This window comes from Methanosphaera sp. BMS, from assembly GCF_003268005.1.
Lineage (GTDB): Archaea > Methanobacteriota > Methanobacteria > Methanobacteriales > Methanobacteriaceae > Methanosphaera.
The window spans coordinates 1,499,453-1,557,123 of sequence record NZ_CP014213.1; the positions used below are offsets into that span (position 1 = coordinate 1,499,453).

Annotated in this window: 50 protein-coding genes, 4 tRNA genes and 1 rRNA gene (2 of these 55 running past the window's edge); 29 read left to right on the forward strand and 26 right to left on the reverse strand. The window is 35.0% G+C overall.

The annotated features are described in order from the left end of the window. On the forward strand, window positions 1–710 hold the 3' portion of the coding sequence (locus AW729_RS05200) for a hydantoinase/oxoprolinase family protein (protein WP_112124111.1). It extends 349 nt beyond the left edge of the window; only the last 710 of its 1,059 coding nucleotides appear in the window; the start codon falls outside the window, past its left edge; the stop codon is at window positions 708–710. Between the two features lie 83 nt (window positions 711–793). Here AW729_RS05200 and AW729_RS05205 read toward each other — a convergent pair whose 3' ends face one another. Then, window positions 794–1,357 carry a CDP-2,3-bis-(O-geranylgeranyl)-sn-glycerol synthase gene (locus AW729_RS05205; protein WP_394339565.1) on the reverse strand — a complete coding sequence of 188 codons (564 nt, stop codon included), beginning with the start codon at window positions 1,355–1,357 and terminating at the stop codon, window positions 794–796. 302 nt (window positions 1,358–1,659) lie between these two features. Between AW729_RS05205 and tes the strand changes: the two genes are divergently transcribed. Continuing rightward, complete coding sequence (gene tes, locus AW729_RS05210; protein ID WP_112125241.1) at window positions 1,660–3,195, forward strand: tetraether lipid synthase Tes; 1,536 nt, start codon at window positions 1,660–1,662, stop codon at window positions 3,193–3,195. Window positions 3,196–3,645: 450 nt separating this feature from the next. After that, entirely contained in the window at window positions 3,646–3,852 is a 207-nt protein-coding gene (locus AW729_RS05215; protein WP_112124113.1) for a histone family protein, read from the forward strand. Between the two features lie 51 nt (window positions 3,853–3,903). Here the strand turns inward: AW729_RS05215 and AW729_RS05220 are convergent, their stop codons facing one another. From AW729_RS05220 to AW729_RS05230, 3 genes are all read right to left on the reverse strand, one after another. Further along, window positions 3,904–4,116 carry a hypothetical protein gene (locus AW729_RS05220; RefSeq protein WP_162685806.1) on the reverse strand — a complete coding sequence of 71 codons (213 nt, stop codon included), beginning with the start codon at window positions 4,114–4,116 and terminating at the stop codon, window positions 3,904–3,906. Between the two features lie 10 nt (window positions 4,117–4,126). Next, the gene (locus tag AW729_RS05225) at window positions 4,127–4,666 is read right to left on the reverse strand and encodes a hypothetical protein (protein WP_162685807.1); all 540 of its coding nucleotides are present in this window, start codon (window positions 4,664–4,666) and stop codon (window positions 4,127–4,129) included. Window positions 4,667–4,968: 302 nt separating this feature from the next. Then, a complete protein-coding gene (locus tag AW729_RS05230; protein WP_112124116.1) occupies window positions 4,969–5,406 on the reverse strand; it encodes a GerW family sporulation protein in 438 nt (145 codons plus the stop codon). Window positions 5,407–5,556: 150 nt separating this feature from the next. Here AW729_RS05230 and AW729_RS05235 point away from each other — a divergent pair. After that, window positions 5,557–5,628: transfer RNA gene (locus AW729_RS05235), tRNA-Val, on the forward strand. Window positions 5,629–5,646: 18 nt separating this feature from the next. Further along, a tRNA-Phe gene (locus AW729_RS05240) sits at window positions 5,647–5,719 on the forward strand. Between the two features lie 242 nt (window positions 5,720–5,961). Here the strand turns inward: AW729_RS05240 and AW729_RS05245 are convergent. The 6 genes from AW729_RS05245 to AW729_RS05270 form a co-directional block, all read right to left on the reverse strand. Then, complete coding sequence (locus AW729_RS05245) at window positions 5,962–6,708, reverse strand: hypothetical protein (protein ID WP_112124117.1); 747 nt, start codon at window positions 6,706–6,708, stop codon at window positions 5,962–5,964. 43 nt (window positions 6,709–6,751) lie between these two features. Beyond that, window positions 6,752–8,035, reverse strand: a complete 1,284-nt coding sequence (locus tag AW729_RS05250; RefSeq protein WP_112124118.1) for a tRNA (N(6)-L-threonylcarbamoyladenosine(37)-C(2))-methylthiotransferase — start codon at window positions 8,033–8,035, stop codon at window positions 6,752–6,754. Window positions 8,036–8,043: 8 nt separating this feature from the next. Next, entirely contained in the window at window positions 8,044–8,676 is a 633-nt protein-coding gene (locus AW729_RS05255) for an HVO_0476 family zinc finger protein (RefSeq protein ID WP_112124119.1), read from the reverse strand. A gap of 1 nt (window position 8,677) precedes the next feature. Then, a complete protein-coding gene (gene hacB, locus AW729_RS05260) occupies window positions 8,678–9,166 on the reverse strand; it encodes a homoaconitase small subunit (protein ID WP_112124120.1) in 489 nt (162 codons plus the stop codon). A gap of 16 nt (window positions 9,167–9,182) precedes the next feature. Next, window positions 9,183–10,166, reverse strand: a complete 984-nt coding sequence (locus tag AW729_RS05265) for a beta-ribofuranosylaminobenzene 5'-phosphate synthase (RefSeq protein WP_112124121.1) — start codon at window positions 10,164–10,166, stop codon at window positions 9,183–9,185. Between the two features lie 208 nt (window positions 10,167–10,374). After that, window positions 10,375–12,000: a tRNA uridine(34) 5-carboxymethylaminomethyl modification radical SAM/GNAT enzyme Elp3 gene (locus AW729_RS05270; RefSeq protein WP_112124122.1), complete on the reverse strand. Its 1,626-nt coding sequence runs from the start codon at window positions 11,998–12,000 to the stop codon at window positions 10,375–10,377. A 126-nt stretch (window positions 12,001–12,126) separates the two neighbouring features. On the opposite strand from AW729_RS05270, the gene AW729_RS05275 reads away from it, so the two are divergent. Then, window positions 12,127–12,423 carry a PRC-barrel domain-containing protein gene (locus tag AW729_RS05275; protein WP_112124123.1) on the forward strand — a complete coding sequence of 99 codons (297 nt, stop codon included), beginning with the start codon at window positions 12,127–12,129 and terminating at the stop codon, window positions 12,421–12,423. Window position 12,424: 1 nt separating this feature from the next. Here AW729_RS05275 and AW729_RS05280 read toward each other — a convergent pair whose 3' ends face one another. From AW729_RS05280 to AW729_RS05290, 3 genes are all read right to left on the reverse strand, one after another. Continuing rightward, window positions 12,425–13,597 carry a pyridoxal phosphate-dependent aminotransferase gene (locus AW729_RS05280; protein WP_112124124.1) on the reverse strand — a complete coding sequence of 391 codons (1,173 nt, stop codon included), beginning with the start codon at window positions 13,595–13,597 and terminating at the stop codon, window positions 12,425–12,427. A gap of 54 nt (window positions 13,598–13,651) precedes the next feature. After that, entirely contained in the window at window positions 13,652–14,350 is a 699-nt protein-coding gene (gene radB / locus AW729_RS05285; RefSeq protein WP_112124125.1) for a DNA repair and recombination protein RadB, read from the reverse strand. A gap of 266 nt (window positions 14,351–14,616) precedes the next feature. Continuing rightward, window positions 14,617–17,169: an STT3 domain-containing protein gene (locus AW729_RS05290; RefSeq protein WP_162685808.1), complete on the reverse strand. Its 2,553-nt coding sequence runs from the start codon at window positions 17,167–17,169 to the stop codon at window positions 14,617–14,619. 424 nt (window positions 17,170–17,593) lie between these two features. Here AW729_RS05290 and AW729_RS05295 point away from each other — a divergent pair, with 424 nt between their 5' ends. Then, window positions 17,594–19,912 carry a DEAD/DEAH box helicase gene (locus AW729_RS05295; RefSeq protein ID WP_112124127.1) on the forward strand — a complete coding sequence of 773 codons (2,319 nt, stop codon included), beginning with the start codon at window positions 17,594–17,596 and terminating at the stop codon, window positions 19,910–19,912. Here AW729_RS05295 and topA read toward each other — a convergent pair. Beyond that, window positions 19,909–22,068 (reverse strand): DNA topoisomerase I, encoded by a 2,160-nt coding sequence (gene topA / locus AW729_RS05300; RefSeq protein WP_112124128.1) that lies wholly within the window; start codon window positions 22,066–22,068, stop codon window positions 19,909–19,911. The genes AW729_RS05295 and topA overlap by 4 nt on opposite strands. Before the next feature lie 239 nt (window positions 22,069–22,307). Here topA and AW729_RS05305 point away from each other — a divergent pair, with 239 nt between their 5' ends. Further along, window positions 22,308–22,838, forward strand: a complete 531-nt coding sequence (locus tag AW729_RS05305; protein ID WP_112124129.1) for a YfcE family phosphodiesterase — start codon at window positions 22,308–22,310, stop codon at window positions 22,836–22,838. Window positions 22,839–22,870: 32 nt separating this feature from the next. Continuing rightward, the gene (locus AW729_RS05310) at window positions 22,871–23,491 is read left to right on the forward strand and encodes an RlmE family RNA methyltransferase (protein WP_112124130.1); all 621 of its coding nucleotides are present in this window, start codon (window positions 22,871–22,873) and stop codon (window positions 23,489–23,491) included. Between the two features lie 138 nt (window positions 23,492–23,629). On the opposite strand, the gene AW729_RS05315 is transcribed toward AW729_RS05310, so the two are convergent. Then, complete coding sequence (locus AW729_RS05315) at window positions 23,630–24,058, reverse strand: hypothetical protein (protein WP_112124131.1); 429 nt, start codon at window positions 24,056–24,058, stop codon at window positions 23,630–23,632. 242 nt (window positions 24,059–24,300) lie between these two features. Here AW729_RS05315 and AW729_RS05320 point away from each other — a divergent pair, with 242 nt between their 5' ends. From AW729_RS05320 to AW729_RS05345, 6 genes are all read left to right on the forward strand, one after another. Continuing rightward, window positions 24,301–26,304: a minichromosome maintenance protein MCM gene (locus AW729_RS05320; protein WP_112124132.1), complete on the forward strand. Its 2,004-nt coding sequence runs from the start codon at window positions 24,301–24,303 to the stop codon at window positions 26,302–26,304. Between the two features lie 140 nt (window positions 26,305–26,444). Beyond that, a complete protein-coding gene (locus AW729_RS05325; protein ID WP_112124133.1) occupies window positions 26,445–26,879 on the forward strand; it encodes a translation initiation factor IF-2 subunit beta in 435 nt (144 codons plus the stop codon). A gap of 121 nt (window positions 26,880–27,000) precedes the next feature. Continuing rightward, on the forward strand, window positions 27,001–28,050 hold the full coding sequence (locus AW729_RS05330) for a 60S ribosomal export protein NMD3 (protein WP_112124134.1): 1,050 nt from the start codon (window positions 27,001–27,003) through the stop codon (window positions 28,048–28,050). Between the two features lie 71 nt (window positions 28,051–28,121). Beyond that, on the forward strand, window positions 28,122–29,078 hold the full coding sequence (locus tag AW729_RS05335) for a tyrosine--tRNA ligase (protein ID WP_112124135.1): 957 nt from the start codon (window positions 28,122–28,124) through the stop codon (window positions 29,076–29,078). Window positions 29,079–29,084: 6 nt separating this feature from the next. Beyond that, window positions 29,085–29,417, forward strand: a complete 333-nt coding sequence (locus tag AW729_RS05340) for a hypothetical protein (RefSeq protein ID WP_112124136.1) — start codon at window positions 29,085–29,087, stop codon at window positions 29,415–29,417. Window positions 29,418–29,494: 77 nt separating this feature from the next. Then, window positions 29,495–30,718 carry an FprA family A-type flavoprotein gene (locus tag AW729_RS05345; RefSeq protein WP_112124137.1) on the forward strand — a complete coding sequence of 408 codons (1,224 nt, stop codon included), beginning with the start codon at window positions 29,495–29,497 and terminating at the stop codon, window positions 30,716–30,718. A 130-nt stretch (window positions 30,719–30,848) separates the two neighbouring features. On the opposite strand, the gene tmk is transcribed toward AW729_RS05345, so the two are convergent. After that, window positions 30,849–31,436, reverse strand: a complete 588-nt coding sequence (tmk, locus tag AW729_RS05350) for a dTMP kinase (protein ID WP_112124138.1) — start codon at window positions 31,434–31,436, stop codon at window positions 30,849–30,851. Window positions 31,437–31,520: 84 nt separating this feature from the next. Here tmk and AW729_RS05355 point away from each other — a divergent pair, with 84 nt between their 5' ends. From AW729_RS05355 to AW729_RS05375, 5 genes are all read left to right on the forward strand, one after another. Further along, the gene (locus tag AW729_RS05355; RefSeq protein WP_112124139.1) at window positions 31,521–34,016 is read left to right on the forward strand and encodes a U32 family peptidase; all 2,496 of its coding nucleotides are present in this window, start codon (window positions 31,521–31,523) and stop codon (window positions 34,014–34,016) included. Window positions 34,017–34,205: 189 nt separating this feature from the next. Further along, window positions 34,206–35,015, forward strand: coding sequence for a class I SAM-dependent methyltransferase (locus AW729_RS05360; protein ID WP_112124140.1), 810 nt, complete (start codon window positions 34,206–34,208; stop codon window positions 35,013–35,015). 117 nt (window positions 35,016–35,132) lie between these two features. Continuing rightward, window positions 35,133–35,711, forward strand: coding sequence for a hypothetical protein (locus AW729_RS05365; RefSeq protein ID WP_112124141.1), 579 nt, complete (start codon window positions 35,133–35,135; stop codon window positions 35,709–35,711). A gap of 2 nt (window positions 35,712–35,713) precedes the next feature. Then, window positions 35,714–36,412 carry a 4Fe-4S double cluster binding domain-containing protein gene (locus tag AW729_RS05370; RefSeq protein WP_112124142.1) on the forward strand — a complete coding sequence of 233 codons (699 nt, stop codon included), beginning with the start codon at window positions 35,714–35,716 and terminating at the stop codon, window positions 36,410–36,412. A gap of 133 nt (window positions 36,413–36,545) precedes the next feature. Next, window positions 36,546–37,130: a DUF998 domain-containing protein gene (locus tag AW729_RS05375; RefSeq protein WP_112124143.1), complete on the forward strand. Its 585-nt coding sequence runs from the start codon at window positions 36,546–36,548 to the stop codon at window positions 37,128–37,130. Between the two features lie 72 nt (window positions 37,131–37,202). Here the strand turns inward: AW729_RS05375 and AW729_RS05380 are convergent, their stop codons facing one another. Next, window positions 37,203–37,856 carry a zinc ribbon domain-containing protein gene (locus tag AW729_RS05380; RefSeq protein ID WP_112124144.1) on the reverse strand — a complete coding sequence of 218 codons (654 nt, stop codon included), beginning with the start codon at window positions 37,854–37,856 and terminating at the stop codon, window positions 37,203–37,205. Window positions 37,857–38,069: 213 nt separating this feature from the next. On the opposite strand from AW729_RS05380, the gene AW729_RS05385 reads away from it, so the two are divergent. From AW729_RS05385 to AW729_RS05395, 3 genes are all read left to right on the forward strand, one after another. Continuing rightward, window positions 38,070–39,494: an MBL fold hydrolase gene (locus tag AW729_RS05385; protein ID WP_112124145.1), complete on the forward strand. Its 1,425-nt coding sequence runs from the start codon at window positions 38,070–38,072 to the stop codon at window positions 39,492–39,494. 397 nt (window positions 39,495–39,891) lie between these two features. Further along, entirely contained in the window at window positions 39,892–40,173 is a 282-nt protein-coding gene (locus AW729_RS05390) for a hypothetical protein (RefSeq protein WP_112124146.1), read from the forward strand. A gap of 9 nt (window positions 40,174–40,182) precedes the next feature. Beyond that, window positions 40,183–40,461 (forward strand): hypothetical protein, encoded by a 279-nt coding sequence (locus tag AW729_RS05395; RefSeq protein ID WP_112124147.1) that lies wholly within the window; start codon window positions 40,183–40,185, stop codon window positions 40,459–40,461. Between the two features lie 93 nt (window positions 40,462–40,554). Here AW729_RS05395 and AW729_RS05400 read toward each other — a convergent pair whose 3' ends face one another. After that, window positions 40,555–41,361: a sulfite exporter TauE/SafE family protein gene (locus AW729_RS05400; protein ID WP_112124148.1), complete on the reverse strand. Its 807-nt coding sequence runs from the start codon at window positions 41,359–41,361 to the stop codon at window positions 40,555–40,557. A 118-nt stretch (window positions 41,362–41,479) separates the two neighbouring features. Here AW729_RS05400 and AW729_RS05405 point away from each other — a divergent pair, with 118 nt between their 5' ends. Further along, complete coding sequence (locus AW729_RS05405) at window positions 41,480–43,417, forward strand: AAA family ATPase (protein ID WP_112124149.1); 1,938 nt, start codon at window positions 41,480–41,482, stop codon at window positions 43,415–43,417. A 404-nt stretch (window positions 43,418–43,821) separates the two neighbouring features. Here AW729_RS05405 and rrf read toward each other — a convergent pair. After that, window positions 43,822–43,943 (reverse strand): 5S ribosomal RNA (gene rrf / locus AW729_RS05410). 188 nt (window positions 43,944–44,131) lie between these two features. Between rrf and AW729_RS05415 the strand changes: the two genes are divergently transcribed. The 3 genes from AW729_RS05415 to AW729_RS05425 all read left to right on the forward strand — a co-directional run bounded on the left by AW729_RS05415 (window position 44,132) and on the right by AW729_RS05425 (window position 44,920). Then, window positions 44,132–44,557, forward strand: a complete 426-nt coding sequence (locus AW729_RS05415) for a hypothetical protein (RefSeq protein WP_112124150.1) — start codon at window positions 44,132–44,134, stop codon at window positions 44,555–44,557. Window positions 44,558–44,740: 183 nt separating this feature from the next. Continuing rightward, window positions 44,741–44,824 (forward strand) — tRNA-Leu (locus tag AW729_RS05420). Between the two features lie 24 nt (window positions 44,825–44,848). Then, window positions 44,849–44,920: transfer RNA gene (locus AW729_RS05425), tRNA-Thr, on the forward strand. A 341-nt stretch (window positions 44,921–45,261) separates the two neighbouring features. On the opposite strand, the gene AW729_RS05430 is transcribed toward AW729_RS05425, so the two are convergent. Next, on the reverse strand, window positions 45,262–50,385 hold the full coding sequence (locus tag AW729_RS05430; protein ID WP_112124151.1) for an Ig-like domain repeat protein: 5,124 nt from the start codon (window positions 50,383–50,385) through the stop codon (window positions 45,262–45,264). A gap of 630 nt (window positions 50,386–51,015) precedes the next feature. On the opposite strand from AW729_RS05430, the gene AW729_RS05435 reads away from it, so the two are divergent. Beyond that, the gene (locus AW729_RS05435; protein WP_112124152.1) at window positions 51,016–51,771 is read left to right on the forward strand and encodes a hypothetical protein; all 756 of its coding nucleotides are present in this window, start codon (window positions 51,016–51,018) and stop codon (window positions 51,769–51,771) included. 88 nt (window positions 51,772–51,859) lie between these two features. Here AW729_RS05435 and AW729_RS05440 read toward each other — a convergent pair whose 3' ends face one another. Together AW729_RS05440 and AW729_RS05445 are read right to left on the reverse strand one after the other, a co-directional pair. Beyond that, window positions 51,860–52,231: a YigZ family protein gene (locus AW729_RS05440; protein ID WP_112124153.1), complete on the reverse strand. Its 372-nt coding sequence runs from the start codon at window positions 52,229–52,231 to the stop codon at window positions 51,860–51,862. A gap of 9 nt (window positions 52,232–52,240) precedes the next feature. Continuing rightward, window positions 52,241–52,678, reverse strand: a complete 438-nt coding sequence (locus AW729_RS05445; protein ID WP_112124154.1) for an ERF family protein — start codon at window positions 52,676–52,678, stop codon at window positions 52,241–52,243. 253 nt (window positions 52,679–52,931) lie between these two features. Between AW729_RS05445 and AW729_RS05450 the strand changes: the two genes are divergently transcribed. Then, a complete protein-coding gene (locus AW729_RS05450) occupies window positions 52,932–53,831 on the forward strand; it encodes a PhoU domain-containing protein (RefSeq protein ID WP_112124155.1) in 900 nt (299 codons plus the stop codon). Window positions 53,832–53,876: 45 nt separating this feature from the next. On the opposite strand, the gene AW729_RS05455 is transcribed toward AW729_RS05450, so the two are convergent. The 4 genes from AW729_RS05455 to porA form a co-directional block, all read right to left on the reverse strand. Continuing rightward, window positions 53,877–54,719, reverse strand: coding sequence for a fumarate hydratase (locus AW729_RS05455; protein WP_112124156.1), 843 nt, complete (start codon window positions 54,717–54,719; stop codon window positions 53,877–53,879). A 112-nt stretch (window positions 54,720–54,831) separates the two neighbouring features. Continuing rightward, window positions 54,832–56,115 (reverse strand): hypothetical protein, encoded by a 1,284-nt coding sequence (locus AW729_RS05460; RefSeq protein ID WP_112124157.1) that lies wholly within the window; start codon window positions 56,113–56,115, stop codon window positions 54,832–54,834. 357 nt (window positions 56,116–56,472) lie between these two features. Continuing rightward, window positions 56,473–57,348 carry a pyruvate synthase subunit PorB gene (porB, locus tag AW729_RS05465; RefSeq protein ID WP_112125242.1) on the reverse strand — a complete coding sequence of 292 codons (876 nt, stop codon included), beginning with the start codon at window positions 57,346–57,348 and terminating at the stop codon, window positions 56,473–56,475. 9 nt (window positions 57,349–57,357) lie between these two features. Continuing rightward, window positions 57,358–57,671, reverse strand: partial view of a pyruvate synthase subunit PorA gene (gene porA / locus AW729_RS05470; RefSeq protein ID WP_112124158.1) — the 3' end only. It continues 826 nt past the right edge of the window; 314 of the gene's 1,140 nt are visible here — the last part of the coding sequence; its start codon lies off the right edge, out of view — the gene reads right to left on this strand; the stop codon is at window positions 57,358–57,360.

Sequence of the window (57,671 nt, forward strand, 5' to 3'; positions counted from 1 at the left end):
CAATGGAAATGGCCGCCGCCAATTGGATAGCGACTTCACATCTGATATCGAAAATAAAGGACAACTGCATATTCATGGATATGGGAACAACCACAACGGACATCATACCAATAAAAAATCAGAAGGAATCAGCCACAGGTCATAGTGACTTGGAAAGACTTTGCAGTGGAGAGTTGGTTTACACGGGGATGCTCAGAACAAATGTGGCGGCAATAACCCATGAAATCCCGGTTAATGACAAGGTTGCCACAGTCAGCAGCGAACTGTTTGCAACTACTGCAGATGTACATATGATACTTGGCAACATTACACGGGATGAATACACCTGTTCTACAAGCGACAATAATGATAAAAGTTTAACCTCGTGCAAGAGACGATTGGCAAGGGTGGTTTGTGCCGATTTGGATATGCTCAACGATGATGAAATCATGGATATTGCCCGGTACGTGGAAGATAGACAGATAAGTCATGTGGAAGATGGTCTTAAGAAAGTATGCCAAGCAAATGATTTGAATGACGTTGTAATTACAAACTATGCCCATGCCGATATCTGCCGGAAGGCTGCAAGCAATCTGAAATTAAACATAACCTCATTAAATGATTATTTGAAGGAAGATTCGTTGAATGTCTGCCCAACACTGGGATGTGTGCAGATGTATGTTGATGAACATCTAGGCGATATCACGCTGCTTAGATTACAAAACAAGTAAAGTCAACATAAAATATGGTTATCCAGATTCCAAACTAAACCATATTCATTAATCGAAAAAAAATGAGTTTAAAAGAAATAATATTAGTACCATACATCCTTAAGGTGTATGGCATATGCAAACATATTTGCGGCAAGATGGAAGAATACACTCAATATCAGTATACATACAACCATTTGCCAGCTGATATCAACCACTAATGAAGCAAATATCAATGCCACTACTACAAAGTCCAGCTGATCAAGTAGGGGTACGGCTTTTCCTCTTTCAAAATTCAATCTTCTTTTTATAAAGCTGCCTATAGCATCCCCTATCAATGCCCCAAATCCAAGTAAAAAACCTATGATTAGTCCCTGCAATATGGGATTTGAGGTAAACGTCAAATTTCTTGAAAGTAAAGCAAAGTATGATGAACAGAAGCCAATCGTTGACAGATATCCCAATAATCCACCTATCAGCATACCAAATAGACCTGCACCTATAGTACCACGCCAGGTTACTCCATCACCAATTAATCGACGATTATCCCATGCATTTGTACCAAAATCCATTGGTGTTCCACCACCAAATACCAATGCCGAACCATTGGCCAAATATGCAGGTATCATAAAGTATATCGAATAACATACCAGTGTAATTATATCCATCATCTTTAACCCCTATTGTTTATATTATCATATATGAATCTCCTAATATTAATTATTTTGCAAATGTAAAGAAAAACTGTGCAATCGATATAATGAAAAATAAAGTGTATCTGTAGATTTTCCATCGGGAATACTCCAGTGTCATCATAATTTTGATAAAAATCATAACAAAGGGAAATATTATAAAAGTATATAATTAGCATGTGACAAATATAAATTATATATATAAATAAAGAATTAAAAAAGTGATAAGTTATAATTATTATTCAAATCTGAAACATGAATATATATCTGAACAAGGGGTGATTGATATAGAAACTATATCTGAAACTAAAAGTTTATGTCCGGAATGTTTAAAAATATTGGATGCTGAAGTATACATTGAAGATAATCAGGTATACATTGAAAAAACATGCCCTGAACATGGAACTTTTAAACATACATACTGGCATAATGCCGACGATTTTAAAAAAGCAATTGAACATGGAGCAGATCCACACAAACTGACAAACCTAAACCAAGCTGAAAATGGTGCATGTCCGTCAAACTGTGGTTTATGTGAATATCATGACAGTCAGACAGTACTTGGTTTAATTGATGTGACCAACAGGTGCAACCTCAGTTGTCCAATCTGTTTTGCTAATGCTGCCGCTTCAGGTACATTATATGAGCCATCACAAGATGAAATTAGACAGATGCTTAGAAACCTTCGTCAAAATAGACCGGTTCCTACACCGGCTGTCCAATACTCAGGTGGAGAACCTACAGTCAGAAAAGACATTGTAGAGCTTATTAAAATAGCCAAGGAAGAAGGATTTACACATACACAAATTGCTACAAATGGTATTGCCTTGGCTAATAATGAAAATTTGGCTAAAGAACTTAAAGATGCTGGTTTAAATACAGTATATTTACAATTTGATGGAATTACATCAGAACCGTACATAAAAACAAGAGCAGCAGATATTCTCGGTAAGAAGATTGAAGCTATTGAAAACTGTAGAAAAGCAGGACTTGGAATAGTACTGGTACCTACACTTGTTACTGGTATTAATGATGATCAAATTGGTGGAATCATTCAATTTGCACTGGATAACATCGATATCATTAGGGGAATTAACTTCCAGCCGGTATCATTTGCTGGTCGTACACCATCTGATAAAGTGGAAGAACAGCGTATTACAATTGATGATTTGATGAGGGAAGTTGAAGTTCAGACAAATGGAATGATTCCTAAAGATGCATTTTATTCAGCTTCTACTGTAGCACCTGTATCAGACTTGATAGCAGCCATGAGTGATAATGATGCGGAAGTTACATTGACCTGTCATGAACACTGTGGTGTTGGAACATATGTGTTTAAGGAAGAGGATGGTACGGTTATTCCTATTACTAAATTTATTGATGTGGATAACTTTATTAATTTAATAGAAAAAAGTATTCCCGATGTATCCAAAAATACCAGGCTATCCAAAACCAAAACCGTTGCCAGAGCAATCAAGGAACTGCCCAAAACAGTCAATACAGAGGAATCTCCATCATACATCAACATTACGAAGTTACTTAAGAACATTTTCATAAAACAGGATTACTCATCACTTGGAGATTTCCACATTAACGCATTGCTGATTTCATGCATGCACTTTATGGATCCGTTCAACTTCGATCAGGACCGGGTAAGCAAATGTGTTATTCACTATGCAATACCAGACGGTAGAATTATACCATTCTGTTCAATGAATAACATCTACAGAGAATCAGTAGAAGAAGAATTCCACATACCACTTAACTCACCTAGAGCAAAAGAGATCATATCAAATATGAATAAGAAAGAATAATTACTTCTTTTCTTATATAATCCCCATTTTTTCCTTATTTTTAACAAACTAGTTATTAAAATATACTTTTTTATGATATACTCATTTATACAAAATAAAAAAGTATAATCTAATCAAATGAATTTTAAAAAAATAAAATATTAAGTCAATGTATTAAAAATTAATACTTAAATGAATTATAAAGACTAAAATACTTAATATTCTTAATTTTAATAATAATCAAAGCTATGAGCTTAGTATTAAATAAAACAAAATATTGACACTTATAAATTAATATAAAGTAATATTAAGAAGTTTTAATACTAAGGTTTATAAATATTAAAATATAAAATATAAAATAATAAATTTCAAGTAGCTAAATAAGAAAAAGTACTGAAATTAAAACAAAATGTAAAATAATACATTAAAAAAGTTCAAAAGATAAAACTATAAGTCATATGAGGTGAAAACATGGGAGAATTACCATTAACCCCTTTAGGTAGAATAATCAAAAAAGGTGGAGCCGAAAGAGTTAGTGAAGATGCTAAAGAAGAACTATCTGATTTTTTAGAAGAAGAAGCTGAAACTATTGCAAAATTAGCTTTAGATAATGCAAAAGAAAATGGAAGAAAAACTCTTAAAGCTGAAGACATAGCTGTAGCTTACAAAAAACTTTAAACTCCACTTTCTTTTTTAAAACATGACGTTTAACTTTTTTTAATAAGGAATTTAATATAGCGAATTGTTCTTTAATGATTCGAAATCATCCTCCGACAATAATACATTTTCATAGTAAATCGCATTATTTTCATAAATAACAAATGCCACGACAGTATACTCACAAAACAGGTAAGTATCCTCAACATAAAATCCAGACATACTTGCAATTGGAACAAAATGCCTATTATTCAGTGTTATTTCATCCAATTCGACATATTTCAAAAAATCCACTTTAATTCAACTCTTTATATAATCCGATTATTAATTTAAGAAGTTTTCTATTTGTAATTATCATCAGAAGTATTTGAAGTAAAACCAATAATGATAATTGAAAATTCAACCGGGAGTTCAAATCCAACCTAAATTCATTCATAACTGGTTTTATCAATATCCTTAATCCCGTCGCATAAAATGGTGCCGTAATTGCCCATAGAAATGTCGATACTTTTATTGTAATATTGTTATCAATTAACCCGAATGCCAGATTAATACAATTCTCATCAAGGAATATGATTTTTTTAAAGGTCAAAATGATCCTTATAATGTCCCCCTTTACTTCCATCACTTCAGGATAATATTTCCTGATTAACTGCAGGGTATCTGTTGAGTCATCATCCGCTTTTTCTTCATTACAAGCAGTATCAACTGATTTATTGTTAGTGCTATCATCAGCATCTGATGAATTATCAGTATTGTCAAGTGTTTTGCCCGGATTATCGTTTTTGTTGTCATCAATCCCCTCTTGAAGATTGTCATCCTCCTGATAAATCACCTTGAGATTTTTTGAAAAAAACCTTGTGTCAAAGGATATTTTTATATAACCCTCATCGATGCTTTTAATGATTTTGATAAAATAATATTTTAATTCAATATGTCCTTTTTTTAACCCTTGAATAAAATCAAAATATACATCTATATGTATAGGTTCCAAAAATATGATTAAAAAAAGAGCTATTAAAATAATCAACAAAAGCATTAATAATTTAATTAACAAGACATGTACTCCTACAAATTATCAACTATGTATTTAATTATTTTTATGAATAAAAAAGAACAATAAAATAGATGACACATCTATTTTTTAATTTTAGTTTTAATATCATCTACCGTAGAGCTTTTTGTCTTGGAAGTTTTAGCACCAGGAGATTTACTACTCTGAGACATTCCATTACCTATAATGTCAAACAATACATTACCCACACCTTCCAATATATCCCCCAATGGATTATTGGAGTTAAGTGACACCAGCTGTACACCTGCAGGCCCTTCAATATCATTGCTGACTACCAAAAATGCCACGGGATCTATTGAACCTCCACCACCGGCACCGCCAATATAAGTATTTGAGTCACCCTGATTGTCTGCAGTTCCTACACCGAAACCTAATGCCACCTTGGATATAGGTATTATCACTTTATCTTTAGTCGTTATTGCAGTGCCGACAATGCTGTTAGCACCCATCACATTTTGAATTTGACTTAATGTTGTTTCAATCGTATCTTCAAGACTCATAAAATATTACTCCAATTATTTTTTTTTACATCTACTTACTCTTATCATTTTCATAATATTAAAATTTTATGAAACCATAACCCCAAACCACAAAGTATATATACTAAATCAGATATATAGTAATATAGTCTTTTATACAGATATATTTCTGGGCCGATGGTCTAGAGGTATGATACCTCCTTGACGTGGAGGGGATCGCGAGTTCGAATCTCGTTCGGCCCATAAAATTCATTTTAATATGCCGCAGTAGTTCAGATGGGAGAACGCAGGCCTGAAGAGCCTGATGTCGCTGGTTCAAGTCCGGCCTGCGGCACTGTATTTTAACTATTTTTAATTAACTTAATCAACAATTAGTCAATACTAGATATATTTTTAATTTTTAATAAAAATAAGCTATATCACCCGTAACATAGAAAATAAAACCTACATAAATCCATACTTATTTAAATAACCATAATCTCGTTTTAAAAAAGAAAAATATTGTTTCTAAATGTCAAAAAATAAAATTGATTGAAAAAAATAATGATTTAATAAAAAAGAGAAATGAAATGGTTTTTAGTTCATCCTATTGAGTATCTTATGTACCAACAGTTCACCTATAAATCCACCAAGACCAGATAAGAAACCACAAAACAATATTGCAATTAGCATCATGGGGATATCCTTAACGACAAGGACTGTGGAAAGACCCACAATTATTCCCACCAATGAAGACAGCTTAAACGAATCCTTGTAGGATACCCTTGGAAGTACAAATGATATCAAAAATCCGGCCAAGAGTAACGACAATACCAATATCAATGAAATGGTAGCATAATTCTGTGAAACTGCCAGCATTGGATTTTTCTGAACATTAGCCAATCCCAATGTATACTCGATTCCTATTGCAAAGAAGAATAAAAAATCAAATAAACCAACAATAACACTCAATATCTTCAAAAACAAACTTGCCAGATTATGTTGATTATGAACCATTACAACCATTTCAGGATTATCGGAAAGGTTTTCAATTGACTTGTTATAGTTATTCACGCTGTTGGCGTCATACTGCAATAAGAAGCGTGTTGAACCACAGAATAAACACATACCAGTTTGTCTTGGATTTAATGAATGACATTTAGCACATATTTTATGATATGCAATCTTTGGAATCTCAATGTTATTCATAATGCAATTCAATTCGGTATTATCACGGGCATACTCCAACACATGCCCACAATTATGGCATTTATCAAAGTTTAATGGCTGTGATTCATCTGGTATAACAACATTTTTACAATTTCTACAAACTATATAACTCATAATACCCTCGTTGTTAATATAATATCAATATAATATAATGTAATTAATACATATTAATACTTTTTGCTAATAAATATGTACGTTTACCCTCTATAATTTCAACTTTCATAAATTCCCCGATAACCGCCTCATCTATTATGATATTTTTATAGCTATCAGTATAACCAACATAACCACCGGATACTCCGGTAGAAGTTATTAGAACATTCTGTATGCTGCCTTCATATTTCTTATTATTCTCCAGCATGACTTTTGTCTTCAAATCATTCAATTTATGGGAACGCTCCTTCATCACTTCATGAGGTATTTCCTCCAGCGTGTTGGACTTGGCAGTTGGCCTGTGCATATACTTGGAGATGTGTATGATATCGGGTTTTATCTCTTCAATCAGATCCAACGTTTGATTAAAGTCATCATCTGTTTCTGTAGGATATCCCACGATGATATCGGTAGCCAGCGATAATGACGGTATTTCTTTTCTGAATAACCTCAGCATTTCCTTAAATTCATCCAATGTATGTAGCCTATTCATTTCCTTCAGTACCTTTGGACTACCGGTCTGCACCGGCAGATGAATAAATTTATATATTTTTTCATGCTGTTTGAATACGTCTATCACATCATCCAATTGCCTTTTAAGACTTTTGGGATGCATCATTCCAACACGTATCCTGAAATCGCCGTCAATCGTAGCCAACCTTTCCAATAACGTTGCAAATGATTCACCAGTATCTTCACCATAGCATGCCGTATCCTGTGCAGTTACCTGTAATTCCCTGCAGCCATTTTTTACTGCAACTTTTGCCTCTTCAACTATCTTATCAATCGGATAACTGTTTAAAGAGCCCCTTGCTGATTTGGTACAGCAGAACGTACATCCACCACTACATCCCTCGCATATCTGAAGGATATGAATCAATGAATCGTTGGATTTTATATTGGATCCTGCCTTAAGCATAGTTGTTTTACCATATTCCCTTACGACCTCACCATTCAATGTCCGTTCTACTATTTCATCAACCAAATCAATTTTATGTGGTCCAATCCAGGAGGCATTATCTGAAAACTTACTTAATCTAATCGGATCTACTTCAACCATACATCCTGCTATTATTAACTTTTTATCAGGATATTTCTCTTCTATCTTCCTGATTTTTGTAATCATCTTCTGTTCTGTCGGTAACTTTACATAGCATGTATTTAAGATGATTACATCAGCTTCATCCATTGATTCAACCATGACATGTTTTTCCTTAAGGATATTGATCATGATATCAGAATCGGCCTGATTGAATGTACATCCGTGTGTTTCTAAATAAATTTTCATATTATCCCTTAATAATTATGTTCCTTAATGGTTGTCTTAATGACGTACTCAGTCAAGTCATATTGAACTGTTGATTTGTCTTTTCTTGACAGTAGCTTACCATATACCCTTTTAATTACCTTTGCATAGGCATAACCTTTTTTCATACTGCGCTCCAATGTTTTGAATCCATATATCTTGAATTTGATGCCGTCAATTTCACATACATCACCTATGGTAAATATGAATTCCCTTTCTATTTCAATCTTGTGGGACAGGACTTCACCATGATTATCTATTGAAATACCAAGTCTTGCAAGCGTATCTAATGATTTAGCCCATATCGTTTGGATATTTATTACAGGACATTCATATACCCTTATACTGTCATTGTTTTCAATTGAAGTAACTTCAACCTCCTTATCATCAATAAAGAGTATTGTTCCCACTTCAAGGTATTCATCGGAGTACAACTTAACGCTACTTTTCCATGAATTTTCAAATTCACTTATGACTACCCTTACTTCTACTTCCTGAGCTTCCTGATGTGTTTGTCTATAAACGTGACTGCATTCTTTGCATTGAACCGTCAATTCCTTAACCTTTTTACCTTTTGATTTTAGTACTTCATATTCCTCATTACCACAATTTGGACAAGACATATTATTGCCCCCTCTCGTTTAAATATTTATTTACCAATCCACCGCTTTCCAATATATCAAGCATTGTTTGATCGAATGGCTTGATTGTGTATTTCTTATCCTGTGTCAGGTTATTTATCATACCTTCATTTACGTCAACTTCCAGAATGTCTCCTTCATCGGCTTCTATATCTGCGGTTATGACAGGAAGTCCTATGTTGATGGCATTTCTATAGAATATCCTTGCAAATGATTTGGCTATTACCACAGATACTCCTGCTGTTTTTATGGCTACTGGTGCTTGTTCACGACTTGAACCACACCCGAAGTTCCATCCTGCAACTATTATATCACCCTTATTTACCCTAGAAGAAAAATCGGGGTCTTCTGCTTCCATAACGTGTGCCGCCAGATCTTCGGGATTAAATGTCCTTAAATATCTGCCTGCAATAATTACGTCAGTATCTATGCAATCCCTGAATTTCCAAGTTTTTCCCTTAAATTTTTCCATATTTATCACCTTCTTGTTATTTGATTATTGAACCATGATTTTTTCCCTTGGTCACTATAAGATTACCTTCTTCTCCTAAAAATTCCTTCAAATCATTTTTTATTTTTGAAACCTTACTGTCGGTTATTCCAAAACATGTAGGTCCAAATGAACTCATTCCCACAGCAGGTATGCCCATATTTTTCATATATTCTATCGTTTGATTAATCTTATCCTTTTGTAAATCTCGTTCTATCTTCTTAAATCCCAACTGCTGTATCTTATTTATTGCATCTCCGAAAGAAATTATGTCCTCCTCCAGTACGGATGGCATCAGTTTCATTAGAGTCAAATAACATATTTTCTCAACATCTTCAATCTTTACGGGAGTGTATTTTTCAAATATGTTTACTTCATGCTGGCCGGATACTGATTCATTCTCGCCGGGTATTGCAAGAATTATATTCCAGTCCTTTGGAAAATCATATCTGACAAGCACCGGTGGTGGTGAAACCTTTGATGCGGAGGATGGTAGAAATGTGATTTTTTCATCCATCTTATGGCCGCCATCGATTATGAATCCTCCACTTTCAAAGGATCTTACTCCAATTCCACTGGTACCTCCTCTTTGAACTATCTTTGCTAATTGATATGAGTTCATTTCTTTTTCATTCAATTGTGCCACCAGTTTAGCTGTTGACAACAGCAGTTGTGTTCCAAGCCCCAGTCCATGATGTATTGGATATGCTTTTTTGAGTGTGAATGTATATGTTTTATCAGTTTGAAGGTAATTGTTCATGGCGGTACATGCTTCATTGATTTTTTGGGCATATTCATCAAAGTTAGTGATTTTTCCTACATTCTCATCGAAGATTATCTCAGTCTTATCATGATTTTCGACACATTCCAGTTTTATTGACGGCTGGTTTAATGTAATTCCTATACCCCCATCAATTCGACCTTCATTACCGTTTAAGTCAATTAATGATAAGTGTAATCTTGCAGAAGTTTCTATTTCCAAAATAATACAACCTAAAAAGAATATTGCTAATTTATAAACTATGTTTATATATTTATATAATCATTAATATTATTTACTATTGTTAAAAAGCATCGTAAGAAGAAAAGTTAACAGTTTAAATCAGCAACATAATCATGATAATACCTGCTTAGATGAAAAAATAGAATATGTGAAAAGAAGGGCAATCATTAAATAGTTCATTACAACATCATATGAATTTGGACATGTAAGCACCGTCTTTATGGTAATTGAATTTTCTATAGTAATCCCTTACACCTATACCACTTATTATTGACATTTTATCTTTTCCAAACTCATGTTTGGCTATTTTTTCGGCTTCTTCCAACAGCTGCGAACCGAAACCCTTATGCTGCCATAAATCAGCCTGTTTATGTCCTAACTTTTGCATTTGACCATAAACATGCAGTTCCCTTATCAATGAGGTTGTTTCCGTGATTTCAGGTCTAAAAACATTGTTTGATGGTATTCTTAGTCTTGTAAATCCTATGAGTATATCATTAGCCGTATCCTCTATGGATAGGAATATCTCCCTACCTCCACATACCATATAATCTGTACGAAGCAATTCAAGGTTATTGTAATCTGCCTCTATACCCTGGGATTTCTTATGACCCACTTCCCTACATCGTATGCATTGACATTGTATATCTTCATCCTTGAGTCGGTTATAGACCAATTCGCCAAGGTTAGATTTTTTTACTCCCGCCGTGATTAATGTTGCGGGAATATCCCGTTGTATTCTCATGGTTCTAACCCATTTCGGCAGATGCTTTTTCACATCCACAATTAAATCAACGGCCTGTTCAGATGTGTATGGCTCATACTCCCCTTTTTTCCACATTTCATAGAATTCGGAGCCTTCGGTTATTAGACATGGATATATCTTAAGCATGTCAGGACAGAATGATTCTTCACTAAACAATCTTTTAAACATGAACTTATCTGACTCATCTGATGAACTTAAACCCGGCATCATGTGCATGGCCACCTTAATGGCAGAATCCCTTAACATGCCGTTGGCCTCTATCACGTCCGTTATCGTATGGCCACGATCCACACGTTTGTATATGTGATTGTATAACGTTTGAACACCCAATTCCACCCTTGTAACTCCATATTCCAGCATCCTATTGATATCCTCGACTTTGGAGTAATCTGGCCTTGTTTCAAACGTTAACCCCACACACCTTACCTTACTGTGTTCATTTTCCTTTTGGATATCATGCAAGTATTGGAAATCATTTGGTGGAACAATCTCTATTTCCCTTTGATTGGATGCAATAGTTTTGGAACGGGCTGAAAAATCATTCATCGCACGAAGTGCCTGTGATACAAACCATTCCTGATAGTCAAGACATCTTGATGCAAATGTACCTCCCATGATTATTAGTTCCACCTTATCGATTGCATGTCCAATATTTTTTAGTTGATAGAGTCTGTTGAATGTCTGGATGTAGGGATGATAATTAAACATCCGTGCCCTTAATGCCGCAGGTTCTTCACCAGTATAGCTTGGAGGGGCTATTGAGCTTTCAGGACAATATTTGCAACGTCCATGTGGACATTTGTGCGGATGACACATGACTGCCACTATTGCCACCCCAGATATGGTTCTTGTCGGTTTTTTCATAAGAAGAGGCCTTAGAAATTCCAGTTCATCCTCCTTCGCATATTCTAAAATCTTAGAGTTACTCATAAATCCATTTGATGAATACTCCCTGCAAATTCTATTCTTTAATTTTTCCATCTGTTTTTTAGTCTGTATATTCTCTTCAATTGCAGTATCAATTATTAAACGACATGCCTCTTGCATCTTAATAACTCCAAAATTCAATTCTAAGTATTAGGTTTGTATTTAAAATATAATATAATTAATGAAAAAAATATTTATCCTATTACTGGGATAATAATTTATATATAAATTCAAAAAGGTAATAAGATGAAATGTACAGAAATTATAGGTAAAAAAGTATTGGATGTTAATGCTTACGAAATCGGTAAAATTAATGACATAGAACTAGACTTTGAAAATTCCAAGATTACAGGTGTGTATCTTTCAAGCAATGAATTGACACTCAAGAAACATCTTTATGAAATATGTCCTGAAGATATCAAAGTAGTTGGCGATTACGTATTGCTTAATGTTGCTCAAAAAGAAGTAATAAAAGAAGAAGAACCTAAAAAGATTCTTGATGTAGAAATTGTTAATCCAGAAGAATTAGAAGATGAAGATTAAGTTAATCTTTCATTTTTATATTATTTTCTTCCTGTAATGTTAATATAGTATTTTTAAACTCTTTTTTAAATTCAAGTATCTGTTCTGTCGGTATTGAAAAGCTTACTCTTATGTATTTGTTTGCAAAGAGTTTACTTGTATAGTTACCTTCACGGACAAATATGTTTTTCTCCTTGAGTAGGTAATCACATATTGCCGTTGGTGATAACCCCGTCTTGGAGACGTCTATAACCATCATGTTTGCATCTGCCGGATATACTGGCAGGAATGTTCCAGGAGTTTCATCAACTGCTTCTTTTATAATTTCCTGGTTTTTATAACATATGTCTTTCACTTCATTTATCCAGTCATCTTTGCTTTTTAATCCTGCTATTCCAGCTTCCTGTGCCAGGGAGTTTGTACCAAGATCGTTTATAACACTTGAACGTATTTTTCTTATTAATTCAGGTGATGCTATCACTGACCCGATTCTCAGACCAGCCATACCGAATATTTTTGAGAAACTGTAAATCGTTATAGTATGTTTTGGTGCATATTTTGCAACCAACGTGTGGCTTTTTGAGAAATCCTTGTATGTTATGTCATGTAACAGATATATATCATTTTCTTTTGCTATTTCAGCGATTTCCTTAATTTCTTCTTCTGTATAAGCTCTTCCCAGTGGGTTTAATGGGTCTATCAATATGATTAGTTTTGTATCCATATCGATATATTCCTTGATTAATTTTGGAGTAAGCTTATATCCACAGTCTTCATTGTAGATTGGTACTTCCTTTACGTGATTTCCAAATCTATTCGCAAAGTTGTTGATAATCAGATACCCAGGATCTGATGCTATTGTATTATGGGTGTGATGCAATACCGAACTAATTGCAAGATATAAAGCTTCTGTTGCACTTGCAGTTATCTGTATGTCCTGAAGTTGAGGGTCCAAATCCAAGTCCTTCAATATTAGCTCCTTTAGTTCAGGGAATCCTTCAGGTGGTGGATATTTGCAGTAATCCCTTTTTTTGGCTGCATTTATTAATGCATCTTCTATGTGTTTATCCTTCTGTAGATGGTTGGTGTTTTGTCCCATCCATATTAAATCCTCTTTTTTATACAAGTAATCGAAAAATTCATTGACTGAATTAAATCCAGCAGGAACCTTTTTTTCTTTTTTCTTAAATACCATAATTAACTCCCTCTCATAATCTTTTTTTTAATTCTTCTGTTATCATTCCATATTTTATGTTATTCCCTCATCAATTATTTCAAATGTTATCTTTTGATTAGGTGACTTGTTCTTATGTCTTTGCAATATAGCGTTTCTACTTGTGGATGCAATATCCTTTTCAATTTCTACTATTACTTTACTCCAATACTTTAAAACAGTTCCTCCAATTGGCTCGACTATTAAATCATCAGAATCAAATGGAGAATATATCTGATTTGTTATTACAACTGCCATATCATATTGTCTGCTGAGGGTTAGTAACTTGGCCATTTGCCTACCTAACCTCTTGTTTATGTCCGATGGATCGCCATCTTCAATACGATACAATGCTACGACCGAATCTATTATCAGTATGTCAATTGATGAATCATCCTTAAGCAAATCTTCAATATTGTCTATGCATAACTGTTGTTCATCAAAGCTTTTTGGCTCCAATAGAAAGATGTTCGCCGCAACTGTATCAAAATCAGATCCTGCTATTTGTTGCATACGTTCTAGAGAAATTCCACCTTCGGTATCCATGTATATTGCCTTTGAACCATTTTTTGTGGCTTCATATAATATCTTCATTGCAATATTAGTCTTTCCACAACCTGGCGGACCATAGAACTGGGTTATGCAACCTTTTTCTATACCTCCACCCAGGAGTTCATCCAGTGATGAATTTGTGGCTATCAATTTAGGCTTTTTCAAATCCAAAAGTGTTTTCAATTAAATCTCTCCATCAACATAATAGACTATATAGTTATATCTATATTTTTTTTAGTATAAATATATTAGAATTGACGAATTATTTTTATTTAAGTTTTAATTTAAAAATTGTAAAAAATAGCCTATAATCGATGGATAATATGTGGTTATTTCAGTAACATGAATAACTCATGATTAAAAATAATAGCAGTATCATTAATGCCATGAAATAATCTGTGAAAATAAGAGTAACAAAATTAGTAAAAAAAATGGATAAAGGAGAGTAGTTACTGTGTTGTATTTGTTGCAACGTTATTGTTGTTTGTTGCACCAGGATATTCGTATACATTCCATACACTTATACCCGGTTCTGAGTGGGTTAGGTTAAACCGTGTCTGGTTGAATCCACTTTCTAAATACAATTTCGTAAATACTGAGTCTTCTAGATGTGAATCAAATAGTACCGTGAAGTATGAACCATCATTCTGGTGAATTGCCATGATAGACATGTTACTGTTGTTGTTTACAATTCTTTCTGATAATTGGTTGTTGTCCACATAGATTAATTTGTGTGGTTTAATCAATTCGTTACCAGTACCGTCGGTTAGTTCTTTTGACATACGTTCTTTGTCTTCTGTTGTTGTCATGTTAAGTGTTTTGTTTAACTTGGTCTGATCAACATATGCGAATGTCATTCCAGTACCGTTGGTTTCATTGCTAGTGGATTGTACTCCTACAACTCCATTTTCAAGACCCATTGTGAAACCTTTACCGTTTATCTGTTCAGTTGTACTTTGAGCTGGATAATATGAGTAGTGTACGGATGTTTTGTTCTGGAAATCCCAACTACCGAAATATGACCACCATGCTGCTTTTGAAAGCATATCTGAACTTAATATAAGATTAACTGGTTTTGTGTTAGCCGGATGAGTTAAGTCCAATACTGAATTAGCTTGTTGTTGATCCAATCCGTATGTTCCAGTTAATTCTGTGTTTGCCTGTGTTCTGTCCATTGGTAATATTTTGTTTAATATTTCAACGGTTTTTGCTGTGTCATTAGTGTATAAGTCTAATGTGTTGGATGCATCTTCACCACTGTTTGCAAGCATTCTTAGTATACCTGCTGATAAGTTTTCATTTGGTGTAGTCAGCGAGTTACCTATCCAGTAGGCCCTCATGTTGTTCTGTGAACCCCCATCGAATACCACTTGCCTATCTGCTACTGCCGTAAACAAGTGCCCGAAGTCCCACCAGGATGCGAGTACTGTATCAGGAGCAGTGTTTGCTTTAATCCATGTTAATGTGTTGTACATGTCATCATTTGTACTACCTGCTGATTGAGATGAGGTTAAATGATCCGCATATAATGGACTTGCTACTGCCAATACGAGTAGTACTATTGCTACAGCGGTTATGTATGATTTTGCTTCCCATTTTAAGTCAAGGTAGTTTAGGAAGAACCCTATTGAAAGACCGGCCATTAAAGCTATTGGTACTTCGAACTGTTCGATAAACCTTGTACCCTGTGTTAACATTACTGCTATACCTAAAACCCATAGGATTAACATTACAAACAAGAATAAATTGTTGTATTTTTCATCTTGTGTCCATATGAATTTTCCAGGTATGAATCGTTTATCCAATTCGTGTTGAATAATTTCTTCTGCTTTTTTGGTTTTTGGCGTGTATCTTCTTGTTCTTACCTTTTTATCATCAGCATCATCTGCTTTTTCTTTAGGTTCGTGTTTTTCTTCAACTTTGGCTTTTCTACTTAATGCAACGCCCATTATAACAAAGCCTAAAAATGCGAATATTATTGTAAATATTCCACCACTCTGATTTGCTACATCGACTACTTGTGGAATTTGCATCTCACCTACAGATACATATACGTTAGGGTATGCTGTTCCAGCTGTTGCACTCTGAAGACTGGTTGATAAACCAATTACGCTTGTTATAGATTCAAACATTGATGAACCTACTGTTACTGCGAGTATTGCTATGGATAATATTATGAATACCAATAGAGGTATTGTTACCGGATTGTTTTTAAGCCATTGCATCTTACTGTCGATTTTTTTACCATCACGTCTGTCCATTAAATAGGATGCAGGGATGTATAAAATCAATGTTGCAAAGGTTAACAGTACCATATACGTGTACCCACTCCATGCCATTGAGAAAAGACCTAGACATACTGCTGCAATTGCTGCAAGTATTGCCTTGAATATTGGTTTTTTCGCATAGACTGCTTCTGATAAGAACAGTGCTATTAACAATGGCAGCAATACGTTGAACATATCTGTATCGAAGAACCCACCATATGTGTGTGAGAAATATGCTGGTGCTGCACCGGCAATTAATCCTGCTACTATTGCACCCCAATTGCTTTTGGTTGCTCTTTTTACAATGAAAAATGCTGGTATTACTGCTAGGGATCCTATAAGAGGACCTAACCAAAATGCTACTTGAGTTAAAGACACGCTAGTGAATGAATTTAAGAATTTGTATACACTGGCTGCTAATACAATAATCATTGGTTGATAATTCGCTTCACGACCATTAGGCGACGTTGACAATGAATCCCAATCGGTTCCATTAACAACAGTGTCCCCCAAGTGACCTGTTTTTAAGTAATTCTCAGTTAAACGATAATTATAATATGAGTCTATCTCTGTAAAGTATGGCATTCCAGAATCATCTTTATATAATTCTTTAACAGTTGAATTAGAGATTCCTCCAATGTTTATGGTTTCTGCCCTTATAGCAAAAACCGTTAATACTAGAATTAGCACTATGATAAAAGGTGCTATTTTTAATGTTAAGTTTTTTACGTCCATGTTATTAATTCTCCTTTTTACCTCCATAATAGATAAAAGAAAGGATAATGATAAGTTTATACTATGATAAATTGATAAATACTGAATAAATTCAAATTATAAACTATATCTAACGAGAATAATCTGATAAATATATAGTTTAGAAAAATTGTTATATCAATTAATAACTATCCTTATATAGATTTAAGTTTTAAGATATATTTAAAGTATTTTAATTAACAATTATTATACGAAAAAAATTATCTAAATTACTTAAAAAAAATTCATTAAAAGATAAACTAGAATTGATTTTGAAACCCTGAAAAAAATTATTATAAACAAAAACCAAAAATAAATTCAGTAGTTAAATCAAAGAACAAATACGAAAAAAATATTACGGCACCATCCAAAAAAACCAAAATTCAATAAAAAGGAAAATATAATCATGATTTCAGACATACTTGAATATTTCAACAACAAAAAGTGGTATAGAGACAGAATAGAACATATCGAAGAGATACCACCAAGAAGGGCACGATACACCACCCAAAAGCTAGATTTGCCAGATGCACTTGAGGACTATCTAAAAAATCATGATATAACCTTATACACCCACCAATATGAAACGCTCCAACATTTAAGAAACAATGAAAACGTGATAATCACCACCCCCACCTCATCAGGTAAAACATTATCATTTTCACTGCCGGTACTGGAAAACCTATGCAAATACGAAGACAACACGGCATTATACATCTACCCAACAAAGGCACTTGCAAATGACCAGCTAAAAAGCATACTGAGTATTGACAAGGAATGTGACCTGGAAATATACCCTGCAAAGTATGATGGGGATACGCCAAAGTCAAAAAGACCTGAAATAAAAAGAAAATCAAGGTTAGTCATTACAAATCCATATGAACTGCATTATATATTGCCATGGCATGAGCAATGGAAACGCTTCTTTGAAAACATTAAATACATAATAATAGATGAAGCACACCAGTACCGTGGAGTATTCGGATCAAATATGGCATTTCTTATCAGAAGATTGAAAAGAATATGCAAATACTACGGCTCAGATCCACAGTTTATCATATCAACAGCTACACTAGCAAACCCCGTTGAATTTGGTGAAAAACTAACGGGACTTAAGTTTAAGATAATAACGGAAAACGGTTCACCATCAGGAAAAAAATATTTCATGTTCTTCAATCCATACGCCATCGAATCAAAAAATCCATCGATAAACAAGGACACACAAAAATTATTCAACACATTCATAGAACACGACCTTCAAACAATCTGCTTTGAAATATCAAGAAAGATGGCTGAAATAATAGCAAGAAACTCAAAAAAGGCACTTGAAAATACAAGACCCGACCTTATAAATAAGGTAACCGCGTATCGTGCAGGATACACCATTGAAGAACGTAAAAAGATAGAAAACAAACTAAAAAGTGGCGAACTTAAGGGAATAGTCACAACAAATGCTCTGGAATTGGGAATAAACATCGGTTCACTTGATAGCGTAATCATCTCCGGCTATCCAGGTACTATTATATCCACATGGCAACAGGCCGGAAGAGCAGGTCGAAGCAATCAAGAGGCAATAATCACGATGATAGCATTCCAAAACCCTCTGGATCAGTACTTCATGAAACACCCTGAACTATTCTTTACCAATTCACATGAACACGCAATAATCGACTTAAACAATGAAGAAATACTCAGAGGACACCTCAAATGTGCAGCGTATGAACTGCCAATAAAATACAGCGAAACAGACAGCTTCGGATTTGATGACCAGGGAGTGGTGTTTGATGAGATAAGTGAAATGGAAACCCAGGAGATACTTACATATAAACACGATCAATGGTCATATAACGTAACATCTAGTGACGATAACCCCAACTTTAAAGTAAGCCTCAGCGACACCATGTCCGAACCGTTTCTGGTATACAACGGCAGGAAATTCCTGGAATCCATGAGCCAAAAACAGGCATTCAGGGAAGCACATGAAAATGCCGTACTCATACATAACGCCGAAACATATCTCGTAAATGAATTGGACATTAAAAATAAAAGGGTTTACGTCAAGAAAAAAGATTTGAACTATCATACACAGACAATCAAGGAAGTTGATGTAAGAAACCTTAAAATTGAAAAGAGTGAAAAACTTGGTGACATTCAACTAAACTATGGTAGCGTGAACGTTATTGAAAAATATGACCGATACAACATCATCGAATTCAGTAAGATAAAGGCATCCAAGAAGTTAAACCTGCCACCACTCGACTTTAAGACTAAGGGATTCTGGTTTACCATACCGTATCAGGTAAGAGAGGAGCTTGAAGAATTCCTGTTGAGTGAGGATAAATTCAAGGACATCTTAATGGGATGCCTGCAGGGCGTGGAAAATGTAATACTATCCGTATGTCCATTCCATGTGATGTGTGACTCTCACGATTTAAGTGGTGTGGCAAAGAATATGCATGAAGACACATTGAATGCTACGATATTCATCTATGACGGTTTTGAAGGTGGAATTGGATTAACACAAAAAGCATTTGACCTATTTGAGGACATTATAAAAATGTCATATGACCTGGTTAACGATTGTGACTGTGAAAGTGGATGTCCTGCATGTATCTATTCATCACAACAGCAGACAGATGACAAATACCTGAACAAGGAAGGAACGCTCCTAATACTAAAGAGGTTATATGAAATAATAACAGAAAATAAAAAAGAGGGAGATTAGGTTTTTTCTTCTTTTTGAGCCTTCTCGAAGTCGGCTATTGAAGAGGTGAATCGGCATTTTGGAAAACCTGAACAGCCAATGAATTCACCGAACCGGCCCATTCGTTTTATCAAATCCTTTCCACAATCAGGACATTCACCTACAACATCATTTGATGATTCCTTACCACCATTTGCACATTTTGAATCAAGACATGCTCTTTGTCTAGGCTTACCGAATGATATCAGTGGAAGTCCACATTTTTCACATTTCGTTTTAAGTACGCTGGCACCTGCAGGTAGTGAATATGTTTTCTTACAGTCGGGATAATTTGAACAGCCTACAAACTTACCGCCACGTGGTGATGATATTATTATAAGATTTCCACCACATTCACATTCTGCTACAATTTTACTCTGTTCATATGCACTGAACAATTCCTTACCTATATTTTCCTGGTTATTGTCCATGGAATCAAGTATTCCATCCAATTCCTTCTTGGCAATATCCACTACTTCGCTTTCACTAATCTTCTTGTCCTTAATCTCAGAGATATCATCCTCAAATTCACGTGTCATCTGTTCGCTGGTGATTCTTTCGGAGTATTTCTCGAGTGTATCAATTATACGTTCACCAAGTTGATTGACGGTAATCTTCTGTCCTTCAACATATTTTCTGGTGTATAATATTGCAACAATATTAGCACGGGTAGATTTTGTACCCAGTCCACGTTTTTCCAGTTCCCTGATGATTGATGCCTGATTATATCTTGCAGGTGGTTTTGTTTCCTTTTCTTCACTCAATACTTTGGCCGTGGTACTTTCACCTTCTTTCAAATCAGGGAATTCCTCATTTTTAACCTTTTTGTATTGGTAAGGGTCAAGACTTAACCATCCTTCCTTGGATATTCTCTGCCTTGAGAAGTCAAATGCCTCCCCTCCAATGTCCAGATCTACTTTTATTGATTCGATCTCTGCAGGTTCACCGAACAGGCTGATAAACCTATATGTGATTAGGTCATATATTTTCTGATAGTCCTCCGTTATATCCTTCGGCAGTGTTCCCGTCGGATGTATAGCAGGGTGTGCCTCATCGGTCTTTTTACCCTCGTTAGGTTTTAGCGGTTCTTTGAGTGACTTGATTTTATCCTTGTATTTTGGATCTTTGGCCAATTCATTGAGTATGTTGTCCAGTCCAAGGTTTGCAGGTAATTTCTGTGATGATGTTCTAGGATAGGATGTGTATCCTTCAACATACAGGTTCTGTGCTATCTGCTGGGTTTTTCTTGGAGTGAAACCAAACTGTGCATATGCCTCTGACTGGAGCGTTCCTAATTCAAACGGTACAGGCAATGGCTTTTTGCTTTTTCTGTTTGTTATCTTTGTAACCTTAGCGTCCTTACCCTTGCAGTTTGCCAGGATTTTGTCTACCTCTTTTTTGTCGAATATTTTGCCTTTCTTATGATCGGCTATTATTGACTTTGGAAGTTTGGCCTTTATCACCCAGTATGGCTCTGGTATGAATTTTTTTATCTCCTTTTCACGTTCGGTTAGTATTGCCAGTGTCGGTGTCTGTACACGTCCTGCGGAGAGTTGAACGTACCTGTTTGTCACACTGGATACTGAATCGGTCATGGCCTTGGATATGTTCACACCGAATAGGTAGTCAAGGATGTGTCTTGCTTCCCCACTGTCTACCCAGCTGATATCATCGGTCAATGGATAAGCTTCGGAGTAAGCCTTTATCAAATCTTTCTTGGTCAATGCCGAAAATTTCATCCTGAATGAATTTTCTATACTTTTTTCTCCACAGATGTATTTTAATGCATTGAATCCGATTAATGTTCCTTCAGTATCATAATCGCATGCATGTATAAATCTATCGGCATCCTTTGAAAACTTTTTAATCAAGTCAACATAGTTTTTCACATACTTTTTTGATTTATCTGTTTCATATAACGGTACCCATTCAACATCGTATAATCTTTTTTCTTTGCTTTTTGCCTTTAGTGAAAATAAGTGACCAACAGCGGACAATACTGTTATCTTATCACCATTATCCTTCGTTATCTCATAGTATGGTACACGTTTATATGAATTTTTAATTGGTGAATCTGATAATGCTTCAGCTACCTTTTGGGCAACCTTCGGCTTTTCACAAATTATTAATTCACTCATGTATTTTATCTCCCAAATCTCGTTAATTAAATAATTTTTTTATTAAAATAAAAATATCATTCCTTGAATTTTACATTTTTATATTTTCGTAAATTCCATATTAAATGATTATTAATTGCATAATATATATAATATTATATTGAAGAACAAATAATTAAGATGATGATTTCTCATTATGAAAACGATTATCACTAATATGACCACCCATTTAATTTGATAAATAGAAGAGGACAACATTAATGTTAATAGGAGTAATTTCAGATACACATATACCTGTACGTAGCAAGAAAATTCCGGACAAAGTGTTTGAAGTATTTAAGGATGTTGATTTAATACTCCATGCCGGAGATATTGAAACGTTGGATGTGATTGAAGAATTGAAAACAATTGCACCTGTTGTTGCTGTGCATGGTAATTGTGATTATGATTTAGGATTAAATAACGCGGAAATAATAGATGTTGAGGATGTGAAAATTGGACTGGCCCATGGGGTTGTATATCCCAAAGGGGATACCCAACAGTTATATTATCTGGCAAAGGAGTTAGACGTCGATGTCATGATTACAGGCCATACACATCAGGCATCAATCCAGCAGATTAAGGATGTGCTGCTTTTAAATCCGGGAAGTCCGACACAGCCAAGAATGAGTGAGCCTAGCGTCATGCTTGTAGAGATAAACGGTAGTGAAGTTGAGGCGGAAATTGTTGTTATAGGAAGTCCCATGTGTAAATCACTGGATTTCAGCAGATTTAAACATTTATATGAATAAATTAAAACAAAAAATGGATTGAAGGTGAAAATATGAGTAGATGGAAGGCAAAGCACGACAAGGAACATTATTATAAACTTGCAAAAAAACAGAATTATCGTTCCCGTGCATCATATAAACTAAAACAACTGGACAAGAAGTATAAACTGTTAAAGCCGGATTATAATGTGGTTGATTTGGGTGCCGCTCCCGGCGGATGGAGTCAGGTGGTATGTGACGTTATAGGTGAAGAGGGAACTGGCATTGTCGTGGCGGTAGATCTAGAGTACATCAAACCGATTGATCATGAAGCATTCATAGCCGTTAAAGGTGACTTTACAACAGAGGAAGTTCAAAATACAATTACCGAGATTATTGATGGAAAGGCCGATGTCATATTATCGGATGCATCACCTAAACTATGTGGAATTAAGGATATTGATAACTTCAGATCATATGACTTGGCAACGGCCGTTCTTAACATCTCTGACAATATCCTTAAAAAGGAGGGAAACCTTATCATGAAGGCATTTCAGGGTGAGGCATACCAGGAGCTGATAAACAAGCTGAAGAAAAAGTTCAGGACAGTTAAGACAACAAAGCCTAATTCATCCAGAAAACGCAGCAGTGAAATGTACGTTATTGCAAGGGGTTTTAAAGGACCTAAAAAGTAAACTATTCATCTTTTGATTGACTAATATTGAAAATAAGTAAACTTCCTTATTCACCTTTTTAAAACCAGACAACCAGTCTTTATCCAAAAAAAGTGATAGTAAAAATAATTAAATAAAAAAAAATAGTTTACATACAGTTTATGAGGTTATGTTACTGTATGTATCTTGAACAAATTTTAAATCCTCATTTACTGAGGTTATTTTTGATTTTATAACATCTTCTGACTTACCATTATTTATGTCATTTTCGATTGAATTAATGGTTGTGTTTGCCTCGGATAATTTTAACTTACCATTATTATAAGTGGTTTTTAAGGCTTTATCCTTACTTTGAGTAACTTGATCACTTAGAGACAGGTATGTTGCTGAGACATTGTTATATTGACTTTTTAATTGATTTAACTGATCATATTCTGCTCCGCTTGATACGGATGTAGACACTGTATTTGTTAAACCTGAAACTGCAATATATGCAATTACGCCAACAGTTATTAATATCAATATCACACCGATTAATGATATGGTTAAAGATGTTGTCTTGAATAGCTTTAATCTTGAACGTTTCATTCTTTACCTCTAAAAAAATTGTATTATGATGAAATAATTTTTTCAATATAATTTTACAATCTTAATAATTTTAATATGATAACTTTCATATAATAATATTAGTTATATTAATTTCTATTTTTTACATTATTTAATCATTGACATGAAAAAAAGGTAAAGAGGAAAATGAATAAAAATATTTAAATTGAGTTTTTCTGTAAAAAGTAGATTTTGATTATAAAATAAAGTTTAAAAATGATAATATGGAAACTATGCAAGAATCTAAAGGCAAGAATTCAGTTTTGAAATTAGAAGAATTCTTTAGTAGTCGTATGAAAGATGAAGTATTTGCTGTTTTAGATAAGTATCCTGAAGAAAAATCAGTTATAGTGGACTATAATGATTTGGAAATATTTGACCCTGATACTGCTGACTTATTAATTGAAAAGCCTGAAGAAATGTTAGATGCCGCAAGTAAATCTATCGTTAACATTGACCCGCAGAGAAAGAATGCACAGCTAAATGTCAGGTTTAAGAATGTGCGTAACAATGTACCGCTCAGATATCTTCGTAGTGAATATATTGGCAAGTTTATTGCCGTCGATGGGATTGTACGTAAGACCGATGAAATTCATCCACGTATAATGAGTGCTGTGTTTGAGTGCAGAAGCTGTATGAGATTACATGATGTTGAACAGAAATCAAATATTATCCATGAACCCGCTGTATGTACAGAATGTGGTGGCCGTTCATTCAAATTGCTTCAAGAGGAATCCCAGTATATGGATACGCAGACTGTTAAACTGCAGGAACCACTGGAAAACTTATCCGGTGGTGATCAGCCTAGACAAATCAATATCGTCCTGGAAGATGACCTTGTGGATACACTGACTCCTGGAGACAAGATTAGAATAACCGGCATACTGAGGACAGTCCGTGATGAAAAATCAAAACGATTTACCAATTACATCTACGGTAACTTCTTTGAAGCCCTGGAACAGGAATTTGAAGAATTGGAAATTAGTGAAGAGGATGAGGAGGAAATCAGACAACTGGCAAGTAGCCCCGACATCTATGATAAAATCATCAACTCCACTGCACCATCCATTCAGGGTTACTATGAGGTAAAAGAGGCAATAGCATTCCAACTGTTTGGTGGTAGTGCAAAAATCCTGGAGGATAAAACCCACATGAGAGGAGACATGCACATATTGATTGTTGGAGATCCTGGTATTGGTAAATCCCAGATACTTAAATATGTTTCAAAGCTTGCACCCCGTGGTATATATACCAGTGGTAAGGGTACCAGTGGTGTAGGACTTACTGCCGCTGCCGTACGTGACGACCTTGGTGGTTGGAGTTTGGAAGCGGGAGCATTGGTACTTGGTGATAAAGGTAACGTATGTGTAGACGAACTTGATAAGATGCGTGAAGAGGACCGTTCTGCTATACACGAGGCTTTAGAACAGCAGACAATCTCCATTGCAAAGGCTGGTATTATGGCTACATTAAACAGTAGATGTAGTGTACTTGCCGCTGCTAACCCTAAATTCGGTAGATTTGACAGGTACAAGTCCATCGCCGAGCAGATTGACTTGCCTTCACCTATCTTATCACGTTTTGATTTGATATTCATTATCGAGGATAAACCTAACGCGGAAAGAGATCATAGCCTGGCAGGTCACATATTGAAGATACATCAGGACAGAAATATCAACTATGAGATTGAACCGGAATTTATGCGTAAATACATTGCATATGCCCGTAGAACAGTTAATCCGACGTTAAGTAATGAGGCCGCCACGACCCTTCAGGACTTCTATGTTACCATGCGTAGCGGTGCTATTGATGAGGAATCACCTGTACCGATTACTGCCCGTCAACTGGAGGCACTCGTTCGTATTGCAGAGGCCAGTGCACGTATCAGATTAAGTGATGAGGTAACCAAGGAAGATGCCGAAAGAGCTATCCAGTTACAGGAAAACTGTATGAAACAGGTGGGATATGATCCTGATACAGGTAAGGTAGACATCGATAAGGTTGAAGGTAGAACATCAAAATCTGAAAGGGATAAAATAAATATAATTACCGATGTAATTAAGGAATTATGTGTAGACTATGAAGGTAGTGCTCCAAAAACAGTGGTTTATGCAGAATTAGCCGATAAATATAACATTGGTGAAAATAAGGTTGATGAAATCATCAATATGCTCAAAAGTAAGGGCGTTATTTATGAACCTACCGCTGACCATTATAATATAGCATAAATGATATTATAGATAAGTTAATAATAAGCTTGAAACATATATTATATTATTATAAATTAATTAGGACAATTAAGATTATATCAATATAATAATTTTTTTTAATCGAAAAGGAAAATAAAAAAATCGGAGGTATTTGACTAATGGCAAGAAAGAGTGAAAAATCTGAATTTGAAGAATATGAAGAATTATTAGATCAAGCATATGAACAATTACCAGATACAATATTTGAAGCAAAAAGATTTAAAGTACCTAAAGGATACTCTGTCATTCAAGGTAATCGTACAATTATCAAAAACTTTGGAGACGTATCAAGTACATTAAACAGGGATCCACAACACATATTGAAATACCTGTTAAGAGAGTTAGGTACTAGTGGAAACGTAGAAGGAAATCGTGCAATAATGCAGGGTAAATTTACCCATTACGTGATAAATGATCGTATAAAGGAATATGTCGATAACTTTGTAATGTGTCATGAATGTAACAGACCGGATACAATCATCATACGCGAAGACCGTATTGACATGTTAAAATGTAGTGCCTGCGGAGCAAGAGCACCACTTAAATCATTATAAAGATAGATTAACCAATCTTCCCCTCTTAAACCTTTTTTTAAGTTCTAAAAAAGAAATTTATTTGATATGACACTAGTTACTTAATTAATTACATTAAAATAATACATGAGTGATAATAGTTATGTTTTGTTTATTGTGTGATAGTCAGGAAAAGTTATATGACGGTCTTTGTAAGAAATGCTTTCTAGAGGAGTTTGAAGCCCTTAATGTACCGGATTATACTACATTTACTGTTTGTTCTCATTGTGGTGCGACTCTAAAGAAAAACAAGTGGCTCCAGGTAGGATACTTTGATGATGAAATAATAAATGATGCCATTCAGAAGAATATCGAAGTAAATCCCAAACTTGAGGATGTGGATATATACACCGAGATAACCAATAATCGTGGAACCGTATATGAATGCATCATACATGTAAATGGAAGATTAATCGATACAGACATATCCAAAGAATATCCAATAGAAGTGAAAGTGGAAAAGGGAGTATGTCCTGATTGCAGCAAATTTCATTCAGGTTACTATGAAGCTGTTATCCAGCTTAGAGCCGATGACAGAAAACTGCTTGATGAAGAAGTTAAACAAGCGGATGAATTCATCTCGAATGAAATACAAAGATTATGTAAGACAAATAAACTGGCATATGTGACAGAACGTATTGTTCTGAAGGAGGGTATAGACTATCAGGTCGGCAGCTACAATGCAGTCCACAAGATTGTCGTTAACCTACAGAAACAATTCGGAGGAATAATTACCGAGTCACGTAAGATTGTCGGTCATGACAAGTCACGTAGTAAGGATCTGTATCGTTCATGGGTTTTACTTAGGCTTCCGTCATTTAATAAGAATGACTTTATAGAATATGATGACAAAATCATAAAGATTGAAAAAATCGGCAGTCATAAATTCTCGGGTATCAATCTTAAGGATTATTCAACCGAATCAATCAGCTGGAAGGAATATGACAATATCAGGAAGATAGCCGACACCGATGATATTAAGCCTACCACCATCACCAACATTACCCCTAGTGAGGTTCAAGTGTTGGATCCGGATAATTATGACACGGTGGACTTAAAGAAGCTGGACGTTATGAATAATCTTAATATTGGAGAAGAGATTAATGTGATTAAAATCAAAAACACGGTATATGTCATACTGGATGACAAATAGTCTTAATGATTATAAAAGGTTAATAAGATGCGATTAAAATTATGAATTAGAAAATTTGGAGGAAAAAAATCATGGATATTGAAGAAGCTATAGCCAATATTAGCAAGGATACGGCAGAAATTATTGAAGTTGACGAATTGAAGGAAATTTTAAAGAGAGATGATAAGACCGCATATGTAGGTTTTGAGCCATCAGGTAAGATACACCTTGGTCATGCATTGACAATCAAACGTATGAAGGCACTGCAGGATGCGGGTTTTAAGATTAAAATTTTCATAGCAGACCTTCACGCATACCTTAACGGTAAGGGAACATTGGAGGAAATCCAGGAAACCGCAAAGTACAACACCGAATGTTTCAAGGCGTTAGGCCTTAGCGAAGATACAGAGTTCATCCTAGGTTCTGACCGTATGAGTGCCGAGTACATGTTCAAAGTGTTTAAGGTAGCACAAACTGTTACAATACAAAGGGCACAGCGTAGTATGGCCCAGATTTCAAGGGATGAAACACATAACGTAGCCGAAGCACTGTATCCTATCATGCAGGCATTGGATATTGAAGATTTGGGCGTTGATGTTGCCGTTGGTGGTATGGAACAACGTAAGATACACATGCTTGCAAGGGAAAGCCTGCCAAAATTCGGAATTTCTGCACCGGTATGTATTCATATACCACTTATACATGGAACAGACGGATCTGCTAAAATGTCCAGCAGCAAAGGTAACTTCATAGCAATAGATGACAATCCAAAGGATATCAAGACAAAAATCAACAAAAGCTTCTGTCCTGCAGGAGTGGTTGAGGATAACCCTGTTATGGAATTGGCACATTACTACATCTTTGATGAAAATGACAAGATACTAATTGAAAGACCGGAGAAATTTGGTGGAAACCTTGAACTGACCGAAGAGGAATTGACTGACATCTATCAAAAGGGAGAACTTCACCCAATGGACTTGAAAAATACTGTCAGCAAATACATAATTGACAGGCTGGAACCGGCAAGAGAATACATGGCAAATAGGTGAGCGTAAATGGTTAAACATACAATGAGAGTATTATCAGGAATGAACCCTAGACAAGTGGATGAGATGATTAGCAAGTATCACTTAAACATGCTTCAGACAGATAAGGGAATATTGCTTTTTGAAGGTGAATTAGAGGACTTAAGAGAGGCTTCAAAGCATGTTGTCGATGTGATACTTCCACCTGGTCCAACCGTAAGTGAAATACAGGATGCCGTTGAAAAGTTTGACGTCAAACTCAAACAATCCGAGGACGGACCACAATTACACGGCAGACTAATAGACATTAACGATGCCATTAACTATATTGTGGATACCATGACGGAAAGATTAAATCTATAGAAGCACCATAAATAAGAATATTATAATAGCTGAAAAAAATAATAATAAAAAAATAAATCAATAAAGGAATGATCAATATGAAAGCAGATTCAATAAAAATAGCTGATGGAGTATACTGGGTAGGAGCACTTGACTGGGATGCACGTGATTTTCATGGTTTTGCAGTCCCTGGTATGACATATAACGCATACCTCATATTTGGTGATGAAAAAACTGCACTTATAGATAATGTATATGATGGATTTTTCCCTGAAATGTGGGCAAGAATAGAAGATGCATTTGCAAAAGAGGACAAAGAAGTGGAAATTGATGCGCTTGTAATCAACCACATCGAAAATGACCACATAGCATCCATCCCTGAATTTCTGGAAAAATTCCCTGACATTGAATGCCTATGTACACAGGCAGCAAGCATGGGTATAAAAAGACAACATCACTGTCTAGCAGACAGGGAATTTACCATCATCTCCACAGGGGATACACTTGATTTGGGCGGTAAAACATTTACATTCATCAACGCACCAATGCTACACTGGCCTGACAGTAACTTCACTTTATACAATGAAGAAGGAATTCTATTTTCCAACGATGCATTCGGTCAGCACATCTGTGAAAGCAAAAGATATGACGTTGACATCGACCCTGGATACCTGGAGTTACACGCAAAAAGATTTTATGCAAACCTAGTGCAGCTATCCGCATCAATGGTACTTGCAAAGGTTACTGAAATGACACAGGCAGGATACCTTGACAACCTTACGATGATTGCACCTTGTCATGGCCAAATATGGAAAAACCCATCCACAATTGTTGACTTGTATGCCAAATGGGCTAAAGGTGAAGCTGATGACAAGATAACCGTTATTTATGAAACCATGCATCACTCTACCCAAAAGATGGCTCATCAGATTGCTGAAGGAATAATGTCCGAGGGCGTTGAAACCAAGATGCACTTCATCAGATATGACCCCGAGTCAGATATACTTGCCGACATATTGGACAGTAAGGCAATAGTTGTTGGTGTACCTACCATGATGAACAACCCTTATCCAAAGATTGGAAACCTACTGTCATATCTTGATTGTGTAAGTCCTGCAAATACCGGCGTACGTAAAAAAGCAGTTGTATTCTCATCCAAAGGATGGGCAGGAGGAGCAATACCTAAACTTACCTCAAGATTAACCGATGCAGGTTTCGATGTTCTGGATGAATCCGTTGAGGAAATCTACGTACCTGATGACAATGACATGGAAAAATGTTATGACTTGGGTAAAAAATTAGCAAAAATGATTAAGGAATAACCATATTCATATTTTATGATTATGAATATTCATCCGATATTATAAACTTCGATTAACGTGTTTTGGAATTCAGCTTCCAAAATCTTACTTTTTTTGGAAATGATTTTGATAAAAAAATAATTATAGGGGATTATTTGTTGAATAATCTGTTGTCAATCACGTCCCTTATGTTTTTTTGTACCTTATTGACATTTGGATATGCCGATATTTTTATCGTGTTCTTATATCTTAGGAGTTTAAGATAGTTCTGTCTTGTTTTTCTCAGAAACTGCATGTTTTCAAATACTTCTTCGCCTTCACATCTTTTGATTGCAATGTTTTCATTCAAGTCAAGCAGTATCAACAAATCAGGTCTTGGAGTATGCTGATTTATCTGATAAATCCATTTAGGAGTGATAGAATAATTATTCTGATAACATATACTTGAATAAAATGACCTGTCACTTAACAGAAGATTATTTGGGTTGTGCTTATACTTCAATATTTCCTCTTTCTGAGTTAACCTGTCTGCAGCGAATAATAATGCCAGGATTTGTTGGTTATTGTCCTTTAATGAATCATCGTTTTTCAGTTCTTGTCTTAATAATTGTCCTACAGGTGAATCTGTTGGTTCTACGATTCTTTTTGTATCAATACCCTTAGAATTGTAATACTTTTCTAAAAGATTTGCGTGTGTGGATTTTCCCACCCCGTCGATTCCTTCCAATACTACGTACATGTTCCTACCCTATTTAACTGTTAAGTAAATATATCTTAAATTAAATATAAAAGTATATGCTTTAATTTGTGGGAGGAATTTTTCTTGGATAATGAATGTAAGGTATTGTCACCTGTAGGTAGTATGGATGTGTTGAAGGCCAGCGTATTTAGTGGTGCCGATTATGTGTATCTGTCCGGTAAAATGTATGGTGCCAGAGATTATGCCAGCAATTTTACGCATAAGGAACTTGAAAAGGCCATTGAATTTTGTCATAACTTCAATGTGGGAGTATTTGTTACTGTCAACACTTCAATTCTTGAAAGAGAGATAACTGATGTGTTGGATTATGTGTATTTCCTGTATACACAGGGTGTGGATGCAGTTATCGTGGAGGATATAGGACTTGCATCCATCATTAATAAATTAATACCTAACCTGGATTTGCATGCATCCACTCAGATGACCATTTATGATTACAGCATGATTAAGTATCTGGAGGATAACGGATTTGTAAATGCCAACATCTCCCGGGAGGTACCGTTGAGGCGTATAAAATCAATCATGCAAAAGCTTAGAAAATATGACCATAAGATTAAGATAGAGGTTTTTGCCCATGGGGCATTATGTTACTCCTACTCCGGCAGGTGTTTGATGTCATCGTTTTTAGGCGGTCGCAGCGGTAATCGTGGATTGTGTGCACAGCCATGCAGGATGAGATATGCTCTTTTGGACAAGTATCATGGAAGAGTTTGTGAGGATACGTACCTGTTGAGCACTAAGGATTTATGCACCTATGATGATGTTTCCCAATTAGTGGATTGTGGCGTGGATTGTCTTAAAATAGAAGGTCGTATGAAGTCAAGGGAGTATGTCTCCAGTACCACCCATGCATACAGGAATGCTGTTGATGGAAATATCTGCAAAGAGGACAAGTTTCTTCTTAATCTGGCATTCAATAGAAGTCTTACGGGCGGTTATATTATGGATAATGATGCTTCGGAGGTTGTGGGCAGAAACCAGCCCGGAAGTAACGGTTATCCCGTAGGTGTGGTGAGCAAGTCCAACTCCAAAAAAATTACCATTAAGCTTCTTAATAGGGATTATCCCATCATGTTTAGCAATGGCGATGGATTGAAGTTTGAATTTGACAATAAGAGTTATGGAATGTATGTTACGAAGATTTTCGATCAGAGCAAATATAAACTCATAATAGCAAATGATAAGAATATTTTCCTGAATGAGGGTACGTTGGTCTATATCACGTATTCCAAATATCTTCATGACAGGACAAAAGCAATAATAAATGAAAGGCACATCAATAAAATACCTCTTGACTTGGAAATTAACGTGAATGATGAAAGACAACTTGAAGTAAAATGTATGCTTGAAAACAGCAAAAAATCATTCAACTATCTATCTGATGAAAAGTTCCAAAAAGCACAGAAAAGGCCTTTAAGCAGAGAATCTGTAAACAAACAACTCTCAAAGACGGGTGAAAGCAAATTCATTGTAAACAGCATTAGCTATAAAAATTTCCCAGATGACCTGTTCATGCCAATATCCACACTTAACGAGATTAGAAGACAGCTGATTAAAAAGCTTAAAAAGGAACTGGATAACCTTTACACTCCTGACAAAGAGGAAATAAGAAATATTAAGGAGAATATTAGCAACTTCAAGAAGACATATTACGCAAAAAAGGAACAGATTAAATCAATAACACACCATGAATCCATAAAATCCGATAAGAAGTGGAATGTCTACATACAAAACATGAAACAGGCAGAACTGATTGAAAATTACAAATTTATCAATGGCGTGTACTATGACGGGTCATATAACTATGACAACATGCATGACTACTCAAGGGGTATGTATGATGAGCTATACATGTTAAATGAGATACTGCCCGATAGCACCGATCTGGTATGGGTACTTCCACAGCTACTGCTTGATGAGGACTTTGCCCATATCAGCGAAATACTCCTGAAATTGGAACGTGACGAGATTGATGTGAAGTTACAGACTGATTCGATTGGTGTGGCCGACAATATGGATGCTATATTCTACGGCAATTACCTTAACGTCTACAATAACTATTCCATAAAAAAGTTAAGTGAAAAAAATCTCTTTGAAAGGTTGGTTGTATCCAATGAAATTTCAATCAATGACGTGAAAATGTTGCATTCGGATGATTGCGAATTGGAATATGTGTTGTTTGGATATAATCAGCTGATGATTTCAAGGGATGACTTTGAGGATGTCATTGATGAAAGAATATCCAATCAATATTATTTGAAGGATAAGCGTGACAATGAGTATCCGTTGGTATTTGACTGCAATGGCAATAGTCATATCTATGATTACCGGATTGCCAATCTGGCAGGTCGTCTTGATGAGTTTGGAGATAGTGGAATTGACGTATTGAGTATTGACTTAAGGCACTTGAATAGTACTGACAGCAGGAGGGTACTGGATTACTTTGAACGGGTTACGGACCATTATAATCCAGACGAATGCAATTTGGAATTGACAGATAACAACAATTTCTATGAATTGAATATTGAAAAGGGATTGTTTATTAATAAATCCAAGTAATTAAATTTCATGATAAAAATGGACATTATTGATTCATTTACACCCCCTTTTTTTATTGAATACCCTATTTTTGAAAGATTTAATTATCAACAAAAAAAGTATCATAAAAATTTTTAGGTATACCTAAATTTATATATTGGATAAATGACATAACATAACACAACAAAAAAAATACAAGGAGACAACAAGATGACCGAAAAAGTAGACTTAAGTTCAGTAAGTGAAACCATGCTAGTCCCATTATATGCCAGAGCAATAGAAAGCAAAAAAGAAAATCCAGAATTCATTGACAAAACGGCAATACATGTAATGGACAACCTAGATTATGACTTCAAAAAACGATTCAAACAATCAACCAACAAACTTAACTTCTGGGGATGCTCGGCAAGAACCGTGATACTGGACAGAGAAGCAAAAAACTTCATCGACAAAAATCCAGAGTGTACTGTGATAAACATAGCATGCGGACTGGATGACAGATTCACCAGAGTGGACAACGGACAAATCCAATGGTACAACATCGACTTTCAAGAGGTTATAAATCTAAGAGAAAAACTCATAAAAACAAATCCCCGAGTAAAAAACATAGCCTCATCAGCAATGGACTTCAAATGGATAGACCAAATAGACGATAAAGAAAACGTGCTGATAATAGCCGAAGGATTCTTAATGTACCTTGATGAACATGAGGTAAAGGAATTATTTGACAAGATATCAGAAAGCTTCACAAATATGGAGTTACTCATTGAATTAATGGCCGAATGGATGGTCAAAAACCAGAAAGTACATGACACCACACGAACCACAGGTGCAGTATTTAAATGGGGCGTAAAAGACGGAAAAGACTTTGAAAGGCTATGTCCCGAATTTAGGCTAATTGCCGAGTACAACCTAACCGACAAGATGAAAGATTACTCACCAATATTTATCAGAATAATATCCCCATTTTTAAAGAGTAGAAACAATAGAATAGCCAAGTATGAAAAAATGCAAATATGACCATAACCACCCCCTTTTTCAATTATTTTTTTTAAATTTAATCAACATCCACTTTCATCAATATGACAAAAGCAAATTCAAAAAGAATTAAATCATATAAGCAACAAAGTGGAATACATGACAACAGGTGACAAATTAATAGACATACTCAACCAAGAAAATCATATAGTTATTGCCGAACTAATGAATGATGAAATGAAAAAACAGGTCCTTCAGCATGAAATGAAACGACTCGAAGAACTGGTCCCATTTATCAACAAAGGGATGCAGGAAGCCTTTGAAGAAAAAGAAGCAATAGTAATTGTAATGGACAATACAATAGAGCACATACGAGCTACAAATCCAAGTGATCCCGATGCGGGCGGATTTACCCTTCAAACAGAAAACGGTAAAATCATAGGCGAGGCAATATATGATGAAGAGGAACTTGAAGACCTGAGAGATGATCCCAATTCATACTTCATATCAGAAAATTTCGTCATGTATACTGATTTAGCCACTCCAGGTGAAAAGCAGTTCTTTGTAGTTGACAGCACAAACAGTAACTTCTTTACTGACAAAGACCTTGAAAGCATTGTAAGCAGCCTGACAGTTGCAATACCATCCACACCTACAGACCATTACATTAAGGACTGCTTTGAATTGCCTCATGAAGACAAACTAGGAACGTTGATTATAGGATTACAGAGTAGATAAAGATGAGAGTAATAGAACTTTTAGAAAATCTTAGTGACATCTACGGCATAGCGGATTTCAATAAGAATAAGGATGAACTGATAGAAAGCTACGGTGAAGATATCTGCAGATATCCATATGCAATAGCAATCGGCCATAAGATGATAGAGGAGATAATTGAAAAGATACCGCTGACATACAATGATGACAAACTGGCACAAGAATACCTTGACGAATACTTCAATTCACATCAGAGAGTATCCGAGATAGCGGGCAAAATTGCAAATCTCATCCAAGAGGAAGGATATCATGCAGTAATATTGGACGTATCGGGAAAGAGTGAAGAGTTAAACCTCAAACAATCATTCAGCAATAAGGCCAGTGCTAACCTTGCAGGCATAGGATGGCTTGGAAAAAACAATCTATTAACTACCGAAGAGTTTGGTCCTAGATTAACGTGGGCTACAATACTTACAGACATGCCATTATCAGACTATGCCGGAGAGCCCATGGAGTCATTGTGTGATGAATGTACAATCTGTGTAAAGGCATGTCCAGGTAAGGCAATAATCGATGATTCCAATCCCAAAATATCATATAATCCTGAGAAATGTGGTGAATTCCTATTTAAAAGAAGGGATGAAGGCCATCCTGTAGCATGTGGTATGTGTCTGTACATATGTCCATTCGGCAACAGCAAAGTGGAACAGTTGACCAGATAAATAAATCCCCATTTATTTTTTTAGCATTTGACAAAAAACTTTTAACAAGTTTAAAGAGAATGTACTGAAAAAAATAGGAATATAACTTATAAAACAGAACATTAATTAATATATTTTCAAGGAAACGGTTAAAATGGACAATCTTAATTTTTCAAAAATGGTTTTTATAACGGGCAGCTTATATTATCTGCTTGCCGAATTCATCTGTGCACTGTTTTTTAATGATTCACTGGTTAATACATACCTTTACCATACAATATCAGAACTTGGTATTCCAAATGCCAATTCTCCATTATCCTTTTTGATGAACTCAGCATTTATTTTTATAGGCTTGGCATTGATTATAGGTAGCTTTTATGGATTTAAGAATCATATCATTAAAAACAAAAGGCTGTTCTATATTTTAACATTAGTCACGGCAATCGGTGTTATTATTGTAGGTTTAATTCATGGAGGCAATCCATTGACCTCCGGTTATCATACAACGGGTGCTGTAATGGCAATACTTGGCGGCAATATCCTGCTGGTGGTTATATCCCGATCAACATCAGAATTCGGAGGATATGAAAAATCCACATTAATGCTTGCAGTTATAGGTTTGATTGCTTTTTGGGTGATGTTTTTTAACATAAAAAGTATTTACATGCCCGTCTTTGAGAGGTTATCTGTTTATACCCTGATAATATGGTGTTTTTTAACAGGATTACACTTGAAATAAAAAATTTAATACAAATAATCAAATATGATAAAAAAAGCAGTATAATGGTAACGTCAAGTCACCATTATATTATTAAAAGCTTTGTGTTCCACCACGTGCATCCATGTATACAGTACGTGTATCCTGTACATTACCGTTACCGTCATATAATGTAATGTATGCATAATCAGGATAGTATTTGAATGCATCTGCACTGTATACCGTTACATAACCGGAGCCATCAACAGTTACCGGTACAACTTTTCCCTGATTCAGATTACTGCCATCCCTACTGTACAATACACTGATTTTTACTTGCTGACCGGAATATTGACTTCCTACAAATACTGTACACTTTGTTTTATCTGATAGTGACGAACCTGTATAGAAACTTCCACTCTTTATTTCCAGTGGAAGACTCTCACTTACGGATTCCTTTGAATTATCCTGAGTTACGGCATTTTGAGTTTTTTCATCGGATGCTGCCTGATGAGCATTTGCATGAGTGTTGTTTATAAGAGCGTTCGCATCACCATTGTTATTTGACATCAACAGGAAGGTTCCCGCGATTATCAATGCCAATAGTATTACTGTTATGCAGATTATGATTATTGCATTGCTGTTGGAGCTGTTCGTATACTGTGGCTGAGCATTGTCCATGGGTGAATTGTTAATTAATGGGCTTCCACAATTTTTACAGTAGGGACTGTTACTTGCATTTAAACAACCACAATTTTGACAAATCATTTTAAAACCCCCATTTTTATCCTTCAAGATATACTTTATAACTATTGATTTAAATAGATTAATCATGAAATGCTGCACTATTTGAAAAAAAATATCGTATATAAAATACTTCAACATCATGAAAAAATCTATATATTACTGGAAAAGAAAGTAAAAAATAGGCCAGAATATTATTTTTTTAGGACTGCAAACACAAATAGGATGAATGAAAAAATGAGATATAAAACTTTTATACTGAGATTAGAGGATCGTTCCGGTCATCTGCTTGAAGTGTCCGAAATAATTTCCTCCCATAATGCAAATATTACACGTCTTAGCTATAACAAGATAGTGGACCAGCATGCAGTATTTGTTGAAGTCTATGCTGATGAAGATAATCTGGATAGGTTATCTGATGAATTGGAAGAACATAATTTGCTATTAAAACAGGGCAGTGAAGAGGTTGACGTCTTAATCACGTTGCAAATACTGGACATACCGGGAGTTGTCAGCGATATCCTAAAAGTATTTCAAAGATATGATGTCAACATATCCTACGTGAACACACAGGAAAATGATACTTCATACCAATACTGTAAAATAGGACTTTATGCTCCTAGTTTAAAAGTTTTAAGCAATGTACTTGAAGAAATCAGTTCATTCTGTAAACTTATTGACATAAACTATGATACCCAAGAGAAGATAATTGATAATTCAGTATTCTATCATAACTTTGCCCAGATGATGCAGAAGAAATTATCCCTGTCTCAGAAGGAAACGGATATCTTTCTTAACAATTCCAACAAGATTCTGCAGATACTTGAAGATAAAAATGAAAACTACTTTAAGACATTCCATTACATCAGGAAATTCGCCGAATTTACAGTGGATTACAAAAATGAACATTTCAATCCACGAATCAGCCATAAAAGCATATCAGATGATGTTAATCTTTATTTGATTGAGCCGCCATGTGGAAGTAACACATATATCATCGAATGTGATGGTGAATTATTGTTTGTTGACTCCGGATTTCGCTGTTATGAGGATGAAATGAAAAAATTTTTCCACGTGCTATTTCCAGACTTCAATCAGATGAAAAAGGAGATTATCATAACCCATGCAGACATGGATCACGTCGGAATAAACGACATATTTGATGACATATACGTTAGTGAAAATACATTCATCAACTTCAAACGAGAACATGAGGGCAAAAAGAATTTCAGGGAAGAAAACCCACTGCATGAGCCATATATAAAATTAGACAGAATCATCTCAAGATATGAACCACCTGAGCTTACAAAACTAAGGATTATTGGAAATAAGACAAACGATAAAGAATTTGAAAAGATTGGCAAATTTAATTTCAAGAATTTGTCATTTGACATCTATGAATCCAATGGAGGACACCTTAAGGGAGAGATAATACTCGTTGAAAAGAAAATGAAAATCCTATTCACCGGTGATATCTTCGTAAACGTCAATGGATTTACCCAAGAACAATATGACTTCAATCTGCTGGCACCCTACCTGATGGGTTCGGTTAACAGTGATTCATCCAAAGCATCAGCCTGCAGAAAGATTATGTTAGATAAGTGCAGAGATTATCTGTTATGTCCGGGCCACGGTACATGGGTTGAAAATAACAAGCAGTAACACCAATATATAAACTCCAATAAAAATGTAATTATCATCAAAGCAAATAATTGATGATTAACCCATTATTATTTTTTCTAAAAAAAACTTATTATTTGACACTATCATGCATCCAAATCAGAAAGGGATTCAATATGGGCCAATTACATACATTCATTCCCGTTCCCACTGATTTTAGAAATAGTTGTAATTACAGCCGCCACTCTGTTTAGACAAATATGAAATAAACGTGCAATGTTTTTTAATGACAGACTTAAAGAGTAATATATTTTAATTAGAAAGACTTGTTTTAATCATCATTTCACCCCATTTTTTTTGAAAAGAAAAAATATTAATCTTAGAAAGGATAATCATTAATTATTGAAAAAGATTAAAAAAAGAATATGGAGAATTATTTATGTTAGAGGAATATCTGCCCTTTATTGGCTTACTAATATTTGGCAACATTGAAAACCTTATACTGGCAAGTCAGGGTGAAGTAAAGAAGGCCAACGTTTTATCATTGAGTATAATGAGTATAATTGTGGTAATATTATGGTTTATTCTAGGAACCCTATTGACTGATATAGCCCTACAGTATTCAAACATCATTAACTTTATAGGCGGACTTGCAATATTCATATTGGGTATACAGTCAGTTGTTGAAGCAATGAAAAATAAAAAAACAAAACAAGAATAAGGTGATGGAATGAACTTAATAAAAGATTGTACTGGATTTTGGGCATTACTTATTTTTGGCAACATTGAAAATCTTATACTGGCAAGTCAGGGTGCCATAAGTCAAGTTAACCAAATTGTACTGTTAATTTTATCTTTAATATTTGTTATCGCATGGCTGTTATTAGGAAAATATGCGACGAAATTTGCAATCAAATACGCAGATGAAATAGAGATTATTGGAGGAGCGGCAATAATATTACTGGGTATTGAGGCCATGCTTGAAGCATTTGGAATCATAAGCATATAATCCACCCCTTCATAAAAAAAATGTTATATCAACAAAAGCATTTTTTTACCTTTTTTTCAAAACTTTTTTTAAATAGTAATATAAGCACTCTTTTTAGAATAATCCATACATCTTAAGTCCAATGTAGAGTACAACTACAATGTGCATGGCATTGAGTATTCGTGCATCCATATTTTTTGACCAGCCGGCCGCATAGCCAGAGACTATCAAACTCGTGATTGTCAGAAATACAAATTGAATGATGTTCACAAAGCCCAGTGAGTATGCAGGTAAATCGGGAATGTTCCACCCCAATATGATGTAGGTAATCAAACCCCCAAGTGATGTTGCTATTATTGAAGCGGATGAGGTTCCTATAGCCTTATGTGTAGGATATTTTAAAAGTATTGTAAGAGCAGGTATCATTATTACCCCTCCGCCAACACCTAAAAGTCCACATAAGAGTCCTGCCGTCAATCCAAGCAGCAGATGCCCCATTCGGTTATGTGAAATATTATCATCATTATCAGGGTATTTAATCAGTATCATGTTAATGACGGCTATTATACACATCGTTGCAAATACTATCTCCAACAATCTCACATTTACGTGAGTGGATATAACTGCACCCATTATGGCACCGATAAAACCTGGTATCATCAACTCCTTAAGATAATCCCCGACAACCATCCCGTTTTCATAATGCTTTTTGGTTGATCTTATCATGGTAACAAAGATTACGGCCAAGCTTGTGGCAAAGGACATTGGTAGGGCTATACTGGCAGGTACTCCCATAGCCAATAGCAGTGCATATTGTATGGGTGTAAGTATTATTCCACCACCAACGCCTAATAATCCTGCCATCAATCCACCGAAGCAACCGCCGATTAACAATAATACCATGTATAAAAGAAAATCCATAAAAAATCCTATCCGTTGAAATTTTAAAATAACATAAATACTTTAAATTAAATAACTATTATTAGTTATCTTTAATATACTATTTTAACTTAACACGATACTAAACAATTATGAGGATGTGTTTTTAATTTACGATATAAAGGAAATTAAGGGTGTTGGTCAGAAGCTGATTGATAAGATTATCGAAAGCTACGGTTCCTATGATGAGTTTGATGATGCCATCAGAAACTATGATATTGACCCATTATTGAATATAGCGGGACTGAGCAATCAGAAGGCATTGGAGATTGTCAGATACATGCATGGAGACAATATTGATGATTTTCTTAAAACGTCCCAGTCAAAGAATATCTACCTTGACATCATTGATAGATTGCTGTCATTTACCAATACCGATTATGCCAGAAATAGGATACTGCTATTAAGTCCCACAAAGGATTATAACAGAATAGAATCCACACAGGAATTAATCAAAAGGACATTGATTGATACCGATAATTTGGATTATGAGTATATCAGAGAATTATATTCCAATATCCATGAACTTAACGAGAATGTCCGTCCCAAATTTAACGATGAATATGCCATCGTATGTGAGGATTATGAGGATTACATGGATTTGGTTGAACGTGGATTCAACAGGTACTGCAATGTCTATGCAATTGAAAGCCAGGTGGACTTTAATGAATTCGAGTTCATAATATATGTATACGACAGTTTTAATGCCGAACCGGGAGAGACAGGCAATGTCATCAGTGTCAGCAGCAAGAGTCCCGATTATGAGATTCAGCCAAACATTATACTTGAATTTTTCAAGCAGAACAAGGATGTACTTGAAAACGTTTATAATCTTAGAAAGTACTTGCACATGGATACGTGTATCGAGGAAGTGCTTAAGTTACTGGACAACATCAACGTTAACACAGAAAATAATGTACAGCTGATTGATGTTGTTGAGGAGGTTACCAAAAAGACGAATGAGGTCATTAAGGATGAAATCAAGAATGTTGACCTGACGGGTGATGAAGTGCTAGAGCTTCTTAACAATGAAAATCTTCCACCGAAGATTATGACGATTTTCGACAAGCATCTGGAAGTTGCAAAGGATGAAATCTATGAGAGGACATCCCAGTATGTTGACGCGTTTATTATTAAGTACCCCCTGGAAATTGACTATGATGAGCTTATGCGTATTGAAGAAAGTGCAAATGCCAACAGTCATCTTAAGAAGTTTGAAGCCGAACTTGATACGTGTCTGAAGCTTGAGAGGTATAAACAAAGAATCATCGATGAAACGTTGGAGTTGATTCATTATGATTACCCATTTACTCTTGCATCATTCAGCAAGTATTATGACCTGAGTATTCCATCTTTTGGTGAGGAGTACATTCTTGAGGGTAGCCTTCACCTGACTCTTAAAAAACAACAAAAAGATGATGGCATTTTAATGCAAGATATCGATTATAATCTTGATAGTAACAACAATATCATACTACTTACTGGGGCAAATAGTGGAGGAAAAACAACTCTCCTTGAAACTTTGGCACAACACACAATCATGACCTATATGGGTTTAGGCGTATGTGCCAAAAATGCAATAATTCCAAAAATCAATGAGGTATACTACTTCACAAAGAAACACTCACTCAATGCAGGAGCATTCGAAACATTCCTCACATCATTCATACCCGTAGTAATAGGTGAAAAAAACAAGTTGGTACTTATCGATGAACTTGAATCAATAACGGAACTAGAAGCGGCCATAAAAATCATAATCGGATTTATCGAACACATCCAGGATGACGACTCCTATGCAATAATAGTAACACACATGGCACCCGAAATACTCAAGCACACACAGAACATTAAAATAAGAACGGACGGTATAGAAGCAAAAGGATTGGATGAAAACTACAATCTGATAGTGGACAGAAGTCCTAAAATAAACTATCTGGCAAAAAGTACTCCTGAGCTTATACTCAAAAGAATATATGAACAGTCCGATGAGCCTATAAAAAGTGTATATAAAGATATTCTGGATAAATTTAGTGAATAAATTTATCAACATCCTTACTTTTTTTTAAAATAGTATTGCCTGTTTACTAACTCTCCAGATCACAGGTAGATTACCAACATTCCTCCCCAAGCAACCCTCGTACCAGGCAGTCATGAATTAACATCAAATTCCATTACAGATTAAGTATCAAATACTTAAGATGTTAACCTATTATGAGAAACTCATAAAAGTAGACAATTAATATATTTATCAATAGTAATATAAGAAATATTTCATTTAAGGTAAGGATAAATATTAAAGTAAAATCATGGGAAATAAGTCCAGACGACTTATTAACCCCAATAAAAATTAGAATCACGAATCTACTACAAAAACAAGAGAACTACATAATAAACTCAATATACAACTTGCCACAAAAAAAGCTAACAACTTAGATAATTAAAGGCCGGCAACTTTCTGAAATTCCCATAGACTTACCACCTATAGTACAAAGCAGAACGTAGATAGACTTTATTACTGAGATCGAGACGAGATCAGATGTGACCCTATCGCTATGGTCGCCGTACCAATTATACTAATGAATATTATACTATATCTTATAACAATAATAGTATATAAATGTTTTGTACAATACCTAAAGAGCGGATAATGAATATCCACAACAATATTGGAAAAAATAATCAGTTCAGATGGATTAGATATAATTATCTGAAAATACAAAAGTAACTACAACAACAAACAGAGTATGACAATATGTTTAGAATGATAATCCCAATAACGATGGTGGTAATATCCAACTGCTTCTATCACATATGCAGCAAGTCCATGCCAAACAACGTTAATACATTTGGTGGACTGATGGTAACCTACCTTACAGCTGCAATTATAACAGGGGCACTTTTCTTGTACAGCATCAAATATGAAAATACCCTCATCGAACTGGCAAAAATCAACTGGACATCCATTGCATTGGGCATAGCAATAATCGGACTTGAAGCAGGTTATATCTATGCATATCGTGTAGGTTGGCAGGTAAACAACGCCCCATTAGTGGCAAATACCTGTTTAGCTATAGCACTACTTTTTATCGGTGCAATATTATACCATGAAGGAATAACATTAAAACAAATAGCAGGCATGATTTTATGTATTGTGGGTTTAATATTCATTAATCTCTGATTAAAGAATTAATTAAAAACAAATAAAGCATCACAAATCGTATAACTCCATTATCATAATTTGAAAAGATATTCCCCCTTTCAGTATGAAAGTTATAGAAAAAAATGAATTACCACAAAGTATATATATAAGATGAAACTTATATAGTATTGTTCTCTTAAAGAGATATACTTAATTTTAAATGCAGGGGTGCCCGAGCTGGCCAAAGGGGGTGGACTTAAGATCCTCTGGCGTAGGCCTACGTGGGTTCGAATCCCATCTCCTGCACTATATTTCTAACAAATTTTACTTGCCTTAGTGGCTCAGGGGTAGAGCGATGCCTTGGTAAGGCATAGGTCGAGGGTTCAATTCCCCCCTAAGGCTTAACTAATTATTTAAAAAATTAATTTTTCATTATTTAACTTTATTTTACATAACTATTTTCCGTATTCAAATACTTCTTTTGACAAAAAACCAGTACCATCTATGAACTAAAAAGATCCAATATTTTTGTTATTAAATAAAGTTATTCATGTTATTAATATGAAGAACCACATTTTGTTTTCATAGCAATTTATCAGATTTCATATTTCATGAAAATTTTACTTCGTTATACAAGGCTATAACGAACTAAAAAAACGAATTTCAAACGTTTTCTGAACATTAATTTAAATATAATGGATTTAACGATAGTGTTATAAAAAAAGGTGAAAAAATAAGGGAGTTTAGTTTGTGATTTTTATCACTTTTGTCGTGTTTCTCTGTGAGTTGTATGCCAGTCTGTCCTGTGTTATGACTTCTATGCTGGTGTAGTTTTTAGATTGAGGTACCGGTATGTTTTTAAGGTTTAACACTCCATCGGTTGTGTAATAGTACTGTACATTGGTACCGTTTTTAAGTGTTACACCATTTACTTTTATAATACACTTGTTAGGTCCTGCTACTATGTTGCCGAGGTAGTCTTTGATTGTTATTTTCATGGATAGTGTGTGTGTCTTGTTGTTTATTGTAGCGTTGGCTAGGTTGATTGTGATATTTGATCTTTCCACCTGGAAGGTTGGTGTTTTTGTCATGATGTTCTGGTAGTTTTTGTTGTAGAGTCCCACTTGTATTGTGTGATTTTTTGGTGTTAGTGTCTGCATATCTGTTAGGCAGGATATTCCTAGTGGTATGGTGTAGTTTACTGTTGCTGTGCCGTTTATTATCTTGACTTTAAGCATTTCCCCATTTGCATCCTTGAGTGTTATACCATTTACTTTGAAGTATACATATTCATCCTGGTATTTGGTTATATTACTTGTTTTTTTACCATTCGTTGTGTCATAGATTTTAGCCGTGATGATGAGTACTTGTCCCTGTTTGATTATCTTCTTGTTTGTTGTTACTTCTATTGTAGCGTTACGTTTGGATATGTTTATACTTGCAGAGCCACTGGTTGATGCATTATATCTCGTTGTACCAACATAGTATGCGGTTATGTTTTTAGCGTTAGTCATATTGATATCTGGTATGATGGTGGCTGTTGCTACTCCGTTTACGACTTTTATTTTGAGTGGGTTATTTGAACCGGTTAGTTTTCCGTTGTCTTTTATTGTTACTCCGTTTACTTTGAATATGAGGTTTCCTTCCTTTACATTGTTGCCGTTTGTATCGGTTATTGTTGCTTTGATGGTGAGTTTTTCTCCTATTACTCCAGTAGCTGGGTTAACAGTGGTTTGTGTTTTTATCTTGTTTTTCACGGTTATTCGGATGGTTTTTGTACTGTTGTTGTATCGGCTGTCTCCAGTGTATGTTGCGGTTATGTTTTGTGTTTCAACTTTTGTCGGTGTATAGTTTTGTGTTACTTGTCCATTATTGTTTGTTTTTGCCGTTACTGTTTTTCCGTTGATATTTAGTGTTACTTGTTGATTTGCTAACTTGTTTCCATCTGCATCTGTAAGTGTTACTGTAACGGTTATTGGTGTGTTGTTTATTGGTGTATTATTGGATACCTTAAGATCTATTTTAGTATTAATTTTCTTAACTGTGATGTTGGTTGTTGCTGTGCTGTTAACGTATTGACTATCCCCTTTATAGATTGCAGTTATTGTTTGTTTTCCTAGTGTTGTTGGGGTGTATGTTTGTGTTGCTATTCCATTGCTATTGGTTTTAAGGTTGAATGTTTTACCTGCAACATTTAATGTAATATTTTGATTTGCAATTGTTTTATTATCAGTATCGGTTAGTGTTGCTGTAATTGTAGTGCTTGTATTGTTTACTGGTGTACTGTTGGATACTTTTACTGATAGTTTGGTGTTAATTTTCTTAACGGTTATGCCGGTTGTTGCAGTGCTATTTACGTATTGGCTATTTCCATTATAAGTTGCAGTTATTGTCTGTTTTCCTAGCGTTGTTGGCGTGTATGATTGGGTTGCTATACCATTATTGTTAGTTTTAATGTTGAATGTTTTATCACTTACGTTTAGTGTAATGTTTTGGTTTGCTAGTTTGTTACCATCCGTATCTGTTAGTGTTACGGTTATGTTTATTGGCGTGTTGTTTACTGGTGTGGTGTTGGATACTTTTAGATTTATTTTTGTGTTTATCTTTTTGACTGTGATGTTGGTTGTTGCAGTACTGTTAACATATTGACTATTTCCATTATAGATTGCAGTTATTGTTTGTTTTTCCACTTTGGTTGGTGTGTATGTTTGGGTTGCTACACCATTGCTATTGGTTTTTATGTTGAATGTTTTATCTGCAATATTTAATGTGATGTTCTGGTTTGTTAGTTTGTTACCAGTTGTATCTGTTAGTGTTACGGTTATGGTGATTGGTGTGTTGTTTACTGGTGTGTTGTTGGATACTGTTAGTGTTAGTTTTGTGTTTGTCTTGGTTGCCGTGACTTTTGCCGTGCTGTTGGTTGACTGAGTGTATACATCAGTTCCAGGATATATTACAGTTATTGGATATTCTCCCATCTGGTCTAGTGTGAATGTTGTGTTGAATTGTCCTAGATTATTTGTGGTGGCTGGTTGTGTTGTGCCATTGACTGTTATGTTTACTGTTTCTATCGGTAATGGTTGATTATCTTTGTCTAGTAGTGTTCCGGTTATTGTAAAGTTTTGTCCTACTTTAGTATCAGTGTCATCGACTATGAGTTTTGTTTCTATTTTTGGTGCTGTGACAAGTAGTGTTGTCGTGTTTGTATTATAGTTATTGTTTCCCGGATATGTTGCGTTAATTAGTGTTTCATTGCTTTTTATCGTGTGTTCTATACTGGTTGTTCCGGTTATGTCTGTTGTCTTGTTGGCTGTATAATCTTTTATTGTGATTGTAATATTTTCATCAATTATTGGCCTGTCTAGCTGATCTTTTAATGTGAATGTAATGTTTATAACATCACCTATTGCAGGATATGCGTTATCTGTGGATATGTTGATTGTTATATTGAGTTTATCATAGAACTTATTACCTTCTATTGTAACGGTTTTAGTTGAGTTTGTGTATATTGTTCCATTATAAGTTGAAGTTTCATCTCCTTCATTGTTTTTTATTGTTGCTGTTCCATCATTTATTATGGCAGTTCCAGTCATTTGTGAAGGATTAGCTATGAAATAATTGGATTCTATAACAACATCACCACTGCCAGTGTTGTATATTGCTCCTCCCTGTGTTGCATTGTTGTATTCAAGCATTGAATTGTTAATATTTAAACCATCAAGGTTGTATATTGCACCTCCACGTCCATATTGTTGTCCTGTTGCTGTGTTGTTGTTGAGGTTGGATTGTGTTATGGTAAGATTACCCCTAATGTTGTATATTGCACCTCCACGTCCATTTTCTTGTCCTGTTGCCGTGTTGTGGGTGAGGTTGGATTGTGTTATGTTAATAGTACCACCATCGTTGCCTATTACACCTCCATATCCATCTCCATATTTTCCTTGTCCTGTTGCCTTGTTTTGTGTGAGGTTGGATTGTGTTATGTTAATGGTACCACCGGTGTTGTGTATTGCACCTCCAATTCCATATCCATTTTGTCCTTGTCCTGTTGCGTTGTTTTGTGTGAGGTTGGAGTCGGTTATGGTAAGATTACCTGAGTTGTGTATTGCACCTCCATATCCATTGTTTTGTCCTGTTGCGTTGTTTTGTGTGAGGTTGGATTGTGTTATGGTAAGTGTACCACGGTCGTTGTATATTGCACCTCCACGTCCATTAGATCTTTGTCCTGTTGCGTTGTTTTGTGTGAGGTTGGATTGTGTTATGTTAAGAGTACCAGCGTTGTATATTGCACCTCCATATCCATAGTATTGTCCTGTTGCTGTGTTGTTTTTGAGTGTGCTGTTATTGATGGTTAAGTTTCCACTGTTGTATATTGCACCTCCATATCCATTGTTTTGTCCTGTTGCCTTGTTTTGTGTGAGGTTGGATTGTGTTATGTTAAGAGTACCAGCGTTGTTGTGTATTGCACCTCCATATCCATATCCATATTGTCCTTGTCCTGTTGCCTTGTTTTGTGTGAGGTTGGATTGTGTTATGTTAAGAGTACCACCATTGTTGTATATTGCACCTCCATATCCATCTTCTTGTCCTGTTGCCTTGTTGTGTGTGAGGTTGGAATCAAATATTGTTAAATTACTACCTGTACCATTGTTAACTATTGCTCCCCCATAATCATTTGCATTGTTATATGTTAGATTAGTGTTGTTAAGGGTTATGTTACTGTTATGGTTGTATATTGCTCCTCCATGTGTTGCGTTGTTGTATTCAAGTATTGAATTGTCAATGTTAATAGTACCACCATAGTCGTTGGATATTGCACCTCCATATCCATCTTCTTGTCCTGTTGCTCTGTTGTATGTGAGGTTGGATTGTGTTATGTTAAGAGTACCATCGTTGTATATTGCTCCTCCATATCCATTTGTTTGTCCTGTTACGGTGTTGTTGTTGAGGTTGGATTCGGTTATGGTAAGATTACCCCCATAGTAGTTGTATATTGCACCTCCCCATCCATCATATGTTTGTCCTGTTGCCTTGTTGTGTGTGAGGTTGGAGCCTGTTATGTTAAGATTACCAGAGTTGGATATTGCACCTCCATATCCATAGTATTGTCCTGTTGCTGTGTTATTGTTGAGGTTGGATTGTGTTATGGTAAGAGTACCCATGTTGAATATTGCACCTCCTTCTGTATATCCTGTTGCTTGGTTGTTTTCTAGTGTGGAGTCTGTGATAGTTAATTTTCCATAATTGTGTATTGCTCCTCCTCCGTTACCTGATGTCGATTCTGTAGTTGTTACTGTATTGTTTATGAGTGTGCTGTTGTTTATTATTAAATTTCCACCATTTAATATTGCACCCCACCATCCATCATTTTTAGAGTTTTTTATTGTGATGTTTTTTAGAATCACGGAAGACCCCCGCTCAATCTCGAATACATGGTTTTGGTTTCCGTCTATGCTTTGTCCTTTACCGTCAATTGTAATTGTTATTGGTTGATTAAATGTAATTGTACCTTCGGCTGTATATGTTCCTTCATCTAATGTTATGTTTGTATCTTGTGTTGCATCAGTTATTATGCTGTTAAGTTCTATCCATGAGCTTACTGTTGTATCTTTTTTTAGGTTATTTGTGTTTTTTTGTATGTTTTTTGTGGTTTTTGTCTGATTTGTATTCGTTTTTTGTTTTATATTTTCTACTGTATTTGTATCACTTGGTGATACTGTTGATTTTTCTTGTACTGCTTTTTCAAGTATTAGGGGTGTATCGCTAGTGGGTGTGTCTGCTTCGGTGGATACTTCATTTGCCGTTGCAACTCCCACTAAGAGTACTAATACTATGACAAATAACAGTACTTCTTTTATTTTTTTCATATTGAACTATCCTCCATTAGTTATAGTTTATTATGATACTCTATATGTGAAGTGGTGGTATTTAATATTTTTTAGAGTTTTTTATAAAAAAAGAAGTTAAATTAAATAGTAATATACTTATTAAAGAGTTTATATTTTGAAATTACTGATTTTTCTTAGGGCTGTTATGATTGTATCCGATGTATCTTTTTCTATGATTATTTAATGTAGGTACATGATTAATCATGATAATTAAGGGGTGAATATTATCTTTTTTTCAATACACTTTTTGTTGGCGTATAATTATTTGTGTTTTTGTTCATTTTGTAAGTCCAATCAGTACATTTTATATTTTTCATTATTTTTCTTGTTTTGGTAATCTTTTGTTTAGTTTATGTTATTTTTTGTATGTGTCTGTTTATTTTGTTCTTCTTCTTTTCTTGTGTTTTGTCGCATATTATATTAATATGCGAAATAGGATATTTTGAGATAGATTTTTATTACAAATAATAATTAGCAAGTTTCAATCAGAGTAGTGTGATTATTATTAATTTATTAAATGATAGAAAATTCGATAAAATATATAAACTATAAATTATATATATTGAATTTCAAAGTGAAAAAAATATATTTGATAGGCGTGGATAATTTATGTCAAAGACAAAAATGACTGATATTATAATAGTTGCCCTTATATCTGGAGTTGTAGCTGTTTTAACTTCATTTATGGGTATTAGTGGTACAATTATAGGGGCTGTTGTCACATCATTTGTAGCGGAGTTTCTGAAGAAATTCTTTAAGGATCCGTTGATGACTGAGATTGAACAGGAGAAGACACAGTTACCTAAGAAGACTCCAAGAGATAAATTCAGGAAGGTCAATAATTACGAGTATCATAAAAGATATCAGCAAAAAGTGGATGATGATTCATCATATATTACCACTAAGATTTTGTTCTTGTTCCCATTGGTTGTAATATTAATAATTGAATTGATTCATTTTCTTGGGGCAGCAGGAGTCATTCCATATGACATCTTCATGAACCTTGAAAGTATTACTAATTGGACATTATTTAGAACAATTGGATATGCGTTGATTATCATGGGTTTATATCCATTGTTCAGTGGTAAAATAAAAAGTACCCATGGAATCCTATTGATTATCATAGGAGTTATTGAGTTGATAATTGGCTATGCTGATGTTAATGTTCATGCATCAATGATATATTCATTGTTTGAATCAGTTAAGGAATATGTTAACATTGCAATTATTGCCTGTATTTTATACACTATCCTCAGGGTACCTGATGAAGTTGATAAGAATACGAAAAGTAACCCTAAAAAAGTTAACACCCATAGATTTAATAATTATCATGAGGGTAATGATGATGAAGATATGATTTATTAGTTATCTTCCAAATCACATCACTCTTTTTTTAATAAAACAAATAATTAGATTTAGTATATGTTTTTACATGAAGTATTTTCGGCCTTTTTTATATAGTTTCAAGATATGCTTTTATGACACCTCTTCCGGCATTTCTAAAAGCGCGTGAGACTCCTCCCTGTCCTAGTTTTATTCCACCGAATATTCTGGAGACCATAATCATATATCCGTTGAGATTGTATTCATGCAATAATTCCATGAGTACTCGTCCTGGAGAGCCTACCTCCCCATCATTTCTTTGATCTTCATTATCATCCAACAATACCGCATAGCAGTGATGTGCCGCCTTTTTATACTTCTTGTTATGTATTTTTCTGATTTGTTCTACGTCACTGTCCATATTATCTATCTTGTATAGGTGTGCATAGAATTTGGATTTGCGTTCAACCATTTTACCTGCTAGTACCTCTTCTACTGCCATAATAATCACCTAACTTATTGGATGTTTTAGTTTTGGTTTGCTTGCGTCAACCACGTCGTTTTCCGTAATGTCCAAAAATTGCATATACAGATATCTTCTGATGTATGTCTGTATTTTTCCCAAGTTCTGCAATTGATTGTTTATGTTTCCCTCATTTTTATAATCCTTTCCTGGCATGCAGAATTCCGTTTCCTCCCTGTTTTCAAGATCATAGACTTTTAATTTATACTGGTTGTTTTCGTATGTGAATAGTGTTGCTATTTTCAGTTCTATGCATATTTCGATTGCATCAGGGATTATGTCTTTGAGTTCATAGTATGCGAAGTTTTGGAAGTGATTATATCCTGATTTTGTTATTCCTTTGTCTTTAAACATTTTTCTTGCCTGCATTATCTTTGATAAAAGATGTACAGGCATGTCGTCTTTATATATGTTCTCCGTAAACATGATTTGTTCCTTTGTAATTATTTTAGTGAAATATTTTTTTGTGTATTTATTTTTTTCTTCGTTCTATAGAATGATATATCAAAACCATCATATAAAAAAATTAGGGTAAAAGATTATTCCCGGTATCGTTATATTATATGTATTATTGATTATGTATAGTTGGATGTGATGGCTTTGTAATCAATAACTTTTTTAATCACCTTCTTAAAAAATATCATACAAGTAAAAAAAATATTTTTATGTGAGTTATACTATGCCAAAGAATATTAAAAATAATACATTGAAGGAAATATTGGACATTATCCTATATGAAGCCCCCTCAACACAGGATGAAATTGCTGACAAGTTGAATATCAGCAGGAGATATGTGACAAAGCTTCTTAAACCACTTATCGATAATGAGGTAATTAAAAAGGCTTATGTTGTTGACTTGAAGAAATTCAATGAAGTATCCGAGATGTATGAGACCAATCACTCCGTTCCTGAGTATTCGGGGGAATTCTTCATCAAGCAGATGCTTAAGGAGATGGGCGAACAGATTACAAAACAGTTTGCATGGTCATTTGAAGCTTTGAAGACAAATGATGTTGATCTGGCCCAGAAAGCGTTGGACGAGGATTTGAATACCAACCATATGTATAATAAGATCAAGTCATCCACGGATACTGTCATATCACTTGATCCCTACTTTGAATTCAATAATACGTTGATGTTCAATGAGATAGCCTATGATATGGAACGTATAGGTGACCATATCTGTCATATTCCAAAGTTTGTTATCGAGGAAAATAAGGATGTTAAGGAACCTGTCATTGATGTCTTGGAGGAAATGTATGAGATGAGCAATACCATGTTTCAAAAGGCTGTTAAGAGTTCCTTGAAGTTTGATGCCAACATCAAGGAGAAGATGGACAGGTATGAACGTGAGCTTACCAATCTTCAAAAACTTGCTACTAAGAAGATATCAAGTCAAATGGCCAAGGATGAGATTGATAAGAAAAATTCAACATATTATCTTGTATTGTTCAGGGTAGTTAAGTCATTTGAAAGGATTGGTGATATTTCCATTGAGATTACCGAGGCTACTACCCAGTTTTATATCGAAAACCAGTCCAACCTCAATAAGGGTTATAATTATTTGGATAAAAATTAGTATTAAAAAAAAATTGAATGAATGGATGAAGTTACCCCGGAGTAACTATTCATCCCTAAGGATTTCGGTAGCATGTCTTGCAGCCCAGCATTGTACACATATTCCTACAGGTAATCCTGCGGTGTGTGTATCTGCAAGTTCTACTTTTACGTCAAGTGTTGTTGTTTTACCTCCAAGTCCCATTGGTCCGATACCTGTGGAGTTGGCTATTTCAAGCAATTCCTTTTCTAGTTTTTCAAGTCTTGGATCTTCATTGTATGTTCCTACTGGCCTGAGCAATGCTTTTTTTGCCAGTTTCATCACCATATCTGATGAACCGCCGATTCCTACTCCTATGAGTGTTGGTGGACATGGTTTTCCACCTGCGGACAATACGCTTTCTGTGAAGAACTCCTTTATTCCATCTATTCCTTCACCAGGCAGTAGCATTTTCATTTTATTATTGTTTTCGGAGCCGAATCCCTTTGGAAATACTGTTATTTCCAGTTCTGGTTTATCGGATAATTCAACGTTTATTTGTGGTATGCCTTTTCCTATATTGTTTCCTGTATTGACCCTTGTTAATGGGTCAACTACGTTTGTTCTTAATGGCGTTTCTTCTGTGGCCTTTTTTACCCCTTCGATTATTGCTTCTTCAAGGTTTTCTACTTCTACCTTTCCAAGCTTTACAAATATTATTGGCAGACCCGTGTCCTGACACATTGGAATTGATTTTTCTTCTGCTAGAGATATATTCTTTAAGATGGATTGAAGATTTAACTTGGCTATATCATTTTCCTCTATTTCTTCTGCTTTTTTCAAGGCACTTTTAACATCATCCGGTAATTTAATTGCAGCCTGTTTGTATAATCTGCAAACTGTGTCGGTTATTAATCTTTGAGTAATCATTTTAATAAAATCCTTATAATCGTATCTAATATGAGATATGTTAAAACTAATATTAAAAATTATAGAAAAAAAGTTTACGTGAAATGCTTCAACAAAAAATATTAAAGGAGAATTATTGATTATCCAATCTTTCATTCAGTTGTCGGATTTTCTCATCCTTCTTTTTAAGAAGTTCATTCAATTGCTTTTCTTTACTAAGAGAATCCTCTTTTAACCTGTCCAGTTGAGTGGTCAAGTCATCTATTTCAGCGTCTTTACGCTTGAATTCCTCCTTGAATGACGTTACCATATCGTTAAGATATGAAATCAGCTTGTTTTTATCCTGAATCTTCTTATCCATAAGGACAGATGGTATTTCTTCATCCGTAGCACAAGTCATTTCCTGGCCGTTATCCTGAAGCATTGATTCAAGGGAGGATATTTCAAAGGATTTGTCAACGTTTTCCCTGTTCAACTGGTTGATTTTTCTTCTGTATTCATCACATACCTGAACCAACCTACTAGGATCTTGCTGGTACATTTTTGGGTTTACTTGTGGATTGTTGATATAAAATTCATTCAATCGGACATATCTTATCATGGACAGTACCACATCCTTTGGTAGAGCAGAGTGACCCATATTCTTACCGAATATTATGAGCTTCATGGAGTTGCCCTTAATGTCATATTTGAAATTGTTGAGTCTCTTAAAGAATGGGAGATACTGTCTTGTAAAGTCATATTCGGCACTGCAATCCATCATGACATATGCGTTAGGTATATACTCTTTTTGTTGGATTAACTTCATGACGCTTACCCGGTTACCGTACTTTTCTACAAATTCCTTGTCATCCATGTCAAAGCTTGCATTCTTTAGAGGTCTCCAGAATGATCCCCATGAGGTAATGTCAAATTGGGGAACCTCGGCAAGACAGACAGAGTCTTTAACCATGATAGATAGCATGAGTGATGTGAATCCACCGGCGGAACTACCATAGAAGAGTATGTCATTGTTTCGTACTCCCATTACTTCTGCTATCTTGGCAGTTATAATGGAAATCTTTTCTAAGTACCATGTTTCTGGCGTACCTAAACCCCATGGCCCATAGATGTCATCTGCCAGGTATAATGTCGGGTCATGATAGTATAACGTGGAATCATCAAATGTCCAGCTCCACCTGTTAAACCATGGGCCGGTTCTATCATAACCCTTTTCTTTGTTGAATGCACCTGAGCCCAGGACGGTCAGTTTATCACTTTCATCCAAATCCCGTAGTAGAAATTCATAATCAAAATTTTCATATTCAACTATTAAATAAATCAGTTCATTTTTTGGATATTCCAGTTTATCCAAGTCTTCATACTTAATTTTAATTCCAATGTCCGTTATTCCCTTTAAGACTATTTTTTCATCCATGAGCTAACACCTAGTTAAATGAGTTTATATCAAAAGACTCCGTGATTTATTAAGTATATATACTTAACTAACTATGAATAATTATTCATTTTGAGATTAATATACTTTTTTATCAATATTTTTTTGAAAAAAAGGGATTGTATAAATCATAACAGGACAATTGCTGATAAAACTTGTCCGCCTGAAAACTAAAAATTACAATGAAAAAACCAATACCTTAGAATAAAAATGATTATTACATCCATAATTGAAATGAAAACGTGAAAATAGAGGTGTAGAGATTAAAAGCATTTAAATTAATTCAAATAATGGAAAAAAAATAGTTGAGAGGAATAAAATAATTATAGTCCACTATTTTTATTCAGACAGCTGTTCAAGTTGTGCATACTTTGTATCAGCATGTTCTTGGATAACTTTGATCTGTTCTTCTTTTAAGTGTTTGAAACGTTTTTGTGCACTAAGATATTCCTCTACAGGTACTGGGTTGGTTACTTTCTTGGTTACTCTTATTACACCATTTTCAATCTCATATAATACCCAAGCTTTTGAGTTAACAGCTAGTTTACCCAGTTTGATTGTTTTTGATGGATCATATCCCCAACCGGTTGCACATGGCTGTAATACGTGGATGTATGCAGGACCCTTAATTTGGGATGCCTTTTTGACTTTGTCCATCAAGTCTTTTGGTTCGGATACACATGCTGTTGCCACGTATGGTATTCCATGACCGGCCATGATTGAAGCCATGTCCTTTTTGAACTTGTCTTCACCGAAGCTTTTCTTACCTGCAGGTGATGTTGTTGTACTTGCACCGTATGGTGTTGAACTACTTCTTTGAATACCTGTGTTCATGTATGCTTCGTTATCATAACACATGTATATGATGTTTTGTCCTCTTTCCATAGCCCCTGATAATGATTGAAGACCGATATCTGTTGTTCCTCCGTCACCACCGATTACTATTATGTTTACATCATCCAATCCTTTTGCTTTAAGTGCTTCTTCCACACCACTAGCTACTGCTGAAGCATTTTCGAATGCCACGTGTATCCATGGTATTTCCCATGATGTTTCTGGATATGGTGAAGTAACTACTTCAAGACATCCTGTTGCAGATACTGCCACAGTGTTTGGACCTAATGCTTTTAGTGCTAATCTTACTGCAATGGTTGCACCACAACCTGCACATGCACGGTGTCCTGGTGCTAAATATTCTTTTGGATCAATATCTATCATATTATCTTACTCCTTTAATCCAATCCATTCTACATCGTTTTGTGGATTTTTGGTTTTTTCGATGATTTCATCTATTTCTTTAGGTGTTATGTCACGTCCACCTAATCCTACGATGTAATTGTATGTATCATTATTTACTGTTGATTTTGTATCTAAGTATAATGCCCCACCTGAACTGAATGACACGTCTTTGTCTATTACTGCTAATTTGGCGTCTCCAACAGCTTCCTTAAGAGCATCTTTTGGGAATGGTCTGTATACTCTTACTCTGATTAAACCGACTTTTTCACCATTTTCACGGCGTTCGTCGACTACATCCT

Excerpts from the sequence above, each read along its gene's own strand:
- hacB (WP_112124120.1), bottom strand. The coding sequence starts at position 9,166 with ATGGAAAAATTTAAGGGAAAAACTTGGAAATTCAGGGATTGCATAGAT.
- AW729_RS05380 (WP_112124144.1), bottom strand. The coding sequence starts at position 37,856 with ATGATTTGTCAAAATTGTGGTTGTTTAAATGCAAGTAACAGTCCCTAC.
- AW729_RS05245 (WP_112124117.1), bottom strand. The coding sequence starts at position 6,708 with ATGAGTTATATAGTTTGTAGAAATTGTAAAAATGTTGTTATACCAGAT.
- AW729_RS05275 (WP_112124123.1), top strand. The coding sequence starts at position 12,127 with ATGAAATGTACAGAAATTATAGGTAAAAAAGTATTGGATGTTAATGCT.
- AW729_RS05435 (WP_112124152.1), top strand. The coding sequence starts at position 51,016 with ATGTCAAAGACAAAAATGACTGATATTATAATAGTTGCCCTTATATCT.
- AW729_RS05445 (WP_112124154.1), bottom strand. The coding sequence starts at position 52,678 with ATGTTTACGGAGAACATATATAAAGACGACATGCCTGTACATCTTTTA.
- AW729_RS05340 (WP_112124136.1), top strand. The coding sequence starts at position 29,085 with ATGGTTAAACATACAATGAGAGTATTATCAGGAATGAACCCTAGACAA.
- AW729_RS05375 (WP_112124143.1), top strand. The coding sequence starts at position 36,546 with ATGGACAATCTTAATTTTTCAAAAATGGTTTTTATAACGGGCAGCTTA.
- AW729_RS05365 (WP_112124141.1), top strand. The coding sequence starts at position 35,133 with ATGACAACAGGTGACAAATTAATAGACATACTCAACCAAGAAAATCAT.
- AW729_RS05315 (WP_112124131.1), bottom strand. The coding sequence starts at position 24,058 with ATGAAACGTTCAAGATTAAAGCTATTCAAGACAACATCTTTAACCATA.
- AW729_RS05305 (WP_112124129.1), top strand. The coding sequence starts at position 22,308 with ATGTTAATAGGAGTAATTTCAGATACACATATACCTGTACGTAGCAAG.
- AW729_RS05325 (WP_112124133.1), top strand. The coding sequence starts at position 26,445 with ATGGCAAGAAAGAGTGAAAAATCTGAATTTGAAGAATATGAAGAATTA.
- AW729_RS05360 (WP_112124140.1), top strand. The coding sequence starts at position 34,206 with ATGACCGAAAAAGTAGACTTAAGTTCAGTAAGTGAAACCATGCTAGTC.
- AW729_RS05390 (WP_112124146.1), top strand. The coding sequence starts at position 39,892 with ATGTTAGAGGAATATCTGCCCTTTATTGGCTTACTAATATTTGGCAAC.
- AW729_RS05280 (WP_112124124.1), bottom strand. The coding sequence starts at position 13,597 with ATGGTATTTAAGAAAAAAGAAAAAAAGGTTCCTGCTGGATTTAATTCA.
- AW729_RS05270 (WP_112124122.1), bottom strand. The coding sequence starts at position 12,000 with ATGCAAGAGGCATGTCGTTTAATAATTGATACTGCAATTGAAGAGAAT.
- AW729_RS05370 (WP_112124142.1), top strand. The coding sequence starts at position 35,714 with ATGAGAGTAATAGAACTTTTAGAAAATCTTAGTGACATCTACGGCATA.
- AW729_RS05430 (WP_112124151.1), bottom strand. The coding sequence starts at position 50,385 with ATGAAAAAAATAAAAGAAGTACTGTTATTTGTCATAGTATTAGTACTC.
- AW729_RS05215 (WP_112124113.1), top strand. The coding sequence starts at position 3,646 with ATGGGAGAATTACCATTAACCCCTTTAGGTAGAATAATCAAAAAAGGT.
- tmk (WP_112124138.1), bottom strand. The coding sequence starts at position 31,436 with ATGTACGTAGTATTGGAAGGAATCGACGGGGTGGGAAAATCCACACAC.
- AW729_RS05400 (WP_112124148.1), bottom strand. The coding sequence starts at position 41,361 with ATGGATTTTCTTTTATACATGGTATTATTGTTAATCGGCGGTTGCTTC.
- AW729_RS05230 (WP_112124116.1), bottom strand. The coding sequence starts at position 5,406 with ATGAGTCTTGAAGATACGATTGAAACAACATTAAGTCAAATTCAAAAT.
- AW729_RS05450 (WP_112124155.1), top strand. The coding sequence starts at position 52,932 with ATGCCAAAGAATATTAAAAATAATACATTGAAGGAAATATTGGACATT.
- AW729_RS05295 (WP_112124127.1), top strand. The coding sequence starts at position 17,594 with ATGATTTCAGACATACTTGAATATTTCAACAACAAAAAGTGGTATAGA.
- topA (WP_112124128.1), bottom strand. The coding sequence starts at position 22,068 with ATGAGTGAATTAATAATTTGTGAAAAGCCGAAGGTTGCCCAAAAGGTA.
- AW729_RS05250 (WP_112124118.1), bottom strand. The coding sequence starts at position 8,035 with ATGAAAATTTATTTAGAAACACACGGATGTACATTCAATCAGGCCGAT.
- AW729_RS05440 (WP_112124153.1), bottom strand. The coding sequence starts at position 52,231 with ATGGCAGTAGAAGAGGTACTAGCAGGTAAAATGGTTGAACGCAAATCC.
- AW729_RS05385 (WP_112124145.1), top strand. The coding sequence starts at position 38,070 with ATGAGATATAAAACTTTTATACTGAGATTAGAGGATCGTTCCGGTCAT.
- AW729_RS05330 (WP_112124134.1), top strand. The coding sequence starts at position 27,001 with ATGTTTTGTTTATTGTGTGATAGTCAGGAAAAGTTATATGACGGTCTT.
- AW729_RS05335 (WP_112124135.1), top strand. The coding sequence starts at position 28,122 with ATGGATATTGAAGAAGCTATAGCCAATATTAGCAAGGATACGGCAGAA.
- AW729_RS05460 (WP_112124157.1), bottom strand. The coding sequence starts at position 56,115 with ATGGATGAAAAAATAGTCTTAAAGGGAATAACGGACATTGGAATTAAA.
- AW729_RS05345 (WP_112124137.1), top strand. The coding sequence starts at position 29,495 with ATGAAAGCAGATTCAATAAAAATAGCTGATGGAGTATACTGGGTAGGA.
- AW729_RS05255 (WP_112124119.1), bottom strand. The coding sequence starts at position 8,676 with ATGTCTTGTCCAAATTGTGGTAATGAGGAATATGAAGTACTAAAATCA.
- AW729_RS05320 (WP_112124132.1), top strand. The coding sequence starts at position 24,301 with ATGGAAACTATGCAAGAATCTAAAGGCAAGAATTCAGTTTTGAAATTA.
- AW729_RS05310 (WP_112124130.1), top strand. The coding sequence starts at position 22,871 with ATGAGTAGATGGAAGGCAAAGCACGACAAGGAACATTATTATAAACTT.
- AW729_RS05395 (WP_112124147.1), top strand. The coding sequence starts at position 40,183 with ATGAACTTAATAAAAGATTGTACTGGATTTTGGGCATTACTTATTTTT.
- AW729_RS05290 (WP_162685808.1), bottom strand. The coding sequence starts at position 17,169 with ATGGACGTAAAAAACTTAACATTAAAAATAGCACCTTTTATCATAGTG.
- AW729_RS05205 (WP_394339565.1), bottom strand. The coding sequence starts at position 1,357 with ATGGATATAATTACACTGGTATGTTATTCGATATACTTTATGATACCT.
- AW729_RS05415 (WP_112124150.1), top strand. The coding sequence starts at position 44,132 with ATGTTTAGAATGATAATCCCAATAACGATGGTGGTAATATCCAACTGC.
- AW729_RS05455 (WP_112124156.1), bottom strand. The coding sequence starts at position 54,719 with ATGATTACTCAAAGATTAATAACCGACACAGTTTGCAGATTATACAAA.